Here is a 55,008-nt window from a genome sequence, read left to right as displayed (position 1 = left end):
CCTATGATTCATCCAGTGATTTTGGCAGGCGGGGCCGGGACCCGATTGTGGCCGCTGTCGCGCCAAAGCTATCCAAAGCAGTTCTCGAAGTTGATGGGCGAAGAGAGCTTGTTTCAAGCCTCGGCAAAGCGTATGGCGGGTAACGGGTTTGCGGCGCCGCTGGTCCTTACGGTGGATGATTTTCGGTTTATTGTGACCGAGCAATTGGCGGCAGCCCAAATAGCCGCCGCTGCAATCCTAATTGAGCCAGAAGGCAGGAACACAGCCCCCGCAGTTCTGGCGGCAGCCCTGTGGTTGGAAGTGCGGGAACCAGATGCCCTGATGTTGGTTGCGCCGTCTGATCATGTAATTGCGGATACGGACGAATTTTGCGCAACCGTTGCCAAGGCCGCCAACCGTGCCGCCGCGGGCGATTTGGTGACGTTTGGTATTTCGCCTGACTGCCCCGAAACCGGTTATGGGTATCTAGAGCTGGCCCAACCAGATCAACTGCAAGGGGATGGGCCACATCCGTTGGTCAATTTCATCGAAAAACCGGATGCTGACACGGCCAGTAAGATGCTGGCGCAGGGGAATTATCTGTGGAATGCGGGGATATTCCTGTTTTCTGTCAAATCCATCCTTGCCGCCTATCAAACCCATGCGCCTGATCTGTACTCATTGGTGGCCGAATCAATACGCGATGCGACGCTAGATTTGGGATTTACCAGATTGGCAGTTGCCCCGTGGATGCAGATCGAGGGGGTATCGATTGACTATGCGATTATGGAAAAAACTGAAAACATGTCTGTGATGCCTTATTCTAACGGATGGTCGGATTTGGGCAGTTGGGATGCCGTTCATAACGAGGCGGATCCGGACAAGGACGGAAATGTCTATTCAGAGAATTCAACCGCGATAGATTGCCGGAATTCACTATTACGGTCTGAATCCGCCGGTATGGAACTGGTCGGGATCGGGTTGGACGATATCATTGCGATCGCGATGCCTGACGCTGTGCTTGTGGCGCATAAATCCGACGGGCAACGGGTAAAAGAGGCCGTTGCCGCCCTGAAATCTAAGGGGGCAAAACAGGCAGATACGTTTCCGCGCGATCACAGACCGTGGGGTTGGTTCGAGAGTTTGGTTATGGGGGATCGATTTCAGGTGAAACGGATTGTAGTGAACCCAGGGGCGGCGCTGTCATTGCAAAGCCATCATCACCGGTCAGAACACTGGATTGTTGTCGAAGGCACAGCAAAGGTGACAATCGGCGATGACGTCAGGTTGATAGGAGAAAACCAGTCTGTCTATATTCCGCTTGGTGCCAAACATCGTATGGAGAACCCAGGGAAATTACCGATGGTTTTGATCGAGGTTCAAACCGGCAGTTATCTGGGCGAGGATGATATTATCCGGTTCGAGGATATCTATTCCCGTGATTAGAGCGCATCCAATCTAGCTAGAAATATGCATTCATTCAGACACCCAAGGCAGCGTGTGCATTTGCAAATGCGTTCGGGGTGCAGCGTGAATTCAATTGGATTGGATTTGCCCTAGAACTCGACCCCGATCTGCGCTTTGATGCCGGACCGGAACGGGTGTTTGACAAGCTCCATTTCCGTTACCAGATCAGCGATTTCAATCAGGTCTTCTTTGGCGTTGCGCCCTGTCAGAACCACATGGGTCATCTCGGGCTTTTCGTTTGTCAGAAACTCGACCACGTCTTTGATATCGATGTAATCATAGCGCAGGGCGATGTTGATTTCGTCCAGCAGCACCATTTTGTTAGCGGGATCACGGATCAGATCTTTGGCTTTTTCCCAAGCGGCGGCGGCCATTTCGGTATCGCGGGATTTATCCTGTGTTTCCCATGTGAAACCTTCGCCCATCGTGTAAAATTCACATTCATCGCTGAACTTGGCAAGGATCAAGTCACGCTCGCCCGTCGACATACCGCCTTTGATAAATTGCACAACGGCGCATTTCATATCATGGGCGATGCAGCGAAAGATCATCCCGAATGCGGCTGACGATTTGCCCTTGCCCTTGCCTGTATGAACGATGATCAGACCTTTTTGATCGGTCTTGGTCGCCATAATTTTATCGCGCGCGGCCTTCTTCTTTGCCATTTTCATCGCGTGGCGGTCGGTATCATCAGTCATCATATGCCCTCCTGTTTATAGGAAACACATTGGGGTGACGGGGCCCCAGATGCAAGTGCAAGCGATTATTTAGGCTGCCCGCCATATGACATTGCAGATTTAACCAGTTGTTAACCTAGATGAAGTCTCACTTTAGGCGGCAACAATTTTTGGAGTGACCAATGCGGCGACTAGGAATGTTAGTAATGACAGTTGGACAGTTGGGGTCATGCAGCAGTCCGCATCCGGCATTTATGGGGGGGCAGATGCAGATAGTAGAGGTGCAAGGCAGCACATTTCAAATCCGCGTAAAAGGGGAGATGGCGGAAGCAATTCGCACCAATTTTGAATATCTTCCCAAGATCGGCGACACTTTTCCAAAAGCGGCCAGAGCTATGGAGATTGCAAGCGGTTGCAGTGTTGTTCCCAATTCAATGAAAGGGGATCCGGCATTGATGGTGGCCAAACTTAAGTGCGGTTATGGATGACCGATCCGTAAATGTGACTCCAGTTTCGGTGTAAGAAGGTCGACCAGCTCCGGTTGCATGTATTCGTAGTTGTCAGGAATACTCAGGCAAATCACACGTTTGCCTTTTAGGGCGGGGCCAAACAATTTAGATAAGCGGCTTTTTTGGTGACGTTCCATAACAAGGATAACATCCGCCCATTCAATTTGCTCAACTGATAGGCGTTCGTCTGCATCATTGCTAAGACCCGCAAAATCAGCCTCAATACCGGCCCATGGCGTAGTGATATCAGCTGCAGTTGTGCTGCGCATTCTGGCCTTACCACAAACGAATAGGGCGTGTATCACGACAAATCCGCCAACCGCGCCCGCGCCGTATTCGATTTTGGTACCCATAGCCCGCGCTCAATCGCTTCATTCAATCGCTGTGCAATTTCGCGCAGGGCGGGCGCGTTGCGGTCAGCGATAAATTCGCGTGTGTCGTCATCGTCCAGAAACGCCGTATACACCAGATCAAAGTGATGCCCGCGCACCGCCCCCGTCGTGGCGGCAAAGGCGAACAGATAATCGACCGTCGCCGCCATTTCAAACGCGCCCTTATAGCCGTGTCGCTTGACCCCCTCGATCCACTTCGGGTTCACCACGCGGGAGCGCACCACGCGGCCGATCTCGTCTTCTAATGTGCGGATGACGGGGCGTTCGGGGCGCGAATGGTCATTGTGATAGATCGGCCTGTCACGGCCTTGAAGCGTCGATACGGCTGCCGCCGCACCGCCCTCGAACTGGTAATAATCATCACTGTCCAGCAGATCATGCTCGCGGTTGTCCTGATTTTGCACAATAGCTTCGGTTTGTGATAGCCGCGCCTCAAATCCCTTGCGGTCCTTGCGGCCTTCTGACCCTTTGCCATAGGCATAGCTGCCCCACTCCAGATAGGCCTCGGCCAGATCAGCCTTGTCTGCCCACAACCGTTCGTCAATCATCGCCTGAAGGCCTGCGCCATACGCCCCGGGCTTTGAGCCGAAAACACGGTATGCAGCCTCTTCTCCTTCACGCTTGAACCGACCCGCAGCAGGGTTCAAATCGGCAGGCTCATTCAGCGCCATCACGGCGCGGGCGGCACTATCTACCAGCGAAATCAGCTGCGGAAACGCATCGCGAAAAAAGCCTGAGACGCGCAGGGTTACATCCACCCGTGGGCGTCCCAGAACGCCTTGCGGTAACACCTCGAAACCGGTGACACGTCGGTTGGCGCTATCCCATGTTGGCTTTACGCCCATCAGCGCCAAACACTGCGCAATGTCATCGCCACCGGTTCGCATATTGGCGGTGCCCCATGCGGTCAGCAGCATGGTGCGGGGCCAGTCACCGTGTGTCTGTAGGTGCTTTTCGATCAACAGGTTGGCTGATTTCCAGCCCAAGGCCCATGCAGTAGGTGTTGGCACGGCGCGGCTATCAACGCTGAAAAAATTGCGACCAGTTGGTAGAACATCCAGCCGTCCCCGCGTGGGCGCACCGGATGGTGCCGGGGCGACGAATTGCCCTGAAAGGGCGGTGAGAAGACCCGCCCCTTCCGAAGGGCCACAGGATGTTACACTGGGGCGGACCACGGCTTTTACATGCGCCATTACGACCTTTGACGCCAGACCAGGGGCAGGCTGATCCCCATCCAGCATTGCCGATGCGAGCATCTCTAACCGTTCAATAGTGTCACCTGTGCTGCGCCAATTACCATCACAAACCGCTACCAGAATATCAGGTTTTGAGGCATCCCACTTGGCGGCCATATCTGCATCTAACGGGTCAAATTCCAACCCTAAATCGTCTGAAATGGCGCGGATTAGAGACGCATCGGTCTCTTTTCCCTCGTTGCGTGGCACACGCACCAACGCTTGGGTTAGGTCACGTTCCAGCCGGCCTGTGGGGGATTGCCCGAACACGTGCAACCCGTCCCGTATCTGTGCTTCTTTCAACTCGCATAAATACGCGTCCAGCTTGGCCAGATCACCATCCTCATCGCTACCCGACAGGCCAGCGTCTTCGGCCAACCCCGTTACCGATGTCAGCGATAAGATCTCTCGGCGCAGGTATTCAATCCGGCGTGGGTCGACCCCTGCGGCCTCGTAATATTCATCGACCAGTGCTTCCAGCTCTTTCAGCGGCCCATAGGTTTCGGCGCGGGTAAGCGGCGGTGTCAGGTGATCAATAATCACCGCTTGTGCGCGACGTTTGGCCTGCGTGCCTTCGCCGGGGTCATTCACGATGAATGGGTAAATATGCGGCATCGGGCCTAGCACGGCTTCGGGAAGGCAAGCATCAGACAGCGCCAGCGCCTTGCCGGGCAACCATTCCAGATTGCCGTGTTTGCCCATATGGACAATTGCATGCGCGCCAAACTGATGACGCAGCCAGAAATAAAACGCCAGATAGTTGTGTGGTGGCACCAGATCGGGGGAATGGTAGGTTTCGGTCGGATCAATGTTATAACCGCGTGCAGGTTGCAAGCCGACCACCACATTACCAAACCGCAAAACCGACAGCGAAAAATACCCGCAGTCGACCTCGCCTGCCGTGTAGAACGGGTCTTGATCCGGTGCGCCCCAACGTGCTTCGATCCGTTCGCGCAACTCCCAAGGCAGTTGGCCATAGGCGGTTTGATAATCTGCGAAACTGATCTGCACCCCGCCGGTTTTCTGGGCGCGATCCGTCAGCCAATTGGTTGGCCCGGCAAGGATCATCTGCATCAAATCATCGCTGTTTTTAGGCGAATTAGAGACGAAGTATCCTTCGTTTGCGAGCAAATCCAGAACATGCATCGTCGATGCGGGGGTATCCAGACCAACCCCGTTGGCAAGTCGGCCATCCTTGTTTGGGTAGTTTGCCAAGACTAGCGCAACCTTACGTTTGCCTGTGTTAACGCGACGTAGCTTTGACCAGTTCGCGGCCAGTTTCGCCACAAAACTGATCCGGTCCCCACGGGCCCGATATGCTGCGATTGGGCACTCCGTTGCTTCGTCAAAATACGCCTGCCCTTTGAAAGAAATCGCACGGCTCAATACCCGCCCGTCCACTTCGGGCAGGGCCACGTTCATTGCAATGTCGCGTGCCGAAAGACCGGTTAAACCCTCCTCCCACGCCTCCTCTGACGAGGCCGCAAGCACCACCTGAAATACTGTGCACCCGTTGGCAGCACGCATTGCAAGAGGGTTCAATGGCCCAGTGTGATGTTCGCCTTGGTGGGGGGAACCAACGGCAAAAGATGTGCAGTTCAGGATTACCTCGGGCGGGGCGGTAGTGAACAGCTGTTCCAGCGTTGCCACCGATACAGGGTCTTTTAACGAGGCGACAAAGATAGGCAGCGGGTTCAGTCCCTGTTGCAACAATGCTTTGACCATCCGGTTAATCGGATGCAGCCCCGCCCCTTGCACCAAAGCGCGGTAGAAAATCAGCGGCACGATGGGTGCGCCATCAGTCCAGTTTTCTTGTGCGGCAGTCAAGTCAGCAACACCGGCTCCCGGCCAATAGACACCGGCCCGAAGCAACGGTGTGGCGGTGGTGGGCTTTTCTGTGCCGTCCAGCATGGCCTTGGCATAGCCAAGCAAACCTGTGGCGTTTTGCGGTCCACCCTCGACCATATAAGCCCAGAGCGAATCGTAATCTTCACGCGAAACGGTCGAAAGCCGCCACAAGTCTGGATCGGGTTTGTCATCCCCCGGAAGGGCGGCGAATGGCACACCTGCGTCATGCAAATGTGCCGCATATTGCTCTAACCCGTATTTCCAGTATCCTGCCCCGCCCAGAACCCGCGCGATCACCAGTTTTGATTTGGTGGCGCAGGCCTCGATATGCAGATCGACGGACATCGGGTGTTGCAGGTGGGTTAGATTGGCGAGGCGCAGGGTGGGCGCATCAGTCATTTCCGCGCGGGCCTCGGAGAGGGCAGCGAGTTCAGTATCGGCGGCTGATATAAACACCACATCAGCGGGAGTTTGGCCCAGATCGACAGGCTCATTGCCATCGTCCACACTGCCAGGGGTTGCCGCAAGAAGGTGCATTAGAGCCGCTTTTCCATGAATACGCTGGTATCAGTGGCCGTGTAGTCGCCAAAGGGCTGGCACAGGGAGAACCCGTGGCGCTCATAGAGTTTGTGTGCTGCATGGAGCAGGCTACCAGTCTCAAGTTTCAGTGCAGATAGTTTGAGCGTGCGGGCATGATCTTCGAGTTGTCGCATCAAAGCGTCAGCGGCCCCTTTACCACGTGCAGCTTCAGCCACGAACATGGATTTTAATTCGCCGTATTCGGATTTTCCGGCAAGGGCTGCGCAGCCAAGCGTGGTGCCACCCTCGCGGGCGATAAAGAAGTGGATGTCGGGTGTGCACAGCGCATCAATTGACAAGAAATGGTTATCTTCGGGGGGAAACAGGCTCTCCATCAGGGCATGACTGGCTTGCAGCAACGCAGCAGCTTGGGGATCGCGGGGATCGCCTATTTCAATGATCAATGTCATGCGGATAAAGCTGCTGTGATTGCCGTTCGATCTAGCCCTGCCTGTCCGATCACAACCAGCGTTGTCGTGCGGGCCTCGCCTGCGCCAAACGGGCGGTCGAAATAGCTGTCGACGCGCGGACCGACGGCCTGAATGGTCAAGCGCATTGGTTTGCCGGCAACAGCGGCGAACCCTTTCAGGCGTAGGATGCTGTGGGCGCGGATCACGGCTGTGATTTTGTCAGTGAAGGCGGTCACATCTGTGATTTCGTCCAATGTGACGGCGAAGGTCTGGAATTCGTCATGGCCGTGTTCATGCGCGTGCTCATGGTGGTGATCATCGTCTTCATCGTCGTGGTGATGATGGTGATGAACCTCGTGACGGGCGCCCAGATTATCCTCGGCGCCGATACCTTGGCCCAGCAAGACATCCACCGGTAGCGCCCCCATTGTGGCCTTGACCACCTGCACCGCGTCGCGGGAATCCTTGCGTAAATCAGTCACTAATGCAGCGGATTCAGCGTCCGTCAATAGGTCAGCCTTGTTCACTACGATCATGTCGGCGCAAGCGATCTGATCCTCGAACAATTCGGACAGGGGTGTTTCATGGTCAAGGTTATCGTCCTGCGCGCGCTGGGCATCTACGGCGGCAACATTGGCGGCGAATTGCCCGTCAACCACGGCGCGGCCATCAACCACGGTGACCACACCATCGACCGTCACCTTTGTGCTGATTTCGGGCCAGTTGAACGCCCGCACCAAAGGCTGCGGCAGGGCCAACCCCGATGTTTCAATGACGATATGATCTGGCGGATTGTCCCGTTCCAGCAGTTTCTGCATGGTCGGGATGAATTCATCAGCCACCGTGCAGCAGATACAGCCGTTGGACAGCTCCATGATGTCATCCTCGGTGCAGGTCTCGTCACCGCAGCCTTTCAGGATGTCTCCATCCACCCCCAGATCACCGAATTCATTGATGATCAGGGCAATGCGTTTGCCATTTGCATTTTCCAGCATGTGCCGGATCAGGGTGGTTTTGCCAGCGCCCAGAAAACCGGTAACGACAGTGGCGGGGGTTTTTGCGGCCATGTTCAGGCTCCTGTTTGGATAAAGCGGAAACCCAGCAAGTGATTTCTCGCCGGATTTCAAATTGCCATTTATAATAGCTTGCTATCAGGCGTTGTGAAACAGACGCGATGTAACCAGGCCTGTTTTTTCCAGATCGCGCCATGACTTGGCACCTGCAAGAACAGCAAGATCGACCAAAGGCTCGATCAGGACAACCAACATATAGGCGCCACCAAACATCATAACAGACGTGATGTTTTCCACACCAAAGCCAGCGCCGTAAAATGCCCAAAATGCAACCCAAGCAACAACGCCGCCTTGATAAGCTGTCGAAAGTGCCAATGCTTGGGCATAGCTTAGGTCAACATAGGCAGTTTTTGGTTTGATGATTTTTGAGGCCAGTAATTTGAGCGCAAACAATGGCACCAGCAATGTGGTCAGGTTGATGCCGTATTGTGGCAAATCAGATGGCGCAAAGAAAACGCCTTGTAACAACAGACCCGCAGCCAGACCGATTGCCGCAGGCGCGGCCCCAAAGAGCAAGAACAGGGTTGAGCCGAGGATAAAGTGCACCTCGGACACACCGACTGGATAATGTGGCATCACTTGAAAAAAGCCAAATACCATGACGGTGGTGATCAGTGAGCGTAAAGCTAGCGATACAAGCCCCGTTGTGCGCAGCACCTCAAGGCCAAGTTTCAGGGTGTAGCCTGCCGCACCTGCTGCGGTTGCGTAGCTTAGCACGATCTTTGCGCCATTAACGATTCCAGGTTCAATATGCATGTTCATTCTCCGTAGTATTTTGATTATTGAGGGGCTGGGCCGACGAGGCCGTAACCCGTTACAAATTTGCGTTTGTTAGGCGTCAGAGTTGCGGTTCCAGAAATAGCCGGCCGCCAAGCCAAGAACGGCCCAGATTGCCATGCTGACAGCCAGTGACCGCGCAACATATTCACCTGATAGTTCGGGCGGCGCCAGCCCTGCGTAGCCGTCCAGACGTGGTGCGCCGATCAGATGTGGCGCAATCAGTAATGCTAACCCAACCACAACAAACAAGGCGCTGCGCCCATAGGCAAACAACGCCAATGCCAGCGCCGTTGCGATGGCAGTTGTGATCCACCAAAGCTGGCGCAATTCCAGTTCGGCCGCAGGCGTGCCCGGTAATTCAGGTGCCAGCCCGATGGCCGGTGCCATATGAACCGCGGTAAATCCGGCAATACCCCATAACAACCCGTCCTTAACCGTCACCTTGCGGCCAAACCTGTCAGCCACGGCAAACCCCGCGACCATGATCAGCCCCCAACCAACGAACACGATGAAATCGGCAAAGAACGCAAGCGAGTAGCGTATTAGCAGGTTCTCAGGTTCTTCTTCTGGTTCGGACGCGGGCTCTCCACCTTCAGCCTCTAAAGCCTCGTTAATCACCAGAACGCCACCAAAGTGGCTTTTGTTACCCTTTTCGTATTCTTCACCTTCAAGGATAAGGGACTGCATAAGCGCAAACTGTAGCAGGACGGCAATCAGCCCTGCTATCAGACCAGCGAACACCGCGCTGGTAAATAAACGTGTTGTCATGGGTTAGTGGCAGGGAAACGCCAGCGTGTGACGCGTGTCATGGGCCGAGTCGTGAAACACGGTGGCCTGCGCGAAACCGGCGAAAAAGATCAGGAATACACCAGCGGCAACGGCGCCAACGATGGGCATCAGGCCAGTTGCTGTTTCGGTGCTGGTCTGTGTTTGGGTCAGTACAGTCATTTTATCATCTCCTTATCCTGTCATCCCCGACAGGTTGGGTTTCATTCATGTACGGCCGGTCTCCTGGCTCGCGGATCGACGTGCGGTGCCTCCTTCCCGGGGGTTGCCCCAGTGGGTTATGGCATGCACTCTCCGCTTACAGTCGCGGGGGCGGCTGTGGCATCTGGCCCCTATTTGGGTCACCATCACCACATTCCCAGTTTCATCCCCAAGCGATTTAACGCCCGTGCGGGGAACCTTACCTGCCCTGTGTGCAAGCAATGATGTGTCTGGGTCAAGTGGATTTACGACATGATAGCAGCTTTTCGCGGCCAGCCGAATTGCCCAATATGAGCGGAATATCGCAATATCTTGTGGATAACTCGGTCCAATTGTCCAGATTATGTGGTTCTTCGTTGACTCATAGGGGGGTGCTCCGGCAAATTTACCTTCAACGGAATCAGAGGCGACAGAACTTTTGCAATTTTCCAAACTCAGGCTAAACGGCTTCAAAAGCTTCGTAGACCCGACCGATTTAATCATCGCGGACGGGCTGACCGGCGTTGTCGGGCCAAACGGCTGTGGTAAATCCAACCTGCTGGAAGCGCTGCGCTGGGTGATGGGTGAAAATCGCCCGACCGCGATGCGGGGCGGTGGCATGGAGGACGTGATCTTTGCCGGCGCTGCCTCACGGCCCGCGCGTAATTTCGCCGAAGTGTCGATCACCATTGATAATTCCGACCGCTTGGCCCCTGCCGGTTTCAACGATCTGGATACGCTGGAAATCGTGCGCCGGATCACGCGGGATGCGGGTAGTGCTTTTAAGGTCAATTCCAAAGACGTGCGAGCGCGTGATGTGCAAATGTTGTTTGCCGATGCCTCGACTGGGTCGCATTCGCCTGCGTTGGTGCGTCAGGGGCAGATTGCAGAACTGATCAATGCCAAACCAAAAGCGCGGCGTCGCATTCTAGAAGAAGCGGCGGGCATTTCGGGGCTGTATCAACGCCGCCATGAGGCCGAGCTGAAGTTGCGTGGCACCGAGACCAATCTGGCGCGGGTTGACGATGTGATTGAGCAGTTAGCAACGCAACTGGCGCAACTGGCCCGTCAAGCACGGCAAGCGGCGCGGTACCGCACGATTGGTGATGATCTGCGCAAGTCCGAAGGCCTGCTGTTATATCGCCGCTGGAAAGAAGCCGACGAGGCCCAAGCTAAAGCGCAAGCCGAGCTGACCGAACGCACCAAGCTGGCGGGGCAGGCCGAGGGCGCAGCGCGCACGGCGGCCAAAACGCGCGAAACGAACGAGGGTAAGCTGCCGCCATTGCGCGAGGAAGAGGCGATAGCGGCGGCGGTTTTGCAGCGTCTGACGGTTCAGCGTGATACGTTAAAGGATCAAGAGGCGCGTGCGCTGCAAATGATCGAAACGCTAAACGCGCGGATTGGCCAGATGACCCATGATATGGAACGCGAAGCGGGGCTGAACAAGGATGCGGGCGAAACCATCGAGCGGTTGGAATGGGAACAGGGCCAGATCGCCAAGGCCAGTGAGGGCCACGAGGCACGGCTGGAAGCGTCCGGTGTAGAGGCCCGCGACGGGGCGAGTATTTTGCAGGAACGCGAGGCGACGCTGGCGCAGCTAACCGAGGATGTGGCGCGCCTGTCGGCCAAGCACCATTCAGCGCACCGTTTGCAAGAAGACAGCCGCAAGACGCTGGATAAAAACGAGGCCGAGGCCGAGAGGGCACGCGAAGCTGTTGCCGACTCTAAGGCGGCGCTTGCCAAATCGGCACTGGATTTTGTGGCGGCAGAGGGGGCACAAAAGACGGCGTCGGATGCATCTGATGCTGCCGAGGTTGCGCTGGCCAAAGCCGATGATGCTCGCGCCGAGGCGCAATCACGCGAGGCGGATGCGCGGGCGGAACGATCCGAGGCTGAAGGCGAAGCAAATGCGCTGCGGGCCGAGGTTGGCGCACTGGCCAAACTGGTTGAGCGCGACACCGCCGAGGGCGGTCAGGTGCTGGATGCGGTGCGGGTTAAGGCGGGTTATGAAAAGGCGCTGGGCGCTGCATTGGCTGACGATCTGCGGGCGCCCGAAGTTGGCGCAGATGCGGCATCGGGCTGGGCGGTTTTGCCAGCTTATCCATCGGCGCAGACGTTGCCATCAGGGATAAATGCCCTGACCAATTATGTGACCGTGCCCGAAGTGTTGGCGCGGCGCATGGGGCAGGTCGGGCTGGTCGATGCGGCTGACGGGGCACGTTTGCAGGCAGACCTTCTGCCGGGGCAACGGCTGGTAAGCCTTGAGGGTGATCTGTGGCGTTGGGATGGATTTAAGGCCGGTGCCGAGGATGCACCAAGTGCGGCTGCGTTGCGATTGCAGCAGTTGAATCGTCTGGTCGAATTGAAACGCGATCTGGAAGAGGCCAGCGCCAAATCCGACGGTGCAACGCGGGCGCATGACCTGTTGTCGGCGGAACTGAAACAGCTGACGATTGCGGACCAGCAAGCGCGGGATGCGCGCCGCGATGCGGACCGTGCGGTGTCGGATGCCAACCGTGCGTTATCGCGGGCCGAAGCAGATCAAAGCATCGCGTCTGGCAAACTAGAGAGCCTTGGGCTGGCTGTGGCACGGTTTGAAGAAGAAGCATCAAATGCGCGGCAACGCCTGAACGAGGCCGATAAAACTGTGGCTGATCTGGGCGATCTGGGTGCGGCACGGGCGGATGTCGAAGACACAAAAATGACGGTTGAGGCAGCACGGATCACGATGATGTCCAAACGGTCAGCCCATGATGAATTGCGTCGTGAAGGCGAGGCGCGGATCAAGCGTAGTCAGGAAATCACCAAAGAGGTATCAGGCTGGCGGCACCGTTTGGAAACTGCTGAAAAGCGGATCGCGGAATTGAACGAGCGCAAGGTGCAATCCGAGGTCGAGTTGAAAGAGGCCAGTGCTGCACCCGAAGAAATAGCGGCCAAGCGCGATGAGTTGGCCGACGCAATTGGCGAGGCTGAAACACGCCGTCGCGGGGCAGCTGATGCTTTGGCTGAGGCGGAAACGGCCCTGCGGAATGCGGTTGATTCCGAACGGGATTGCGAACGTGCCGCATCTGAGGCCCGCGAGGGGCGGGCGCGGTCCGAAGCGCGTGCCGAGGCCGCGCGGGAAACGGTGGCCTATGCGAGCGAACGGATTACTGAGGAGCAGGAAACAACGCCGCAAAAACTGCTTGAGGAACTGGACGCGGACCCTGAAAAAATGCCGTCGTCCGAAAACATCGAGGCGAATGTGAACCGCCTGAAACGCCAACGCGATGCGCTGGGTGCTGTGAACCTGCGGGCCGAAGAAGACGCCAAAGAAGTGCAGGAAGAACACGACACGCTGCTGAACGAAAAGATTGATCTGGAAGAGGCCACCAAAAAACTGCGCAGCGGCATTATGAGCCTGAACAAAGAAGGTCGCGAACGCCTGCTAACCGCGTTCGAGCAGGTGAACAGCAACTTTGGCTTTCTGTTTACCCATCTGTTCGGTGGTGGCGAGGCCAAGCTGGTTCTGGTCGAAAGCGATGATCCGCTCGAGGCCGGTTTGGAAATTATGTGCCAACCTCCGGGCAAGAAACTGTCGACGCTATCGCTACTGTCGGGCGGTGAGCAAACCCTGACCGCAATGGCGCTGATTTTCGCGGTGTTCCTTGCCAATCCCGCCCCGATCTGTGTGCTGGACGAGGTCGACGCGCCATTGGATGATGCCAACGTCACGCGGTTCTGTGATCTGCTGGATGAAATGACACGCCGCACCGATACGCGGTTCCTGATCATCACCCACCACGCGGTAACGATGTCGCGGATGGATCGGCTGTTCGGGGTGACGATGGGCGAATTGGGCGTCAGCCAATTGGTCAGCGTCGATCTGAAAAAAGCCGAATCGATGGTGGCATAGGCCCTTAATCGCGTTGACGATTGCTGTTAATTTTGGTTCAATCAGCGCAATTCAAACATTGAAAAGGGTGGGCCATGAATTTTCACACAAAGCTGTTTGGCGGATTAGCTGCCGCAGCGTTAATTGCCAGTAGCACAATTGCAACGGCTGAAATTACTGCGACGGACGCGAACGTTGTTATGAAGGCGATGCAGGACTTTGGGTTGGTCGCTACGATGGGTGTGGACGGCCAAGGCGACCCCAAGGTTTCTAGCCGCATATCAGACACCAAATTTTCAGTCTATTTTTATGGCTGTCAGGATAATAATAATTGCAGTTCGATCCTGATCAAGGCTGGATATGATTTAAACAACGGTATTTCAGCGCTGAAAATCAATGAATGGAACCGCGAGAAACGGTTTGCCAAGGCGTATATTGATGATGAGGGTGATCCGTTTCTGGAAATGGATGTGAATCTGGATTTTGACGGTGTCGGCAATAAAAACTTTGAAGATACGCTGGATTGGTGGCGGTTGCTGGTCGAGGATTTTGAAGAGTTTATCGACTGGTAAACGCAGTCCGGATAGATTGAAAAGCCCCGTGCGATTGCGCGGGGCTTCTTCGTTGGATCACAGTGCTTTCAAAAGGGCGGTGGTGGGCCATGCGTCGGCGGGCAGGCCAAGGCGCATCTGTTCTTTTTGAATGGCGACACGGGTTTTAGCACCCAGAATGCCGTCAATTTTACCCACATCATGCCCGCGTGCCGCCAGCTTTTTCTGCAGCGTTCTCATTTGGTTTCCTGACAGGCCAGGATCCGGTTTTCCGGCATTATAGGCGGGTGCGCCTTCCAGACGGGTGGCGAAGTAGGCGGCGGTGGTGACGTAAGTGAAGCTTTGGTTCCATTCAAAATACACGCGGAAATTTGGGTAGGCGATAAAAGCCGGACCCTTGCGCCCCATTGGTAAAATGATCGAGGCATTCAAGCCAGTGGCGAGCGACCCATTGCGTGCCTTTACGCCCATTTTTGCCCAGTTAGAGACTGATATTTGCGTGGTCAGGCCGGTTTTGGACCAATCCAGCGACTGGGGCACGATGACTTCTTGCAGCCACGGCTGATTCGGTTTCCAGCCCAGACTGGATAGCATTTTTGCACCGGACATCAGGGCGTCGGCTGGCGAGGTTTTCAGGCTGACCTTGCCATCACCATCACCATCTACACCGTTTTCCAGAATGTCGGCGGGCAGCATTTGCACCATGCCGATTTCCCCCGCCCACGCGCCTGTGGTTTTGGTTGGGGAAAAATCGCCGCGTTCATATAGGGATAATGCGGCGAAAATCTGTGGGCGGAACAACTGGGGGCGGCGGCAATCATGCGCCAGCGTGACCAGTGAATTCAGGGTGTTGAAATTGCCTTGAAACGAGCCGTAATCCGTTTCGAACGCCCAGAACGCCAGCAGGACTCCGCGATTAATGCCGTATTGCTGTTGAATGCGGTCAAACACGCGGTCCCATTTTTTGGCGTTGGCTCGGCCACTGTTAATACGCCCCTTGCTGATCAAAGATCGGGAAAAGGTGATGAAACTTTTCTGGAAAATGCCTTGCGCGCGATCCGCCTTAAGGGTTTTGGGATCTTGGCGAACCGAGGCAAAGAAATGCTCGGTTTTGGCAGGGGAATAACCGGATGCGATGGCCTCTTTCTTAAGCGCGGCAATGAAACTGCTGAATTTCCCGCCGCATGGGGTTTGCGCGTGGGCAGGCGTAAGGGTTAGGCATAAAGCCGTGGCAATCGGGAAAAGGGAAATACGCATGGGGACCTTTCAAAACGGATTTTTGGGCAGATTAGCAGGACTATGGGGCGTGGCAACCGGTTCAGCTGAAAAGAGCAACCAATGCCGTGATAAGCACCAGCGCCCACCAGACCCGCCATAGGGCGGTGGCGACGGAATCAATGTCACGGGGGGCTAGGGTATGGCGGCCATCATTGTTCACAAACGGAAAATCACGCATTTCGCCATTATAGCTGCGCGGACCGGCAAGGGCGACATTAAGCGCGGTGGCCATGGCGGCTTCGGGCCATCCGGCGTTAGGTGATCGGTGCAGCGGGGCATCACGCAGGATGATGCGCCATTTTGATATGGTACCGTGGGTCAGTGCGATCAGCAACGCGGTTATGCGGGCGGGAATCCAGTTTATCAGGTCGTCAAACTTTGCTGCGGCCCAGCCAAAATCACGGTGGCGCGGGGTCTGGTAGCCGATCATCGAATCCGCCGTGTTGGTGATTTTATAGATCAACAGGCCGGGCAGACCGAGCAGCAGGAACCAGAAGGCGGGCGCGACTATGCCATCCGACAGGTTTTCGGCAGCGCTTTCGATTGCGCCGCGGGCAATGGCGTTGTCGTCCAGATTACGGGTGTCGCGACCCACGATCTGGGCTACGGCAAGGCGGCCATCGCCTGTCGATAGGCGCAGAGCATTGGCGACGGCAATGACGTGTTGGGCCAGGCTTTTTTGTGCCAGCAGGATTGCGGTGATCAGGACCTGCATTATACCATAATCAGGCAGAATAGAGACTAATATGCCGGATATACCAGCAACAAAGCAGAGGGCGACGAGGCAAAGCATGCCGTTGCGCTTCTTATTGTCGCCTGTGTTGAAACGGGCGTCCATCCAGCTCACAGCGCGGCCCATCAAAACGGCAGGATGCGGGATGCGGGACCAGAGCCATTTTGGTTCGCCAAAGATGCCATCCAGCAGCAGGGAGAGCAGGAGGATCACTGCGATGCTCACAGGGCTGATTCCAACTGACCCCATCGGTCGGGCGCAGGAAGGCCAAGGCGCAGCCATGTTTTCGAGTAGGGGAATATGCGCGACCAGATGTGGCGCTGGGCAAGGTGGGATTGCCACGCGGCGGCGTCATCAACGCGGTAAAGGCGAAACAGGTCGGTGCCGCCCTGAATTTTTGCGCCTTTGGCGAGCATCAGAGCGTCCAAGCGGGCGGCATCATCGGCAAGACGGGCACGGGTCCGGGTGGCCCATAGTTGATCGGTTAAGGCCGTCGCCCCAATACGAAGGGCCGGACCAGAAACGGGCCACGGGCCGAGTGCATTTGAAAGATTCGCAATCAGGGCAGGATCACCAATAGCAAAGCCGAGGCGCAGGCCCGCAAGCCCCCAGAATTTACCAAAGCTTTTGAGGATAATCGTGCCGGAATTTACCGCCAAATCAATACGGGATTTTTCAGGGGAAAGATCGCAGAAACTTTCATCAATGACCAGCAACGGGGATTGGTCCGTGCCGGTCCAGTAGTCGCCGGTGGGGTTGTTCGGGCTGACGATAACGCGTGCGGCGGGCGCGTCACCGGACACAGACCAGCCAGCGGTGCGAAAGGCGGCTTCGTGTTCATTATAGGTGCGGGATTCGACCCTAACCTTGCCCAAGTCGGCCAAATAGGGGATGCGGGCGATCAGGGCAGAAGCCCCGGGTGCGGCGAGGATGGCTGCATCATCAGGCACATTCCAGAACTGTCGGGCAGCAACCGTGACAGCGCCCATCGCGGTGCGGTCCGGTAGGGCATTCCATGCGTCGGGTGTAAGCGTGGGAACAGGATACGGCACGGGATTAATGCCGGTCGACAAGTCAAGCCACTCGGAACGCATCCCGCCAAATTCGGCGCGCGCCGCATCAATGCGGCCACCATGATCGCGCGGCTGTGTCATTCGGAATCGGCCAGTGGCGGGTGGCGTGTGGTAAAGTGGCCTTTGATGGCTTGGGGCCACTCGCGGTAGGGCACCTGGCCGGACGTGCTGCTGGCGTGCAAAGTGGCATATTCGACGATGCCCTTGGCTGCATCCGCATCGGCGGTAAATTCGCCCAAGGTATAATTCAGTTTGCCTTCGGCCTGAATGGTGACGTTGCAAGCGCGGGTGCATCCCATCAGGCAGGAATAGCGGCGGCTTTTCACCACGCTCCCCGTTGCCGCCACTTCGGTCTCGATCAATGCGGCCAGTGCTTCGCCGTCGGTGATGCCTTGCGCCTCGGCGTCCCAGTCTTCGCGCTTACAGGTATCACAGATGGTAATGGTGGTGGTCATGGCACGTTCCTTTGGCTCAACCGTGATCAAACGGATTATCAGGCCGATTGCAAGGGGGATAAGAAATGTCGCGCAAGGGAGGCGAATTGGCGCGAAACGGATTGCGGCGGCGGCGGGGTGTATTTATACGCAAGGGAGACGAAGCCCAAGGGCCAGAAAGGTTGGCTGCGGATGATCGACCCAAAACGGGGATCAAAAGCAGCATCGTCGGGAGCATGCGTTCCTGTCGCTGACCTATTGGCCAGCTGAAAAAGGATACATGCGATGAAAATTCTGATGACATTGGTTTTTGCCGGGCTGGCTGGTCCGGCCTTGGCGCACCCAACCCATATTATTGATCTGGCAGGGCATAATCACTGGTTGGCGGTAGCTGCAATTGCGGCGGCAGCGGCGGCAGCGTTGTGGCAGGCGAAAAATCGCGGCGAGGAACCGGACGCCGAGGAAGCCGAAGAAGAAACCGATGCCGAACCGCAGGAGGCCTGAGATGTCAAAGATTGGTGTGATGATTTGCGGGCACGGGTCGCGTTCGCAAGATGCGGTGGACGAATTTGCGGTTCTGGCCGAGAAATTGCCAGCCTTGTTGCCCAAAGACTGGATGGTCGATTACGGCTATCTGGAATTTGCCAACCCCGTGATCCGCGATGGGCTGGACCGTTTGCGTAATGCGGGGTGTGACCAGATATTGGCGGTTCCAGGTATGTTGTTCGCCGCAATGCATTCCAAAAATGACATCCCGACGGTGTTGAACACCTACGCCAAGAAACACGACATTTCGCTGAACTATGGCCGCGAATTGGGTGTGGACGCCAAAATGATCGCCGCCGCAGGTGACCGAATTCAGGAGGCCGTCGATGCTGCCAACGTCGAATATGGTGACCTGCCGCTAGAGGAAACCTGTCTGGTGGTGATAGGACGTGGTGCGTCGGATCCTGACGCCAACGCCAATGTCGCCAAAATTGGCCGGATGCTGTGGGAAGGCATGGGGTTTGGCTGGTGCGAGATCGGCTATTCGGGGGTAACGTTTCCGCTGGTTGAGCCCTGTCTGGAGCACACTGCCAAGCTGGGATATAAACGCATCATTGTATTTCCGTATTTTCTGTTTGCCGGCATCCTGATCGACCGGATTTACGGGTTTACCGATAAGGTGGCGGCAGCACATCCTGACATTCAGATCGTCAAGGCGGGGTATCTGAACGATCACCCCAAGGTGCTTGAAACTTTTGCCGAGCGGATTACTGAACAGCTGGGTGAAGTGCCGCCGGAAACTTGCGGAACCTGCAAATACCGCACGCAGGTTCTGGGGTTCGAGGCTGAGGTCGGCGCGGTTCAGGAGAGCCATCATCATCATGTTGAGGGGCAGGGTGCGAATGCGCCCGGTGCTACCGTCGAAACCTGTGATTTGTGCGATACGTTTTGCACGGGCGAATGCCGGCTGGATATGGACCACCACCATCACCACGATCATGATCACGGGGACGGGCATCACCATCATGACCATGATCACAGCCATGATCATGCCCATCCAGAGTACCCCCATGCCAAACATCCATATGGGCCGGAAAGCGCGCGCAAGAAAGATGTATAATCAGTCTCTAATTCAGGTCAAAATCAGGTGTTTTCCATGAGACCTTATGAGCAGAATCCTTCTGCAATCTACCAGCAGAGCTTTGCCACTGTGCGCAAAGAGGCACGGTTGGGGCGGTTCGGTGCGGGTATGGAATCGGTGGCAATCCGCTTGATCCATGCTTGTGGCATGGTCGAGGTTGCCGACCGGTTGGCGTTCTCGCAAAATGCCCATGCGGCAGCGCATGCGGCGCTGGTGGCTGGCGTGCCGATCTTGTGCGATTGCGAGATGGTTGGCGCGGGGATTATCCGGCGCTATTTGCCTGCCGACAATGAGGTGGTCGTGACGTTGAATGATCCTTCTGTTCCAGCATTGGCCAAGGAAATTGGCAACACACGGTCAGCGGCAGCGGTTGAACTGTGGCGCGACCATATTGATGGCGCGGTGGTGGTGATTGGCAATGCGCCAACCGCCCTGTTCCACCTGCTGGAAATGCTGGATGAGGGCTGGCCCAAACCTGCGGTGATCCTTGGGTTTCCAGTCGGGTTTGTCGGGGCTGCCGAGAGCAAATCGGAACTGGTGGAGCGGCCACGAGGATGCGAATTTGTGGCATTGCGCGGACGGCGCGGCGGGTCTGCAATGGCGTCGGCGGCGGTGAACGCATTGGCGGCGGGATTGCCGGAGGTAAAATGATGAATGCATGGCTCCATATTATCGGCATTGGCGAGGACGGTCTCGAGGGGTTAACCCCTGCGACCCGCGCGGTTGTCGAGGCCGCCGAGGTGATTGTCGGTGGTGAGCGGCATCATGAGCTGGCCAAAGGTGTCGGTGCGGAACGGTTTAGCTGGCCTAGCCCGTTTGATGCGCTGATTGAAACGTTGCAAGGATTGCGTGGTAAGCGGGTGGTGGTTTTGGCTTCGGGTGATCCGCTGTGGTATTCTGTCGGGGCGAGAATTGGACGCACAATTGATCCCGCCGAAATCGTTTACCATCCACAGGTCGGCGCGTTTCAACTGGCAGCGGCACGGATGGGTTGGTCGATGGCGGATTTGGAAACGCTGACGGTGCATGGACGGCCAGTAGAGCAGATGATCGCCTATATTCAGCCGGATCAGAGACTGCTTATCCTGACCACGGGCGAAGAAACCCCTGCCCAGATTGCTGCGTTTTTGACGGCGCGCGGGTTTGGTAAAAGCCGAATGACAGTGCTGGCCAATATGGGTGGCGAGGACGAGGCGCGGTTTGATGGAGTTGCCGAAAGCTGGACCCATCAGGTGCCACCGTTCAATACGTTGGCGGTGGATTGTGTGGCGGCGCCCGATGCGGCGCTGTTGCCACGGGTGCCGGGGTTGGCGGACGAATTGTTTCAGCACGACGGAACTATGACCAAGCAGGAAGTGCGGGCGGCCACCTTGGCCAAGCTGATGCCGATGCGCGGTGCGTTGTTGTGGGATATCGGCTGTGGTTGTGGGTCGGTTGCGGTGGAATGGATACGGGCAACGCGATATGCGCGGGCAATCGGCATTGAACCACGGGCGGATCGTCGGGCGATGGCAGCGGCGAATGCCTTGGCGCTGGGCGCACCAAAACTGGAGCTGATCGAGGGGTTGGTGCCCGATGCGTTGACTGACTTGGCCGCACCGGATGCGATTTTTATCGGTGGTGGGTTAAGCCGCGAGGTATTCACTGCGGCGTGGGAGGCCCTGCGCCCCTTGGGGCGTTTGGTTGCCAATGCGGTGACGTTGGAAAGCGAAGCGGAACTGATCGCGCTGCACCGTGAATTTGGTGGACAGTTGGTCAAGTTACAGATCATGCGGGTGGAGCCGATTGGCAACCTTAATGGTTGGAAACCTTTGCGTCCCGTCACGCAGCTAAGTTTGGTCAAACGATGAGCGGAGTGCTGTATGGCATAGGGCTTGGCCCCGGGGACGCCGAATTGATGACGCTAAAGGCCACGCGGTTGATTTCGGCGGCGCAGGTGGTGGCCTACCCGATATTGGCGGGGGGGAGCAGTTTTGCCCGATCTATCGCCGCCGATCTGATTGGTGATGGCGTGCGAGAGGTCAAAATTGATGTGCCGATGCAGGTCGAACGCAGCCCCGCGCAGGCAGCATATGATGCCGCTGCTGAAGAAATTTCAGCTATATTAGAGACTGGTTTGGATGTTATCGTGCTGTGCGAGGGCGATCCATTTTTCTATGGATCCTTCATGTATATCTACGCCCGCCTTAAAGGCCGGTTTGAAACAGAAATCGTTCCCGGCATAACGGCGATGACGGCCAGTGCGGCGTCTTTGGGTCTGCCGCTGGCCGCCCGAAATGAAATGTTGAGCGTGGTGCCTGGCCCGTTGCCGGACGAAGAACTGCGCCAGAAAATCAGTGCGGCTGACAGTGTGGTGATTATGAAGGTGGGCCGCCATTTGGCCCGTATTCGCGCGGTGATTGACGGGTTAGGCCTGTTGGATCAGGCGCATTATATTGAGAGGGCTACGTTGCCTGCTGAACAAAAAATGCCGCTGGCAAAGGCGCCCGACATAGCGCCCTATTTTTCAATGATATTGATCACAAAGGAGGCCGATCCGTGGCTGTAAAACCCGCCGTAGAACCCGCCGTAAAAGCAGTGGTAATCTGCCTGTCCCGCGCGGGCGAGGCAATGGCGCACAAAGTGGCCAAATCGCTGGGCGCACAAGTGCATGGCCGTGAAGGCAGGGTCGATGTGGCGGACGCCTATTTCCCGAATGCGCTGGATTATGTGCGCACACTGTTTGCCAGCGGCACGCCTGTTGTCGGGGTCTGTGCCGCGGGGATATTGATCCGCGCGGTCGCACCTATGCTGGCCGATAAGCGTAACGAGCCGCCTGTTGTGGCCGTATCTGACGATGGTGCCGTTGTGGTGCCATTGTTGGGAGGGCATCGTGGTGCGAACCGGCTGGCCAAACAGATTTCCGATGCGGTTGGCGGGGTGGCGGCCGTGACCACAGCGGGTGACGTTGCACTGGGGTTTGCGCTGGATGAACCACCCGTTGGATACAGGCTGGCTAATCCCGAAAATGCCAAATCGGTGATGGCTGCGATGCTAAATGGGGCGGGTGCGCGGATCGCGGGTGAAACCCTGTTTGATATTCCGGCAGATGAAAACGGCAAGGTCGAGATTTACGTGACTGAAATGCCGACGAAAGGCACATCCGAGCGGCTGGTTTATCACCCGCAACGCTATGCTTTGGGTCTGGGGTGCGCGCGTAATGCTGACCCCGATGAAATGTGGGAACTGGTCAAGACCACGCTGGCGGATGGAGGTATCGCGCAGGGCGCAATTGCCTCGGTGAACTCGATTGATCTGAAGGCAGACGAGCCTGCGATTATTAAAGTTGCTCAGCGTTTGAATGTGCCGTTCCGTCTGTTTGATGCCTCTAAACTCGAGGCCGAAACCGCGCGCTTGAAAAACCCGTCAGACGTGGTTTTTGCCGAAGTCGGTTGCCACGGCGTTTCCGAAGGCGCGGCGCTGGCGGCGTCAGATCGGGATGCTGTGCTGGCTGTTGAAAAGAAAAAAACCGCGACCTGCACCTGTGCGGTTGCGCGCCAATCAGAGCCTATTACTGCGCAAAAGGGCCGCCCGCGTGGCAAACTGTCGATCATTGGCATTGGGCCGGGGCAGCATTCGTGGCGCACCCCCGAGGCCAGCCAGCTAATCGCACAGGCCGAAGAATTGGTCGGCTATGGCCTGTATATTGACCTGCTGGGGCCATTGGCGGCTGGCAAAACGCGCTCGGATTTCCCGTTAGGTGGCGAAGAAGACCGCTGCCGATATGCGTTGGAACAGGCGGGTAAAGGTAAGTACGTTGCGCTAATCTGTTCGGGGGATGCGGGCATCTACGCGATGGGCGCGCTGGTGTTTGAACTGTTGGATCGTGGGCCAGATGCCTATGGAGTGTCTGATGCGGCGCGGCGGGTCGAGGTGATTTCAACGCCCGGTGTGTCGGCATTGCAAGGGGCGGCTGCGCGTGCGGGCGCGCCCTTGGGCCATGATTTCTGCGCTATTTCATTGTCGGACTTGCTGACCCCGCGCGAGGATATTGTGAAGCGCCTAAAGGCCGCGGCCGAGGGTGATTTTGTGATTGCGTTTTACAATCCTGTTTCCAAACGGCGGCGCACTTTGCTAGCCGAGGCGCGGGACATATTGTTAGAGCATCGCCCTGCAGATACGCCGGTGATGTTGGCGAGTTCGTTAGGGCGGCCCGAGGAGCATATTCGCTATCGAAAACTGTCGGACCTAGAGGTTGACGAGGTCGATATGCTGACTGTTGTTCTGGTTGGCTCCAGCCACTCACGGCTGGCGCAACTGGGCGAGGGTCCGCGGATGTTTACACCGCGTGGCTATGCGCGAAAAATTGATGGAGATTTGGCATGACGGTCTATTTTATTGGCGCGGGACCGGGTGATCCTGAACTATTGACGCTGAAGGCGCAGCGCCTGATTTCGGCCTGTCCGGTGTGCCTGTTCGCGGGCTCTTTGGTGCCCGAAGAAGTGGTGGCTGGCGCACCCGATGGAGCCACCGTCAAGGATACAGCTGCAATGACGCTGGACGACACCCACGCCGAGATTTTAGCGGCCCATAAACGCAACGAAGATGTGGCACGGGTGCATTCGGGGGACCCGTCGCTGTATGGGGCCATTGCCGAGCAAATTCGGCGTCTGCGGACGGACGGGATCGATTATCAGATCATTCCCGGTGTGCCTGCCTATGCGGCGGCGGCGGCGGCGTTAGGGCAGGAACTAACCATCCCTGAAATCGCACAGTCCATTGTTTTAACACGGGTTTCTATGCAATCCACATCAATGCCTGCCGGTGAAACGCTTGATAATTTTGCCTGCACAGGTGCCACGTTGGCGATCCATTTGGGGGTGCGCAATATGCGCGAGATCGAACGGGTTCTGGTGCCGCATTATGGCGAGGATTGCCCTGTTGTGGTGGCCTACCGCGTGGGTTGGCCGGACGAAATGATCATCCGTGGAACGCTGGCGGATATTCGCAAAAAAGTGCGGGTTGAAAAGATCACACGCACCGCGCTGATTTTGGTTGGGCCGGCGCTGGGAAATGTGCGTGATTTCAAGGATTCTGCCTTGTATGATCCGGACAAGCCCCACGTGCTTAGGCCAGTGGTTGGGGTGAATTTGGTGGAAGACCACAACACCTAGTTTGAAAATAGTATGTCGCACAATCTTAACTTGACCTTCACTATGACCGTGCCAATGTGCGCGTGGACACAGGATGGGTAAACGATGTTTGAATTCCTACCAAAAGAAGTGCGCGAGGGGCTGGAAATGGCCCGCAAACGCGATCTGAAACGCAAAAGCCGCCTGCGGGTCCATACGGATGACGAGATTTTTCCAGTGCTGCGGTTCTGGGATACCGGCTTTGCCTTGGACATTGAAAACGCGCCGCATTTGCGTGGGTTGGTTGACCTCTATGATGGCTCTCGCCATCTCTATCAATGTCTGGTTGTCGCGTCAGAAGAGAGCAACGGTCAGATGGTCTATGACTTCAAGCGCAGCACCGCCGCCAAGGATAAGGCACCGCTGGATTTTGTGCGCGATGTGAACGCACCGATTGCCTTGTTGGGGCGCTAGTTAGGGCCTGATTTCAACGGTGGTTCCGTTGCCAACCACACGCCACAATTCTTCTATCTCCACGTCGGAAACCGCAATACATCCGGCGGTCCAATCATATGAAATTGTTGCCAGCTTCCCTAACCCGTTGGGTTGACCGTGGATGAAAATATCACCGCCAGGATCAATCCCAGCGGCTGCCGCGCGATTGCGGTCATCAGCTTGCGGATAATCAATGCCCAGCGACAGGTGATAGCTGTTTTGCGGATTGCGCCGGTTGATGGTGAAGATGCCCTCGGGGGTTTTGCCGTCGCCCTGTTCCACCTTGTCGCCAGTAGGCGCAAAGCCAAGCGCGATTTGGTAGGTGCGCACCGCCTTGCCTTGCCGGAATACCGTAAGTTGACGGGCGGATTTTTCGATCAGGATGTGATCGATTTGTTCGGTCAGCGGGGCCAGTTGGGGCAGCGCTGGTTTGGGAGCATATCGGTCATAAAGTGCAAACGCCGCCACCCCGAGAAAAATCAGGAAGGCGGCGCGTGATATAAAGCGTAATGCCCGCATTATTGCAGATCGGCGAATGCTTTTTGCAGCCGATCCACGGCTTCTTTGACCAACGCACGCGGGGTGGCCAGATTAAACCGCATGAAATCCGCGCCACCAGTGCCGAAGGTTTCACCGTGGTTCACCGCGATCTTGGCTGTCTTTTCAACCCGAGCGGCGTATTCCGATTGCGACATGCCGGTGCCGGAAAAATCGACCCACGCTAGATAGGTCGCCTCAAGCGACATAGATTTCAGGCCGGGGATTGCGTTGATCCCATCATCAAAAACACGACGGTTTTCAGTCAGATATGCGTTCAATTCGTCCACCCACGCTGCCCCCTCGGGGGAATAGGCCGCCGTGGTCATGAACAACCCGAATGAATTGGGTGACATACCAAGCGCAGCCATCACCGCACCGAATTTGGCGCGCAATGCCTCGTCATGGATGATGACATTGCCAGTATGCGCGCCTGCGATGTTGAAGGTTTTGGTCACCGCCGTCATCATCACCAGACGATCCGAAACAGACGGATCAACCAGCGGCATGACGGTGTGTTTGGCCCCGTCAAACACCAGATCATGGTGGATTTCATCGCTGACCAAAATCAGGTCGTGGCGGCGCGCAAAATCGGCAACCCCCTGCAGCTCGTCCTTGGTCCAGACGCAGCCGCCCGGGTTGTGCGGTGAACACAGGACCACCATTTTCTCGGCCCCCGTCATTTGCGCGTCATAGGCGGCAAAATCCATTTTGTAACGGCCATCATTATTGACCAGCGGGCATTCAACCACTTTGCGCCCCGCCGCATTAATCACCTTGGCAAAGGCATGATAGACGGGGGTGAACAGCACCACGCCATCACCGGCATCGGTAAAGGCCTCGACACACAGCGCCGTGCCATTAACCAGCCCGTGGGTGGTGAAAATAGCGTCCGCGTCCACATCCCAGCCGTGGCGATTTTTCATCCACCACTGGATTGACGATTTATAGGCACTATCATCGCCGAAATAGCCGTAAACGCCATGATCCAGCATGTTTTGCAGCGCGCCCTGAATGCAGGCAGGCGGACGGAAATCCATATCTGCGACCCACATGGCGATGCCCTCGTCACGCGGTACGCCGTAAATCTTCTCCATCAGGTCCCATTTGGCACAATGGGTTCCGCGGCGCTCAATAATGTCGTCAAAGCTCATGATATTTGCCCTTTTTTCTGTTGTTGCCAAGCTACCTATTTAAGGTGCGGATGCAAGGGGCGTTGCAGCGGGGCAAATCATGTCTTACATGAGCCATATGAGCATTCGACCGATCATTATCCATCCCGACCCGCGCCTGAAAAAGGTATGCACCCCTGTTGACGGGGTAAATGATGAAATGCGCAAGCTGGCCGAGGATATGCTGGAAACCATGTACGATGCGCCAGGTATTGGTCTGGCGGCACCCCAGCTGGGAATTTTGAAGCGTCTGATCGTGATGGATTGCATCAAGGAAGAGGGCGCTGATCCACAGCCGATGACCCTGTTCAACCCTGAGGTTATGTGGACGTCCGAGGTGCAGAATGTTTACGAAGAAGGCTGTTTGTCGATCCCCGAGCAATATGGCGATGTGGAACGCCCTGCCGAGGTGATGGTGAAATGGATCGACATTGACGGCGCGGCCTGTGAGGCAAGCTTTGATAAGCTGTGGGCGACTTGTGTGCAGCATGAAATCGATCATCTGGAAGGTAAGCTGTTTATCGATTACCTGAAACCGCTGCGCCGCCAGATGATCACCCGCAAGATGGTGAAATTGAAACGCGAGCGGGCGCGGGCATGATCCGTGCCTTTGTGCCCTATCCTGATAAACGTCTGAAAACTGTCTGTGCGCCGATTGATACGGTGGATGATAAAGTGCGTGGTATCTGGGCGGATATGGTTGAAACCATGGACGCGATGCCCGGGGTCGGGCTGGCCGCACCGCAGATCGGGGTGATGTTGCGCCTTGCTGTGGTGGATGCGTCCGAGGCGCGGGGGCAGGCAGTGTTGATGGGCAACCCTGCGGTTTTGCATGCCTCTGCCAAGTTGCGTGAGCATGACGAGGCAAGTCCGAATTTCCCGGGGTTATCGGCGGTGATTAAACGACCACGGGCGGTGACGGTTCAGTTTTTGAACGAGGCGGGGGATGTTGAGGAACGCGATTTTGTCGGGCTGTGGGCGACATCGGTTCAACACCAGATTGATCATCTGAACGGACGGATGTATTTTGATAACCTTTCCAAAACGAAGCGCGATATGTTGCTGCGAAAGGCACGAAAGGGGGCGCGATGAAAGTTGTGTTTATGGGCACGCCGGAGTTTTCGGTCCCTGTGTTAGAGGCGTTGGTTGAGGCGGGCCACGAGGTGGTTTGCGTATACTGCCAGCCGCCGCGCCCGGCTGGCCGTGGCAAGAAAGATCGGCTTAGCCCAGTGCAGGCGCGGGCCGAAACGCTGGGGCTGAAGGTGCGCTATCCGGTGTCGTTGAAGGGTGCTGTTGAGCAGGCGAATTTTGCGGCATTGAGCGCTGATGTAGCGGTGGTGGTGGCCTATGGGCTGATCTTGCCGCAGGCCATTCTAGATGCGCCTTCGCAGGGGTGTTTGAACATCCATGCGTCCCTGTTGCCGCGTTGGCGCGGGGCAGCGCCGATCCATCGGGCGATCATGGCGGGGGATGTGGAAACAGGTGTTTGCATTATGCAGATGGAGGCGGGGCTGGATACGGGACCAGTGTTAATACGCCAGTCCGTGTCGATCGAAGCGCAGGATACCACCGCTATTTTGCATGATCGGTTGTCTGAATTGGGGGCGCGGTTGATAGTGCATGCTTTGGCAAATTTGGCCGAGTTAGAGCCACATATCCAACCGGAAGAGGGCGTGACGTATGCCAAGAAGATCGACAAATCCGAGGCGCGTGTGGATTGGGCGCGTTCGGCTGTCGAAGTGGATCGTTTGATCCGCGGGTTGTCGCCGTTCCCTGGCGCGTGGTGCGAAGTTGACGGGGAACGGTTAAAGCTGTTGGAAAGCCGTGTGGTTGAAGGCACGGGTGTGGCTGGCAAGGTTTTGAACGGCTTGACGGTTGCCTGTGGCGAGGGGGCAATCGAGATACTGAAAGCCCAACGTCAGGGCAAGCGACCTATGGAGGCAGAAGAGTTGTTGCGTGGGTATGAAATGCCGGAGCGGTTAAACTAAGCTACCCGTAAGGCTTGATGAGCCGCTTAGACAACCTATATTAATCCTATGCCAGTGATATTTCTGATCATAGTCGGTGCCGCTGCGGGGTTTTTGGCCACGCGGGTGATGCATGTGAAAACGGATGTTGTGACCACGGTTGCCATCGGTATCTTCGGGGCGTTGATTGGCGGGTTGATCCTGCGGTTCATTCTGTTGCTGACGGGGATTGCTTTCGGGTTTGTCGGGGCGGTTCTGGGGGCGATGCTGCTGATCTGGGCGTATCGCACATATATCCAGAAATAGGGTCTAATCTACCTTAAAGGGCTCCATTCCACGTCGCGCCAATTCATCCGCGCGTTCATTTTCCGGATGGCCTGCGTGACCTTTCACCCATTCCCAAGCCACATGATGACGGGCCTGTGCCTCGTCAATGCGCTGCCACAGCTCGACATTCTTTACCGGCTTTTTGTTAGCGGTGCGCCAGCCGTTGCGCTTCCAGCCGTGAATCCATGTGGTCACACCGTTTTTCACATACGCACTGTCGGTGATGATGGTCAGGGTCGAGGGGCGCTCCAGCGCTTCTAGCGCATTGATAGCCCCCAGCAGCTCCATGCGGTTGTTGGTAGTGTGACCTTCGCCACCGCACAGCTCGCGCTCCTTCAAAACTGTATCGCCATCGCGTGCGATCATCAGCGCACCCCAGCCGCCAGGGCCAGGATTGCCCGAACAGGCGCCATCGGTATAGACAAATAATTCAGGCATGGGCCGCCACCGTGATCCAGTCGGCCAGCACCCCGTCAAGGCCGGGGCTGTTGCCATATTCACAGTGATCAATCTTGAAGCCGGCAGTCATAAGATGGCCCAATAAATCGTCCTCTTGATAATAAGTATACATGCGATCAATGGTGTCTCGGGCAGCATTAGAGCCTAATTTCATGCCAATATGGAATAATGCATCCGGTTTGCAAGCACTGTGCAGGGCGGCGAGGTGTTTGGGGAAATCGGTGCGGGACGCGTGCAGCAGGCTGAAGTTGGCCCAGATACCATCGTATACCGCAACGCCGGAAATGTCGTCGAAACTGGCATGGCGGGCGGTGACACCATCATATTGATCGGCCAATTTTACCATTTCCATTGAGGCATCTACAGCGTCAACCGTGCAGCCTTGCTCGGCCATATAAGCGGCATACAGACCTGGGCCACAACCGAGGTCGAGCACATGCCCACCTTTGGGCATGGCATCACAAAAGGCAACCAACCCGTCATAGCCATCTAGATCTTTGGTCAGGCGAGAATAGTCGGCGGCGCGGGCGTCGTAGACTTCGATGGTTTTGGCGTCGACGCTCATACGGGCATCCGCAGCACGCGCGGCACTTTGAATTCGACGTTTTCCTGCGCTGTTTCGATGGTTTCAACCGTCACGTCATAGCGGGCGCGAAAAGCATCGATCACCTCGTTGACCAATACCTCGGGGGCCGAGGCACCAGCGGCCAAACCCAGCGTTTTTATCCCGTCCAGCGCGCGCCAATCGATGCCTTTGGCGCGCTGCACCAGTTGCGAATATTCGCACCCTGCCGCCGCGCCAACTTCGACCAGACGTTTGGTATTTGACGAATTGGGCGCACCGATCACCAAAATGGCGTCGGATTTTGGGGCGATTTTCTTGACCGCTTCTTGGCGGTTGGTGGTGGCGTAGCAGATGTCTTCTTTGTGTGGGCCGATGATGCTGGGGAACCGTGATTGCAACGCGGAAACGATGCCAGCCGTGTCGTCAATCGACAGGGTTGTCTGGGTTATATAGGCCAACCTGTCAGGGTCGTGCACGTTCAGCGTGGCAACATCACTAACGGTTTCAACCAACAGCACTTCGCCTTCAGGCAATTGTCCCATAGTACCCACAGTTTCAGGGTGTCCAGCGTGACCGATCATCACCATTTGCAAGCCGTTTTCATTGTGACGCTCGGCCTCGATATGCACCTTGCTGACCAACGGGCATGTGGCATCGACATAGATCATATTGCGCAATTTCGCCGCATTAGGCACTGATTTTGGCACCCCGTGAGCCGAAAAAATCACCGGCCGGTCGGTGGGGCAATCATCCAGTTCCTCGACAAACACCGCCCCCTTGTCACGCAGACCATCAACCACGAATTTGTTATGCACGATTTCATGGCGCACATAGACGGGTGCGCCCCATTTCTCGATCGCCATTTCGACGACTTTGATGGCGCGCACGACGCCAGCGCAAAACCCGCGCGGGGCGGCAAGATAAAGGGTTAGTGGTGGTTTGGTCATATCGGCCCTGTTCAGTTGACTTAGAAATAAGGTCAATGCGGGGCGGCGTCCAGCCCCATTGCCAGCCCATTGAAAGTAAAAAGCCGAAGCGTTTGCCCCGGCTTTTTATTTATTCGTCAGCGTCATCTACCCTTGCCGGTGCGGGCATAGGCTCGCGTGGTGGGCGTCCGATCACTTCGCGCAGATCGTCAAGTTCGATGAAATTATCCACTTGGCGGCGCAGATCATCCGAAATCATCGGCGGTTGCGAACGGATCGTTGAAACAACAGAAACACGCACGCCCTGACGTTGCAGGCTTTCGACCAAGGGGCGGAAATCGCCATCCCCCGAGAAGATAACCATGTGGTCAACATGCGGCGCCAATTCCAGCGCATTGACGGCCAGTTCGATATCCATGTTGCCCTTAACCTTACGGCGGCCCATCGAATCAGTGTATTCCTTGGCGGGTTTTGTCACCATGGAATAGCCGTTGTAATGCAGCCAATCCACCAGCGGGCGGATCGGAGAATAGTCGTCATTTTCCAGCAAGGCGGTATAATAAAACGCCCGCAACAGTTTGCCGCGACGCATAAATTCGCTCCGAAGCAGTTTATAATCAATGTCAAACCCAAGCGATTTTGCAGCCGCATACAGATTTGATCCATCGATGAACAGCGCAAGCCGTTCGTCTTTGTAGAACATCAAATTTTCCTTCCGGTAGGCGGTTTCGACTTCGTTTCCGTGAGTGAGTGTGGTTACTGATAAAATATGCGAAACCTAGAATGATTTTAAGGATTTGTTACAAATGTTGCAACCCACAACGACCCCACGTCACCCCGTATCGGCAATAATTGGCCTCGGGGCGAATTTATCGTCTGATCATGGTCCCTTAATCAAAACCTTGCAGGCTGCATTGGATATGTTGGTGGGTGATGGCGTTGAAATTCAAGCTGTTAGCCGGTTTTACAGCACGCCTTGTTTCCCTGCAGGGGCGGGGCCGGATTATGTGAATGCGGCGGCGTTGCTGCGGGTGGATGTGTCGGCGACGGACCTTTTGTCGCGGCTTCATAAGATCGAAGAGACAATGGGCCGTGAGCGGATTGAACGGTGGGGGCAGCGGGTTCTGGACCTTGACTTGTTGGCATTCGGGGACGAAATAGCCCCTGATCTTGAGGTGTTTTTACACTGGCGAGATTTGCCAATACCGAAACAATCAACGGTCGCACCAGAGCAGCTGGTTTTACCACATCCGCGCCTTCAGGACCGCGCGTTTGTTCTGGTGCCAATGGCTGATATTGCGCCGGAATGGGTGCATCCGGTGACGGGGCGCAGTACGCGCCAGATGCTGGGTGATCTGGACGCAGACGATGTTGCGCAAATCATGCCGCTTTAGGGATTGTCATCATAGGCTAAAGCCCCTAAATAGACGTCTTCGTATTGCACACAAATCGAGATCAGGAGTCGCCCTATGGCCCGCGTTACCGTTGAAGATTGCGTTGATAAGGTTCCAAACCGTTTTGAGCTGGTTATGCTGGCGTCCCACCGTGCGCGTGAAATCGCGGCAGGTGATGCGATTACAGTTGAACGTGATAACGATAAAAACCCAGTTGTAGCCCTGCGCGAAATCGCGGACGAGACACAATCAGCCGATGATCTGCGCGAACGGATGATCGAAAGCCAGCAAACCCAGATCGAGGTGGACGAGCCCGAAGAGGATGCGATGGCATTGCTGATGGGCGCCGAAGCCGACAAGCCAGCAGAAGACGATATGTCAGAAGAAAAACTGCTGCGGGCATTGATGGAAGCGCAAGGGCAGCCATAACGCCCCTGCCAACACGCTGAAGGGCGCGAACGCGGATGCCGGAAAAGATCACTGTTGATGACCTGATCGCGCTGGTTCGCAGTTATAACCCTAATACTAACGAAACTCTGATCCGCACGGCCTTTGCCTATGGTGCTAAAATGCACGATGGCCAATTCCGCCATTCGGGCGAGCCGTATTTCACCCATCCGGTGGCTGTCGCGGCCATTCTGACCCAGCAGCGGCTGGATGACGCAACGATCATCACCGCCCTGTTGCACGACACCATCGAAGACACCAAGTCCACCTACACCGAGGTGTCCGAGATGTTCGGCGATGAAATCGCCGAGTTGGTCGACGGGGTGACCAAGCTGACCAATCTGCAGTTGTCCTCGACCCAGACCAAACAAGCCGAAAATTTCCGCAAGCTGTTTATGGCGATGTCCAAGGATTTGCGCGTTATTCTGGTAAAGCTATCCGACCGTTTGCACAATATGCGCACGATCAAATCCATGCGCCCCGATAAGCAAGTGCAAAAGGCCCGCGAAACCATGGACATCTATGCGCCGCTTGCGGGTCGCATGGGGATGCAATGGATGCGCGAAGAGCTGGAGGACCTGGCCTTTTCCGTGTTGAATCTCGAGGCGCGCAATTCAATCATGCGCCGTTTCATCACCCTGCAAAAAGAGACCGGTGATGTAATCAAAAAGATCACCGATGATATCCGGCTGGAGCTGGACAAGGTTGAGATCAAGGCCGATGTTTTTGGGCGTGCTAAAAAACCCTATTCGATCTGGCGCAAGATGGAAGAAAAGGGGCAAGGGTTTTCGCGGCTGTCCGATATCTACGGCTTTCGGGTGATTACAGATAACGAATGCGATTGTTACCGTGTTTTGGGCGCGATCCATCAACGGTGGCGCGCTGTGCCGGGCCGGTTCAAGGATTATATCAGTCAGCCAAAATCCAATGGGTATCGCTCTATCCACACAACCGTTTCAGGGCGTGATGGCAAACGGGTCGAGGTGCAAATCCGCACCCGCCAGATGCATGATGTGGCAGAATCCGGCGTGGCCGCGCATTGGTCGTATCGGGACGGGGTGCGGGCCAATAATCCGTTTGCGGTTGATCCGGCCAGCTGGGTTTCGGGGCTGACAGAACGTCTGGATTCAGCGGAAGGCCACGATGAATTTCTGGAACATGTGAAACTGGAAATGTATTCGGATCAGGTGTTCTGTTTCACCCCAAAAGGCGAGGTTGTGAAACTGCCGCGCGGGGCGACGCCGCTGGATTTCGCTTATGCGATTCACACACGGATTGGAGATGCTTGTGTCGGCGCACGGGTTGATGGCATTCGCGTGCCGCTGTGGACGCGGGTCAAAAATGGCCAATCAGTTGAAATCATGACCGCCGAGGGCCAGCGCCCGCAAGCCACATGGATCGACATTGCCGTCACCGGCAAGGCAAAATCGGCGATCCGGCGCTCCTTGCGCTCAGAGGACCGCGAGAGGTTTATCAAATTGGGGCGCGAACTGGCTCGCGTGGCGTTCGAACATATCGGCAAGAAAGCGACCGACAAGGCATTAACCACCGCCGCTAAAACTATGGGCCTGTCCAGCATGAACGAATTGCTGGCCCGATTGGGCAGCGCTGAAACAAACGCCCGTGATGTGGTCGAGGGGCTATACCCCGAACTGGCTGCAAGCACTGGTGACGAGATCGAGCTGACCCGCGCAATTGTCGGGCTGGAAAAGGGTCAAACGTTTGAACGTGCCGCCTGTTGCCAGCCAGTGCCGGGCGAGCGGATTGTTGGCATCAGTTACCGCGGCAAAGGCGTTGTGGTGCATGCCATCGATTGCCCCGTTCTGTCGGATTTCGAGGACCAAAACCAGCGCTGGGTTGATCTGCATTGGCACAGCGGCAAACATCCGGCGGCCCACGCGGTGACCCTGCGCATTACCATCAGCAATGACGCCGGTGTGCTGGGACGAATTTGCACATTGATCGGCGAGCAAAAGGCGAATATCGCAGATTTGTTATTTCTGGACCGGAAACCGGATTTTTACCGAATTCTGATTGATGTGGACTTGAGGGATGTCGAGCATATGCATACGGTGATGACGGCACTGGAAGCAGACAGTGATGTGGCTGCGTTGGAACGGTATCGGGATCCAGCCCGCAAGCCCTAGCTGGCTGTTTAGTAAAGGACGACTTGTTTGGTTTTCAAACGCCGCGATAAACGCTCATTTCTACGGGTGCTTTGGGAATTGATTTACCCCAAAGGCGGCTGGACGCGTGCGTTTCATTACGTCAAGCATCGTGTGCGCCGTTTGCCCGATCCGCCGCATCGTATTGCGCGTGGTGTTTTTGCCGGTGTGATGACCAGTTTTACACCGTTGTTCGGCTTTCACTTTATCACTGCCGCACTGATCGCCAAGGCAATGCAGGGCAATATCATTGCTGCCATTATGGCAACGTTTTTCGGTAATCCGATTACTTTTCCGTTTATTGCGGCCAGCAGTCTGAAACTGGGTCACTGGATTTTGGGAACCACATTCGACGAGAATAGCAAACATTATCTGATGAGCAGTTTTGGCGGCGCATGGAGTGATCTAAAGCACAACTTTGCAGCGATGTTTACAGACGCGACAGCGGACTGGGGGCGTCTGAACATTTTTTATGACGAGGTGTTTTTGCCCTATCTGGTTGGTGGTCTAATTCTGGGGCCAATCGCGGGGATCATTTGCTATTATTTAAGTGTGCCGGTGATCACCGTCTATAAAAACCGCCGCAAAGGTCGCCTAAAGGCCAAGCTGGCCGAAATTCGTGAGAAGAAAGCCGCAAAGAAAGCTGACGAAGCTGATGAATAGGTCTAGGCTTTTGTGAATGACGCTAAAAAGGATGCTGTGATGGGCGACAAACCGCAAAAATTGTTGGGCAAGCTGCGGCTTGGGATTAACATTGATCACGTGGCAACAGTGCGCAATGCGCGGGGTGGCTCGTACCCTGATCCGGTGCGGGCGGCAAAGTTGGCCGAGGAAGCCGGCGCCGACGGAATTACGGCGCATCTGCGCGAGGATCGGCGCCATATTTCGGACGCCGATATTGACGGGCTGATGGAGCATCTTTCGGTGCCGCTGAATTTCGAGATGGCGGCCACCGATGAAATGCAGGCGATTGCCCTGCGCCACAAGCCCCACGCGGTCTGCATCGTGCCGGAAAAGCGCGAGGAGTTGACCACCGAGGGCGGGCTGGATGTGGCACGGGATGAAAACCGTCTGACGCATTTCATAGCGCCGATCCGCGAGGCGGGGTGTCGGGTGTCGCTGTTTGTGGCCGCCGACATGCGCCAGATAGATGCGGCGTCCAAGATTGAGGCCAACATAGTCGAGCTGCACGCCGGACCCTACTGTGACGCGTTTTCCGAGGGGCATTTCGATGTGGCTGATGCCGAACTGGTCAAGCTGCGCGAGATGTCGACCTATGCGCATGGGTTGGGTCTTGAGGTGCACGCGGGCCACGGGATCACCTATGACACGGTGAAACCGATTGCCCAATTCCCCGAAGTGTTGGAGCTGAACATCGGCCATTTCCTGATTGGCGAATCGATCTTCATGGGGTTGCAGCCCGCGATCCAGAAGATGCGCGAACTGATGGATGAGGCGCGGGATGTCTGATGTCTGGATTGCATGGCTGGCCTTTGCCGTTCTTGCGGCCAGTCCGGGCCCATCCATCATGGCCATCATGGGAACGTCACTTTCCTATGGGCGCGGCGCAGGTATCCGATTTGCTGCCGGTGTTGTAACAGGTTCAGTAATCTGGGGTATATTGTCAGCATTAGGCACGGCGATGCTGTTAAGTCAGGCGGCATGGATGCTGACAGGTCTTAAAATTGCGGGCGGCTGTTACTTTCTTTGGCTGGCTTATAAGGCAGGGCGATCAGCATATCACAACACGCCTGTGTATGAAGGCAAGATAGATAAGCGTCGTGTCTACTGTGCAGGGCTAGCGCTGCATCTGACCAACCCGAAAGCAGTCTTTAGCTGGACCACAATTGTGGTTTTGGGGATGCCTGTGGGTGCCCCTGCACATAACACGTTTTTCATTTTGGCGGGCTGTGCGGTATTGGCCATTGTTATCAACTTTGGCTATGCGGTGGTTTTTTCCAATCAACAAATTGTAGGCGCATACCGCAAGGTAAAGCGCTGGGTCGATGGCACGCTAGCGATTCTGTTTACCCTTGCGGGGTTGCGTTTGCTAACGTGGCGCATATGATCCTCGGCATCGGCACGGACCTTGCGAATATCGACCGCATCGCGGGCACGCTGGAGCGGTTTGGTGACCGGTTTCGCAATCGTGTGTTCACCGAAATTGAACAACGAAAAGCCGAACGTCGCCGCGATGTGGCGGGCACCTATGCCAAACGCTGGGCCGCCAAAGAGGCCTGTTCCAAGGCGCTGGGCACTGGTCTGCGCATGGGGATCAGTTGGCGGGATATGGCCGTTAGCAATCTGGAAACGGGGCAACCCGTGATGGCGGTGACGGGCTGGGCCAAAGAACGACTGGATGATATGACACCGCAAGGCCACGAGGCCATTATTCATGTGACCCTGACCGATGATCACCCGTGGGCGCAGGCCTTTGTGGTGATAGAAGCGCACCCCAAAACTTGACTCTCGCCCCCCCGCATATCATGTAGCCCTACAACACATAACCGAGCAGGAATATTCAGGATCATGGCAAGCAAAGCAGAGAAGCCGGACGGCATCTGGGAACTTATCAAAACAGTGTTTTGGGCACTGATCATCGCAGGTGTTTTCCGCACCCTGTTTTTTCAACCATTCTGGATTCCGTCGGGGTCAATGAAAGATACATTGCTGATCGGTGACTTCCTGTTCGTCAATAAAATGGCCTATGGCTATTCCAGATATTCCTGCCCGCTTTCCGCCTGTCCATTTTCTGGCCGTATCATGGGGTCCGAACCGGAGCGCGGCGATGTGGTGGTGTTCCGCCACCCCGTAAACGGTCAGGATTTCATTAAGCGTTTGATCGGTCTGCCCGGTGACAAGGTGCAGATGATAGATGGTGTGCTGCATATCAATGGGGATGCCGTAAAGCTGGAGCCAGCTGGCGTATTCGAGGAATTATATGAGAAGCAAGGCCCGCAGGGTAGTTTCCCGCGTTGTGAAGCCACGACGGGAACGGGCGGGATTTGCCCTAAATCACGAATGACTGAAACGCTGCCAAATGGTGTGGCGCACAGCATTCTGAATATTACAGACCAGCCAAAGGACCATACGGGAATTTACACTGTGCCCGAAGGCAAATTTTTCTTTATGGGCGATAACCGCGATAATTCTACCGACAGCCGGTTTGATCCGAATGCGGGCGGGGTTGGCTATGTGCCGTTTGAAAACATCATTGGCCGTGCGGACCGGATTATGTTTTCGTCTGCCGGCCGGTCGTTGTTCTATTTCTGGACATGGCGGTCTGATCGTTTCTTTAAGGCGGTCGAGTGAAGCTCTCGTCAGAACTAAAGGCCTTTGCGGGCCGGATTGGTTATACATTTACGCGGCCCGAGCTTTTGCATCGGGCCGTTACCCATTCGTCGATGTCGTCGCCTACTCGTGATGATAACCAGCGGCTGGAATTTTTGGGCGACCGCGTGCTGGGCCTTGTGATGGCCGAGGCGTTGTTTTTGGCCGATGCGTCTGCAACCGAAGGCCAGATGGCGCCGCGCTTTAATGCATTGGTGCGCAAAGAAGCCTGCGCCGATGTGGCGCGGGAATTTGATTTGGGCGCAGTGTTGAAGCTGGGCCGCTCCGAGATGTTATCAGGTGGGCGGCGCAAGGAAGCGCTGCTGGCTGACGCGATGGAGGCAGTCATTTCGGCGGTCTATCTGGATGGCGGGTTTGAGGCGGCCAAGGCGCTGGTTTTACGTCTGTGGGGCCAGCGGGTATCGGCGGTAGATGCGGATGCGCGCGATGCGAAAACCGCGTTGCAGGAATGGGCGCAAGCGCGCAAACTGGCCCCGCCTACCTATGTGGAAACGGGGCGCAGCGGGCCGGACCATGCGCCGGTGTTCACCATCGAGGTGCGGTTGGACAATGGTGCGGTTGAAACTGCCACAGCAAATTCAAAACGACAGGCCGAACAGGCCGCGGCCAAGGTTCTGTTGGCCCGATTGGAGAATGAAGAATGACTGACACACGCGCCGGATTTGTGGCCCTAATAGGCGAGCCGAACGCTGGGAAATCCACGTTGTTGAACCGGATGGTCGGGGCCAAGGTTTCCATCGTGACACATAAGGTGCAAACAACCCGCGCCCGCATTCGCGGTGTGGCGATGGAGGGGAATGCGCAGCTGATTTTCGTTGACACGCCGGGCATTTTTGCACCGCGTCGCCGACTGGATCGGGCGATGGTCGCGGCGGCCTGGAGCGGGGCGGCGGATGCTGATCTGGTGGTGCTGTTGATCGAGGCACATCGCGGCGTGACCGAGGGTGTGAAGGTTATCATTGGCGCGCTGAGCGAGCGGGCAGGTGGGCGACCTGTGGCGCTGGCGATCAACAAGATCGACAAGGTCAAAGCAGACAAATTGCTCGCTTTGAGCCAAGAATTGAACACTTTGTACAATTTCAACGAAACTTTCATGATCTCGGCTGAAAAGGGCCACGGGGTGGATGATCTGCGCAAATGGCTGGCCGATCAGGTTCCGGCGGGTCCGTGGTTATACCCCGAAGACCAGATCGCCGATTTACCGCTGCGGATGATCGCCGCCGAAATGACCCGCGAGAAACTGACGCTGCGTCTACATCAGGAATTACCCTACCAGTTGACGGTCGAAACTGAAAACTGGGAAGACCGCAAGGATGGGTCGGTCAAGATTGACCAGTTGATTTACGTGATGCGTGACGGGCACAAGGGGATTTTGCTGGGCCATAAGGGCGAGACAATCAAGGCGGTTGGCAAAGCCTCGCGCGAGGAGTTGGAAGAGTTTCTGGGCCGCCGTGTGCATCTGTTCCTGCAAGTCAAAGTGCGCCCCAATTGGTTGAACGAGGCCGAACGGTATTCCGAGATGGGGCTGAACTTCAAGGATGGTAACACATGATACGGTTAACATCTGAATTTTGGGTTCAGGCCTATATGCATCGTCTGGATCTGGAAAATATTCCCGCCTTTGTAACCACCAAAGGCGATTTGACCGCAGGTGCCGTATTGATTAAAGTGAACACGCTGGATGGCGATGCGCAGGCGTTCGAGCGCTCATTCGATTTGCAAACCGGCCAGCGCGCATGGATCGGCATGGCGGTGGGCTGCGAGGCCGAGGTGGATATGGCGATCCAGCGACAAAAGTCGTTCGACCCCGATGTTTGGGTGATCGAGGTCGAAGACAAGCAAGGGCGGCATTTGCTGGATGAACCCGGTTTGAGTTAGCCTCTCTTAGGCAAAGCGGCGTTCAGGAAGCGGATTGGTCGGCGTAGCGGCCAACCCTTTGATGACCCCTTTACGGGATGCCATCCGATCACACCATGCAACAAGGTTTTCGCAGTTGGCCGGCACAAAATCAGATCGGCGGGCAAACACATACCAGCCATAAAAACTGATATCGGCAATCGTAATCGCATCACCCATCAGGCAGTTGCACCCTGACAACAGGCTGTCCATCAGATCGTCAATGATCGCGCCTTGTTCTTCGTAGTGTGAAATTGCGTATGGGATATGTTCTGGCCCAAACATCGAAAAGCGCGCCCGCTGTCCAAACATTGGCCCCTGTAGGGAGGCTTGCAGGAACATTAGCTGGCCCAGTTCATGGTCGGGTGCGTTGGCCGGGGCGCGTAGTTTGCCGGATTTATTGGCCAAATACATCAGGATTGCGTTGGACTCGTAAATAGTATCGCCTGTGTCGGAATCCTGTATGACGGGGATTTTGCCAGCCGGGTTTAATGCCTTGAATTTGGGTGTCAGGGTTTCGCCTGCGAAAATGTCTATAAGTTTCACTTCATAGGGTAGTTTCATTTCCTCAAGCGCGATTGCAATCTTGACGCCGTTTGGGGTTCCGTGAGTGTAAAGGGTAATCATTGCTGTCTCCTGTTTGGTCATTCGGGTCGCCAATATACCGCACGGTTTAAGATTTAGAATGACTGCAAGTGCGCTTCTGTTGATCAAAAATCTCATTATTGATATGAAGTGATGGAAACAGAAGGTATTTATGGACGTTGTCTCGGATGTTTTGCGCATTACACAAATGGGCAATACTATTATGTCGCGGGCGCAGTTTGTGGCGCCTTGGGGGATCGCGGTTGATCAAACCACAAAGATTGCGGTTCATGCTGTGCAACGCGGAGTTTGCTGGTTGGGGATGGATGGTCTCAGGCCGATTTTGCTGGCAGAGGGGGATATCGTTCTGGTTGCGCATGGAGCGCCACATTCATTGTCGGATTCCCCTGATACCTTGTTATCATCTTGGGAACACACGCTATCGGAATGCAGTGTCATGGAAGGCACAGACATTAAAGGTCGAGCAGTCGCGCAATTGCTCTGTGCCAAGTACCGGTTTGGATTGCCAACAACACATCCGTTATTCACCCAACTTCCAACCCTTATCCATCTCAAGGCTGCCGATGCAGTTCGAAACCCGCAGTTGCAACTGCTGGTGCAGCTTATGAAGGCAGAGGTTGACGAGGCGGGGGATGGCACTGATCTGGTTATCCCGTGGCTGGTTGACAGTTTACTTGTTTTCATATTGCGCAGTTGGCTTGAAGCCGAGCCAGGAATTTCATCAAGCTGGTTTGCTGCGACACGGAACAAGGCAGTCGCGGCAGCTCTTTCGGCAATACATGCGGCACCCGAGAAGGATTGGTCGCTTGAGGAGTTGGCAGAGACATCTGGCCAGAGCCGTGCAACCTTTGCCCGCCAGTTTGCGGCGCTTGTTGGCGAAACGCCTATGGCTTATCTGTACCAGTGGCGTTTGTGCATTGCTGCAAAAACCATTCGCGAGGGGAATGATACAATTGAATCTATTGCCTATACTTCCGGATATAATAGTGCGGCCGCATTTTCGCGGGCTTTCAAACGACAGTACGGGTTTTCGCCAGTTGCGATTAGACAGTTGGTTAGCTGATTGGGTGATTTGAATGGAGTGGCGTGATCAGGGTGTTTTACTACAGGTGCGCAAGCACGGTGAAAACGCGGCTATCATCGAAGTATTCACCTCTGAGCACGGGCGGCACGCGGGCGTGGTGCGTGGTGCGACATCGCGCAAGATGACGCCGGTTTTGCAGCCCGGGGCACAGCTGGATGTGACATGGCGCGCGCGGCTTGAGGATCATTTGGGCAGCTATACGGTCGAACCCATGCGCAGTCGCGCGGCGGCGGTGATGTCGGACCGTTTGACATTGGCAGCGCTGAATTCTGTTTGCGCATTGCTGGCGTTTACCCTGCCCGAACGCGAGGCGCACCCTGAGTTATATCAACGATCTGTCACTCTGTTTGATTTGTTGGGCAACACGGATGGCTGGCCACTGGCCTATTTGCGTTGGGAGTTGGCGCTTCTGGAAGATTTGGGGTTCGGGCTGGATTTACGGACCTGTGTGGTGAATGGCAGCCGTGATGATCTGGCCTATGTGTCGCCAAAATCGGGCCGCGCGGTCAGTGCCGAAGGGGCCGGCGAATGGGCGGACCGGTTACTGCCGTTGCCGCTGTGTTTGTTGGGGCAGGGGCCGGCGCCGGACAATGAAATTAACGACGGGCTACGGATGACAGGACATTTCCTGACCCATTGGTTGGCCCATTCACTGGGAAACAAGCCGTTACCTGCAGCGCGGCAGCGGTTTGTCGACGCCTATTTACGCCATTCCTAGGGGCCGGTGGTAAACACCATTTCACGGCCATCGTCGCTGGTCAGGATCATTGTGTTCCCAAGGGTTTCGGCAAGTGCCATTGCCGCGAGGGCGTCAAAGAACTGCTGCTCTGCGGCCAGATCGGGACAGGCCATCTTAGTGGATATGATCGGGCCGAGTTTGAACCAGGGCAGCGGTGCGGTTTGTGTGCTGGCGTAGGTGTTGCAGGGCGCTTGGCCCGTGACTTTGCCTTTTGAAGGGAAGGCGATTGTGGCGCGGGCAGTGAAGGGTTTGCCGTCAAATTCCACCAGCGTCCATGACGATCCCGCATCGGTGTAGCCTGAAATCGATTCATCAAGTTTACATGCGGTCAGGGTCAAAGGGATCAGGAAGGCAAATACTATACGCATGAGGTATCCTTATTGAGAACTGGTTGTTTGGTGAAGATATACATATGATGCGAGATGTAAAATTACGATAGGTCTTGTGATGTCCAATACCCCACTTGTGATGATCCCCGGTCTGGCCTGCACTGCGGCGCTGTTTGCCGACCAGGTGGCCGTGTTAGGGCGGGACCGCGAGGTGATTATCGGGGACCATATGTTGTATGATAACATGGCAGAAATAGCGGCGCATATACTGGCAAGTGTGCCGGAACGGTTTGCCTTGGCGGGACTTTCGATGGGCGGATACATCAGTCTGGAAATCATGCGTCAAGCACCGGAACGGGTAGAGCGGCTGGCGTTGCTAGACACATCTGCTCGCGCCGATACGGTAGATAAAACCACGCTGCGCCGCGAGGCGTTGGGGCTGGTGGCGGCGGGCAAGTATATGGCGGTGTGCCGCTCGACACTGGATTTGAGTATTGCCGGATCGCGCCACGGGGATGCTGCGTTGAAAGCGGCGATCATTGATATGGCAGTTGATACCGGACCGGAGGTTTGGGCAATGCAGACCCGTGCGATTATCGGGCGGGCGGATTCGGTCCCGATGCTAGGTTCGATTACTTGCCCGACGTTGGTCGTGGTCGGAGACGAGGACCAGTTAACGCCGCCTGAATGGGCCCATGAAATGGCCGAGGGGATTACCGGCGCGCAGTTGGAGATGATTGCCGATTGCGGGCATATGTCGAGCATGGAGCGGCCCGATGTCATCACCGGACTGCTCCTGAATTGGTTGGCTAGTTCGTAGGTTCTTCCGCGATAATCTTGTATCCAGCATGGCAACTGGTACAGTTTTTCAAAAGCGTGCCAACGCCAGTCATCGTGATACTTGCATCCCCGATGTCTTCGGCATTCATTGCCAGATCGTCGAACAGGCTGTGGGTGGAAAACCCGAGAGTTTTGAATTCCAGCGGTAGTTTTCCCATCAGGGCGACGGGCACCTCGTTTGTGCTGGCAGAGCCAACCGAACGGGCAACCGTGGCGATGGTGGCCATGTCGTCATTTCCGGCCGCTTCGGTGATTTCTTGAATTGCCTCAAGGAACCCGCGCATTTCGGCCAGCAACAGTTGGCGCTCGCCTTCGGTTACGACAATTGCGGTGCGGCCATCTTCGCTGGCAACGGTATTACCGCGCAGCAGAAACATATACCCCATAGCGAGGATGACAGCGAGGAATACGAGATTTATCAGCCAGGGAAGTTTACAGGATTTCGTCATTTGGGGCGCCTTTTTATAAGTTATAGCGCTATAGCCTAGACGGTAACCGGTGCCGCGTCAACTTGGCACATCACCCAAGTAGGCGGCGTGCAATCACGGTGGCCTGAATTTCGGCAGCACCCTCAAAGATGCTCAAAATACGCGCATCACACAGGATGCGGCTGATCTGGTATTCCAGTGCAAAGCCGTTGCCGCCGTGGATTTGCAACGCGTTGTCGGCGGCCGCCCAAGCCACCCGCGCGCCCAGCAGTTTGGCCATGCCTGCCTCAAGGTCGCAGCGCTGGTCGTGGTCCTTTTCCCATGCCGCAAAATAGGCCATTTGGCGGGCGATCATGATTTCCACGGCCATCATCGCCAGCTTGCCTGACACACGCGGGAAATTGATCAGGGATTTGCCGAATTGCTTGCGGTCCTGCGCATATTGCATCCCGACCTCCAGCGCGTTTTGCGCCACGCCAATGGCACGCGCAGCGGTCTGGATGCGGGCGGATTCAAACGTTTGCATCAGCTGTTTAAAGCCTTGGCCCTCAACCCCGCCCAGCAGGTTCTCGCCCTTGACCTTAAAGCCGTCAAACGCCAGTTCGTATTCCTTCATACCGCGATAGCCCAGCACCTCGATTTCGCCGCCGCTCATTCCCTCGGTGGGGAAGGGTGTGTCGTCAGTGCCGGGGGTCTTTTCGGCCAGAAACATCGACAGGCCTTTGTAGTTATCGGTGTCCGGATCGGTGCGGGCCAGCAGAGTCATTACATGGGTGCGGGCCGCGTGGGTGATCCATGTTTTGTTACCGGTGATGGTGAAGTCATCGCCATCTTTAACGGCACGGGTTTTCAGTGCGCCAAGGTCCGAGCCAGTGTTTGGTTCAGTGAACACGGCGGTGGGCAGGATTTCACCGCTGGCGATTTTGGGCAGCCAGTGCTGTTTCTGGTCCTCGGTGCCGCCGCACAGGATCAGTTCAGCGGCGATCTCGGAGCGTGTGCCAAGCGAGCCAACGCCGATATAGCCGCGCGACAATTCTTCGGACACAACACACATCGAGGCTTTGGATAGACCAAAGCCACCGTATTCTTCAGGGATGGTCAGGCCAAAGACGCCCATTTCGGCCATCTCGGTGATGATCTCCATCGGAATCAGCTGATCCTGAAGGTGCCAGTCATGCGCGTTGGGCGCGACGCGATCATCGGCAAAGCGGCGGAACTGGTCGCGGATCATTTCCAACTCGTCATCCAGACCGGTTGCGCCGAAGGTGGCGTGGCCGGCGTTGTCCTGCATCAGAGCGACAAGACGGGTGCGGGCGGTGGTTGTATTACCCTCTGCGATCAGGCTCGCAATTTCGGGGATGTCGGGCATGGTGACGCCTAAATCAGCAAGCCGTGCGATCTCGCCTTGGGACATCGGGATGCCGCCTGCGATTTGGGCCAGATATTCGCCAAAGGCGATTTGCAGGATCAACTGTTCCATCGGACCGAATTTGCGGTCGCTGTTCAACCGTTCCGCCCAAGCGTGCATCTGGCGCAGGGCCATTGCGTAGGTGGCGAGCCACGACAAGGCGTGGGATGCGTCCTGAAAGGTTTCCAGTTTTACTGACGAGACACGCCCGTTTTCGGTGACGTCGTCACGCAGTTTGGCGGTGGTCTGTTCCAGCAGGGTGTCGATGGCGCCAACAGCGGGTTTGGTCAGGGCCAGAATGTCGGAAACGTGCATGGTTGCTGTCCTTATAGATGTCAGGATCGACATAGGCGCAATGGGATGGGCGCGCAACAAAAATACGCGTGGCGTAGGGATTTTGAACAAATATGGCGCGCAGGAATTTCCCGTGCACTATCGGGGCAAAGCGATTATAGGCAAAAAGAGCGCGAAAGGAAGACGGCTTGGGCGAAATTGAAGCGATATTCGGGCTAAGCCCGACATATTTTGCGGTGGCATTTAGCGTGACCCTTGTGGCCGGTTTCGTAAAGGGTGCGGTGGGGTTTGCGATGCCGATGATTATGATCTCGGTTCTGGGATCGTTCCTGCCGCTAGAGGTGGCGCTGGCGGCGTTGATCGGGCCGACGTTGGCCACAAATATCTGGCAAGCGATGCGCCAAGGGGTGGGCAACGCGGTGCAATCGGTGCTGAAGTTCAAGCGGTTCCTGCTGATCGGTTTGGTGTTTTTGGTGATCAGTGCGCAGCTGGTTCGTGTGTTGCCGAGCGAGGTGTTGTTTTTGCTGATTGGCGCGCCGGTGGTACTGTTTGCGGCGGCGCAGTTGTTCGGCTGGCAACCGCGGTTTACAGGCGGGTTGGCCGAGGGGATACTGGCGGCCATTGCCGGATTTTGCGGCGGGCTGTCCGGTGTGTGGGGGCCGCCGACGGTGGCGTATCTAACGGCAATTAACACGCCCAAGGCCGAACATGTCCGGGTTCAAGGGGTGATTTACGGGCTGGGGGCTGTGGCATTGTTGGCGGCGCATATCCAGTCCGGTGTGGTGCGCAGCGAGACCGTGCCACTGTCGCTGGCGATGCTGTTGCCTGCGGGGTTGGGAATGGTCGTTGGACTGCGACTGCACGACAGGATGGATCAGCAGCGGTTCCGGCATGTTACGTTGATTGTGTTGGTAGTCGCGGGGTTGAATTTAATCCGGCGCGGGGTGATGTGAGGCATTGTTGTATAGGGTTTTGGCCCTAGTCAAACGTGCCGGTTACACGGCCAAGCAACATAAATGCGCGGGCGGTACGGGTATCGGAGAGGGCAACGATTTCCTGATCGCTTGCACCGGCTTCAAATTCGACAAATGTTTTGTCAAACTGGCGCAGGAAATGGTGCACGGCATCGCGGAAAATCGGATCCTGTTTCATACGGCCAGACGTTAGTGCAAGGCTGGATCGGTCGCGAACACCCCCTAGGGCGGCGATGCTGCGGCCACGATCACCTTGGGCGAATTTGCGCCAGATTTCAGGGCGTGACCGGTCAGGTTGCAGATCATCCATATAGATGCCTTCCTGACTAAGCAGGGTCAGAACATCTTGTGCCGCCTGAATCAGACGGGCCACGCTTCTGTCCTGAAGGGCACGGCGCAGGGCGGAGAAACCTTCGCGGTCATCGGCGGTTTCGGGGAAATTGAGGGCGCGAACAAAATCGCTGATCGAAACGGGCGGCGCGATGTCTTCGGCGGTGGTGCCAAGGGCAAGGCTGGTTTGTTTATCCATATTATCCGGAACACTGGAGGAAATCGCCGGTTTGGTGTTCGCAGACTGTTCGCCAGTGCGCTCGCGGGTGGATGAGAACGTGGCAATGGCGGATTCGGTTTGCTTTTGGGCGGCGGCGATTTCGTCCAGCTTTTTCTCGACCGATGGTTTTACCCCCAGATTTCCGGATTGGGCCTGCGTTACATAGGTGTGGCGCATGGCGTCGATTGCGGACTGGAGGCGTTCGGATTCTGTGCGCATTATCCGCGCCGACCGCGCCGCAGCGGCACCAACCCAGATCACGGCAATGGGCAGGAATATCGCAAGCAGTTTCATCACAAAGACGATTGGATCAAGTTGGACCGCACCATCGCCCTTTGGGGCAAAGGTAAAAAACATGATCACGCCAAATATCCACAGAACACTAAGCGCCAGCGCGATGATTTCGGCCGCAGTAATCCCGCCGCTGCCTTTGCGACTGTAAATTCCAAGGTCAATCGGTTTATCTGCTTTGTTGTCGCTCATCCGTCCAGACCGGTTTTCCTGTCCTTATTTGTAAGTGATGTTCAGAATTTCATAGGCTTTTTCTCCACCCGGGGTTTTCACCTCGATGCTGTCGCCTTCTTCTTTGCCAATCAGGGCGCGGGCCAGTGGTGATCGCAGATTAAGCAAACCACGCTCAAGGTTTGCTTCCGGCTCGCCGACAATCTGATAGGTTTTTTCCGCATCTGTGTCCTCGTCCACCAAATGGACTGTGGCGCCAAACTTGATGGTGCCCGATAATGTGGAGGGGTCGATTACATCGGCCAGTGACAGGATCGCTTCCAGCTCTTTCACCCGTCCCTCGATAAAGCTCTGCTTTTCGCGGGCGGCATGGTATTCGGCGTTTTCCGAAAGGTCACCATGCGCGCGCGCCTCGGCAATGGCGCGGATCACGGTGGGGCGTTCCTCGGACTTGAGGGTTTTTAATTCTTTTTCAAGCGCGGTATGCCCCGCGCGGGTCAGTAGTATCTTTTCCATATCGGCCCTGATTATTGTAGTGGGTTAGGCAACACCTGTCCGTTAATTCAATCCAGACAACGAAAGTCAATAGATGTGCGCCTAATATGGGGGAATCAGGCGGATAAATGGCGAATAATGTCGCTAAGATATAATCTGTCGTCGGGTCGTGATTGACCCGCGTGCCCTGTCTCGGGTAGCTATTTCATGAAAGAATTTAAGCACAGGTACGGCAATGCTGTCCTGTTTACGGAGCAAGAGCATATGGCCGAGATTGAACGCGAAGCGATGGACTATGATGTGGTGATTGTGGGCGCGGGGCCTGCGGGCCTTTCGGCGGCGATCAGGCTGAAACAACTGGACGCGGACATTCAGGTTGTTGTGCTGGAAAAAGGCTCCGAAGTGGGGGCGCATATACTGTCGGGTGCAGTGTTGGACCCTTCGGGGCTGAACGCGTTGCTGCCAGATTGGGAAAATATGGGTGCGCCGATCAATGTGCCGGTGAAACGCGACAATTTCTATATGCTGGGCGAGGCGGGCAAAATTCGCATTCCCACCACGCCGATGCCGCCATTGATGAGCAACCACGGCTGCTACATCGTTTCAATGGCCAACGTGTGTCGCTGGATGGCCGAGCAGGCCGAGGCGCTGGGCGTAGAGATTTTCCCCGGCATGGCGTGCTCCGAACTGGTTTATGGTGACAACGGCGAAGTTACCGGTGTGGTTGCCGGCGAGTTTGGCAAAAATGCCGATGGCACCCCGTCGGATGCCTATGAGCCGGGCATGGTGCTGAACGGGAAATATGTGTTCCTGTCCGAGGGCGTGCGCGGCAGTCTGTCAAAAGAAGTTATCGACAAATACGATCTGGGCGCGGATGCGGATGTGGCCAAGTTCGGGCTGGGGATGAAGGAAATCTGGGAAATTGACCCCGACAAGCACCGTGAGGGCACTGTGACCCACACGATGGGCTGGCCTTTGGGTAAGAAGGCTGGTGGTGGATCATTCATCTACCATATTGATAATAATCAGGTTTATATCGGGTTTGTGGTGCATCTAAACTATAAAAATCCGTACCTTTCGCCCTATCAGGAATTCCAGCGATTCAAGCATCACCCGATGGTGGCGGAACTGCTGAAAGGTGGCAAACGCGTGGCTTACGGCGCGCGGGCGATCACCGAGGGTGGTTGGCAATCCCTGCCCAAAGTGGCTTTCCCCGGCGGTGCTTTGCTGGGCTGTTCTGCCGGATTGGTGAATGTGCCGCGGATCAAGGGCAATCATAACGCGATGCTGTCGGGCATGGCTGCGGCCGAGGCGGCGATTGCTGCGATCAAGGAGGGGCGTTCGGGCGACGAGTTGAGCGCCTATGAGGCTGATCTAAAGTCCGGCCCCGTGGCCAAAGATTTGAAACGGGTGCGTAATGTGAAACCGATCTGGTCCAAGCTGGGGATGATACCATCCTTGATATTGGGCGGGTTTGACATGTGGGTGGCCAACATCACCGGCTGGAACCCGCTGGGCACATGGAAACATGGCAAATCGGACGCAGCTGCGACCGGCGAGGCGGCCAATTACACGCCGATCTATTATCCCAAAGCCGACGGCACCCTGTCATTTGACCGTCTGACCAGCGTCAGTTTTTCGGCCACCAATCACGAGGAAAGCCAGCCGTGCCATCTGCATCTGGCTGATCCGTCAATCCCGATTTCGGTGAATTTACCGAAATTTGCCGAACCCGCACAGCGCTATTGCCCTGCCGGTGTTTACGAAGTGATCGAGGAAGAGGGCAAAGAACCACGCTTCCAGATCAACTTCCAGAACTGTGTGCATTGCAAAACCTGTGACATCAAAGACCCGAGCCAGAACATCACATGGGTCACGCCGCAAGGCGGTGATGGGCCGAATTACCCGAATATGTAACGGATTTGTCAGAATGAGGGGCGGTGAATTGACTGCCCCTCATTGATTTGGGGCGCTCAAGCGATTATCTTTGACCGGAATTGTTCTGAACCAAAGGTCTGACCACCCGTGCCCATATCTCCTCGCCGTTCAATCGCCGCCCTTGCGCTGGGCATTGTCACCGCTTTGCCTGCGTCATTCGCAACCGCCGAAGGCCTGTCAGGTGCTTATCTGGCCGCGCGTCACGCCAGCTATGCCAGCGACTATAAGGCAGGGGCGGAATATTACACCAAAGCGCTGATCCGTGATCCGTCAAATGTTTCGCTGATGGAAAATGCGCTGATGTCGTTTGTCGGCCTTGGTGAAATGACACGCGCCGTTCCTGTGGCGCGGAAAATGGCGGCGGATGGTGCAGTCAGCCAGATTTCGCGGATGGTTCTGGTGGCTGATTTGGCCAAGAATGAAGATTTTGACGCAATTATCGCCATGTTCGATAAGGGCGAGACAATCGGCCCGCTGGTTGACGGGCTGGTGTCGGCATGGGCCGAGGTCGGACGCGGGAAAATGGCCGATGCCCTGACCAAATTTGATGCGGTATCCGAGGAAAAGGGAACGCGGGCCTTTGGGTTATATCACAAGGCCTTGGCGCTGGCCTCGGTCGGGGACTTTGAGGGCGCGGACCGGATCCTGTCGGGAGATGAAGACGGGCCATTGCGGGCCACAGTGGGCGGCGTTTTGGCCCATGCAGAAATACTGAGCCAACTGGAGCGCAACGAGGATGCGCTTGAGTTGCTGGAAAAGGTTTTCAAGAATGAAACAGACCCGCGGATTACTAAACTCCGCGCTGATCTTGCGGCAGGAGCCAAGCTGGATTTCACCAGAGGGGTAACAGCGGCAGGCGGGATGGCCGAGGTGTTTTACACTGTTGCCGGTGCCTTGAACGGCGAAACCGATGATAATTATACGCTGGTTTACGCCCGCATGGCCGAATTTCTGGACCCGACACACATTGATGCAATCCTGATGGGCGCGGGACTGTTGGAAAGCCTGGAACAGTACGATTTGGCGACACAAGCTTACAACCGTGTTCCGCGCGACAGCCCGTCATTCCATGCCGCCGAATTGGGCCGCGCCGATGCGTTACGCAATGCGGGCAAGGAAGAGGCCGCAATCGAGGTGCTGGAGCAATTGGCCAAGAGCCACGGCGATTTGCCATCGGTTCATTCGGCATTGGGCGATGCCCTGCGCCAGATGGAGCGTTATGGCGAGGCTGCCGAGGCTTATGGCAACGCGTTGGCGCTGTCAGGCGAGCCGACTGCGGATGACTGGTTCTTGTATTACGCCCGCGGAATTAGTTTTGAGCGCACAGACAATTGGGAAAAGGCCAATGCAGATTTTCGCATGGCGCTAAAGCTTAACCCGAAGCAGCCGCAGGTTTTGAACTATCTCGGCTATTCGCTGCTAGAAAAAAACATCAAGCTGGATGAAGCATTGCAGATGATCGAGCAGGCCGTTTCAGCCGTGCCCAATGATGGCTACATCACCGATTCACTGGGCTGGGCACTGTATCGTCTGCGCCGGTTTGAAGAAGCAGTTCAATATATGGAACGCGCCGCTGAATTGACGCCGGTTGACCCGATTGTATCGGATCATCTGGGGGATGCCTTGTGGGCGGTCGGGCGCAAGACCGAGGCGAAATTCCAATGGCGTCGCGCCATGTCATTTGAGCCAGAAGAGGTGGATGCCGTCCGTATCCGTCGTAAGCTTGAGGTGGGTCTGGATACCGTTCTAAAAGAAGAAGGTGCCGCCCCGCTTCCGGTGTTGGCGAATGACGGTTAGGGTTTTTGCGCCCGCCAAGATAAATCTGACGCTACATGTGACGGGCCGGCGGGGTGACGGATATCACCTGCTGGACTCTCTGGTGGTGTTTGCCGACATTGGTGATCAGTTGACGGTTGCTGATGGTAGGGGACTGAAGCTGGATATTTCCGGTCCCGAGGCAGTTGGGGTTCCGGTGAATGGCAATTCCATATTGCAGGCGGCACGGTTCATCGGGTGCGATAATTTGAACTTCAATCTGGATAAAAACCTGCCAACCGCAGCCGGTATTGGTGGCGGAACCGCCGATGCGGCGGCGGCCTTGCGCGGTATTGCCCAGTTGCGTGGCCTTAAAGCGCCCCAAGATGTGGCCGCATTGGGGGCGGATGTGCCGGTTTGCATGCGGGGGCGGGCGACACGGATGTCGGGCATTGGCGAGGTGTTGCAAGATGTGCCGGATTTTCCAGGGCTCTGGGCCGTATTGGTAAACCCGCGTGTGGCGGTGGAAACACCTGCGGTTTTCACAGCGCTGGAGCATCGTTATAACGCGGCGATGCCAGTGAATATTCCCGAATTTTCTACAGCCCGCGAGATGGCTGGCTGGTTGGCAAAGCAGCGCAATGATTTGCAGCCCGCCGCGATCGAAATTCAGCCTGTGATTGGCGAGGTTCTGGCGCGGTTGCGTGCAGTGCAGGGTCAGATTCTGGTGCGGATGTCGGGGTCCGGTGCGACTTGTTTTGCGCTGTTTGACAACGCAAATGCTGCACGGGCTGCGGCGGGTGATATTGCAACAAAGCGGATCGGTTGGTGGGTCAAAAGCACCGCTCTCAGTTAATTCGCGCCACCACGTAATCAGCAATATCATTTAGCATTTCACGGATTGGATCATCGGGCAGAACCGACAGCGCGGCCTTGGCCTTGTCGGCCCATTCAAGAGCGATATTGCGGGTGTCATCCAGCGCACCATGTTTTTTCAACAGCCTCAAGACATGCTCAAGATCGCCGTCTTCCTGTTTGCCCTTCTCGATCGTGCGCACCCAAAACGCGCGCTCCTCAACGTTCGCTTTGGCAATCGCTTTGATCAGCGGCAGCGTTAATTTGCGTTCGCGGAAATCATCGCCGGTGTTTTTGCCAATCGCATCGCCACCTGCAAAATCCAGCAAGTCATCGACAATCTGAAAGCTGATCCCCAGCGCGTCACCATAGGTATTGAGCGCCTTGATCTGATCAGCGGGCGCATCTGCGATGACCCCGCCAACTTCGCATGCCGCCGCAAACAGCGCCGCAGTTTTGCCGCGCACCACTTGCAGGTAGATGTCCTCGGATGTGGACAGATCCTGTGCGGCGGTTAGTTGCAGCACTTCGCCCTCGGCAATGGTGGCCGAGGCGTTGGCGAGGATATCCAGAACCGTGAGCGAGCCGGTTTCGACCATCAACTGGAAACTGCGGGAAAACAGATAATCGCCGACCAGAACACTGGATTTATTATCCCACAGCAGGTTCGCGGTGGGGCGTCCACGGCGCTGCCCGCTTTCGTCCACCACATCATCGTGCAGCAGGGTGGCGGTATGGATAAATTCAACCGTGGCGGCCAGATGGATATGGTAGGGGCCATCGTAGCCACACAAACGTGCCGCCGCCAACGTTAGCATCGGACGCAGGCGCTTGCCGCCAGCCTCGACCAGATGCGCTGTGACTTCGGGGATGCGCGGCGCGTGTTTTGACGCCATGCGATCACGGATCAGCGTGTTCACATCCGCCATTTCGGCGGCCAGATGCGCGCTTAGGCGTTCGTGCGGTTTATCAACGGCGTGGTCCAGTCCCATCACTCTCTCGTTAGTTGGCTCGACAAACCGGCTGGTTTGCCCTTATGTGATTTCCTATGAAAGAACTCCTTCGCACCACCGACATTACGGCCATCATATTTGCCAAAGCGATCCTTCAAGGCGAGGGTATAGACTGCTTTGAAATGGACGTAAATATGAGTGTGCTTGAGGGCGGCATCGGAATTTTCCCGCGTCGGTTAATGGTGCGCCAAAAAGACCTGTTTTTGGCCCGCGCGATGATGCGTGATAATAACATTACCTACGAGGAACGCGACTGATGCGGTTTGCGGCGGACGAGTTGAGCCAGGATTTGTTTTTGGGCGGGGCGCTGGAAATTTTGCAACCAAAGGCAGGGTATCGTGCCGGAGTTGACCCCGTTTTGATGGCTGCAACGGTACCGGTGATTGCGGGGGATACCGTGCTAGAACTGGGCTGTGGTGCCGGTGTGGCGAGCCTGTGTCTGGCAACGCGGGCGAAAAATGTGGCGCTGTGCGGGGTTGAATTGCAAGCCGCATACGCGGATTTGGCAGGGCGCAATGCGGATGCGAACGGAATTCGGATGGAGGTGCATTGCGCGGATTTGCGCGATCTGCCGGATGCGGTTTTACAGCGGAGTTTTGACCATGTGATCGCCAATCCGCCGTATTATTTACGCAACGCGGGAATGGCGGCAACCGATGCGGGGCGTGATGCGGCGTTGATCGAGGACACGCCATTGGCCGACTGGGTTGAGATTGCAACGCGGCGTTTGAAACCAAAGGGGTATCTGACAGTGATACAGGATGCCGAGCGTTTGCCAGCGTTATTGGCGGCAATTGACGAAAGGTTGGGCTGCATCAAGGTATTGCCGCTTGCCCCGCGCATTGGTCGCCCGGCGCATCTGGTTATTTTGCAGGCTCGCAAGGGTGGCCGCGCCGCGTTTCGTCTGCTGGCCCCCACAGTGATGCACGAGGGCGCTGCGC

The 55,008-nt window shown here is 56.1% G+C and carries 61 protein-coding genes and 1 riboswitch; of the genes, 36 read left to right on the top strand and 25 right to left on the bottom strand.

Translation table 11 applies throughout. From position 1 onward, the window contains the following. Positions 1 to 3 precede the first annotated feature (3 nt). Positions 4 to 1,425, top strand: a complete 1,422-nt coding sequence (locus ACWB12_RS00630) for a mannose-1-phosphate guanylyltransferase/mannose-6-phosphate isomerase (protein ID WP_479528133.1) — start codon at positions 4 to 6, stop codon at positions 1,423 to 1,425. A 110-nt stretch (positions 1,426 to 1,535) separates the two neighbouring features. Here the strand turns inward: ACWB12_RS00630 and cobO are convergent, their stop codons facing one another. Further along, entirely contained in the window at positions 1,536 to 2,144 is a 609-nt protein-coding gene (gene cobO, locus ACWB12_RS00625; protein WP_479528118.1) for a cob(I)yrinic acid a,c-diamide adenosyltransferase, read from the bottom strand. Between the two features lie 185 nt (positions 2,145 to 2,329). Between cobO and ACWB12_RS00620 the strand changes: the two genes are divergently transcribed. Next, positions 2,330 to 2,611, top strand: a complete 282-nt coding sequence (locus tag ACWB12_RS00620) for a hypothetical protein (RefSeq protein ID WP_479528117.1) — start codon at positions 2,330 to 2,332, stop codon at positions 2,609 to 2,611. Here ACWB12_RS00620 and ACWB12_RS00615 read toward each other — a convergent pair. The 7 genes from ACWB12_RS00615 to ACWB12_RS00585 all read right to left on the bottom strand — a co-directional run bounded on the left by ACWB12_RS00615 (position 2,602) and on the right by ACWB12_RS00585 (position 9,897). Beyond that, on the bottom strand, positions 2,602 to 2,901 hold the full coding sequence (locus ACWB12_RS00615) for a phosphotyrosine protein phosphatase (protein WP_479528116.1): 300 nt from the start codon (positions 2,899 to 2,901) through the stop codon (positions 2,602 to 2,604). The genes ACWB12_RS00620 and ACWB12_RS00615 overlap by 10 nt on opposite strands. A 32-nt stretch (positions 2,902 to 2,933) precedes the next feature. Then, complete coding sequence (gene cobN, locus ACWB12_RS00610; protein ID WP_479528115.1) at positions 2,934 to 6,644, bottom strand: cobaltochelatase subunit CobN; 3,711 nt, start codon at positions 6,642 to 6,644, stop codon at positions 2,934 to 2,936. Further along, the gene (locus ACWB12_RS00605) at positions 6,644 to 7,096 is read right to left on the bottom strand and encodes a GNAT family N-acetyltransferase (RefSeq protein ID WP_479528114.1); all 453 of its coding nucleotides are present in this window, start codon (positions 7,094 to 7,096) and stop codon (positions 6,644 to 6,646) included. The genes cobN and ACWB12_RS00605 overlap by 1 nt, the downstream gene beginning before the upstream one ends. Continuing rightward, entirely contained in the window at positions 7,093 to 8,163 is a 1,071-nt protein-coding gene (gene cobW, locus ACWB12_RS00600; RefSeq protein ID WP_479528113.1) for a cobalamin biosynthesis protein CobW, read from the bottom strand. Before cobW ends, ACWB12_RS00605 begins: the two co-directional genes overlap by 4 nt. An 84-nt stretch (positions 8,164 to 8,247) precedes the next feature. Continuing rightward, positions 8,248 to 8,925: an energy-coupling factor ABC transporter permease gene (locus ACWB12_RS00595; RefSeq protein WP_479528112.1), complete on the bottom strand. Its 678-nt coding sequence runs from the start codon at positions 8,923 to 8,925 to the stop codon at positions 8,248 to 8,250. Positions 8,926 to 9,000: 75 nt separating this feature from the next. Next, on the bottom strand, positions 9,001 to 9,717 hold the full coding sequence (locus tag ACWB12_RS00590; RefSeq protein ID WP_479528111.1) for a CbtA family protein: 717 nt from the start codon (positions 9,715 to 9,717) through the stop codon (positions 9,001 to 9,003). Positions 9,718 to 9,720: 3 nt separating this feature from the next. Continuing rightward, positions 9,721 to 9,897, bottom strand: coding sequence for a CbtB domain-containing protein (locus ACWB12_RS00585; RefSeq protein WP_479528110.1), 177 nt, complete (start codon positions 9,895 to 9,897; stop codon positions 9,721 to 9,723). Positions 9,898 to 9,933: 36 nt separating this feature from the next. Further along, a riboswitch (cobalamin riboswitch) is annotated at positions 9,934 to 10,153 on the bottom strand. A 201-nt stretch (positions 10,154 to 10,354) separates the two neighbouring features. Between ACWB12_RS00585 and smc the strand changes: the two genes are divergently transcribed. Both smc and ACWB12_RS00575 read left to right on the top strand, forming a co-directional pair. Beyond that, positions 10,355 to 13,810, top strand: coding sequence for a chromosome segregation protein SMC (gene smc / locus ACWB12_RS00580; protein ID WP_479528109.1), 3,456 nt, complete (start codon positions 10,355 to 10,357; stop codon positions 13,808 to 13,810). 74 nt (positions 13,811 to 13,884) lie between these two features. Beyond that, entirely contained in the window at positions 13,885 to 14,361 is a 477-nt protein-coding gene (locus tag ACWB12_RS00575; protein ID WP_479528108.1) for a YbjN domain-containing protein, read from the top strand. A gap of 57 nt (positions 14,362 to 14,418) precedes the next feature. Here ACWB12_RS00575 and ACWB12_RS00570 read toward each other — a convergent pair whose 3' ends face one another. From ACWB12_RS00570 to ACWB12_RS00555, 4 genes are all read right to left on the bottom strand, one after another. Further along, positions 14,419 to 15,597 (bottom strand): lytic murein transglycosylase, encoded by a 1,179-nt coding sequence (locus ACWB12_RS00570; protein ID WP_479528107.1) that lies wholly within the window; start codon positions 15,595 to 15,597, stop codon positions 14,419 to 14,421. A gap of 61 nt (positions 15,598 to 15,658) precedes the next feature. Continuing rightward, positions 15,659 to 16,576 (bottom strand): adenosylcobinamide-phosphate synthase CbiB, encoded by a 918-nt coding sequence (cbiB, locus tag ACWB12_RS00565; protein WP_479528106.1) that lies wholly within the window; start codon positions 16,574 to 16,576, stop codon positions 15,659 to 15,661. Beyond that, positions 16,573 to 17,505, bottom strand: coding sequence for a threonine-phosphate decarboxylase (locus tag ACWB12_RS00560; protein ID WP_479528105.1), 933 nt, complete (start codon positions 17,503 to 17,505; stop codon positions 16,573 to 16,575). Before ACWB12_RS00560 ends, cbiB begins: the two co-directional genes overlap by 4 nt. After that, the gene (locus ACWB12_RS00555; RefSeq protein WP_479528104.1) at positions 17,502 to 17,879 is read right to left on the bottom strand and encodes a DUF1636 family protein; all 378 of its coding nucleotides are present in this window, start codon (positions 17,877 to 17,879) and stop codon (positions 17,502 to 17,504) included. Before ACWB12_RS00555 ends, ACWB12_RS00560 begins: the two co-directional genes overlap by 4 nt. 264 nt (positions 17,880 to 18,143) lie before the next feature. On the opposite strand from ACWB12_RS00555, the gene ACWB12_RS00550 reads away from it, so the two are divergent. The 8 genes from ACWB12_RS00550 to ACWB12_RS00515 all read left to right on the top strand — a co-directional run bounded on the left by ACWB12_RS00550 (position 18,144) and on the right by ACWB12_RS00515 (position 25,070). Further along, positions 18,144 to 18,362 (top strand): DUF6732 family protein, encoded by a 219-nt coding sequence (locus ACWB12_RS00550; protein ID WP_479528103.1) that lies wholly within the window; start codon positions 18,144 to 18,146, stop codon positions 18,360 to 18,362. A gap of 1 nt (position 18,363) precedes the next feature. Then, a complete protein-coding gene (locus tag ACWB12_RS00545) occupies positions 18,364 to 19,464 on the top strand; it encodes a sirohydrochlorin chelatase (protein WP_479528102.1) in 1,101 nt (366 codons plus the stop codon). A gap of 36 nt (positions 19,465 to 19,500) precedes the next feature. After that, a complete protein-coding gene (locus tag ACWB12_RS00540; protein ID WP_479528101.1) occupies positions 19,501 to 20,136 on the top strand; it encodes a precorrin-8X methylmutase in 636 nt (211 codons plus the stop codon). Then, entirely contained in the window at positions 20,133 to 21,335 is a 1,203-nt protein-coding gene (gene cbiE, locus ACWB12_RS00535) for a precorrin-6y C5,15-methyltransferase (decarboxylating) subunit CbiE (protein ID WP_479528100.1), read from the top strand. Before ACWB12_RS00540 ends, cbiE begins: the two co-directional genes overlap by 4 nt. After that, positions 21,332 to 22,033: a precorrin-2 C(20)-methyltransferase gene (cobI, locus tag ACWB12_RS00530; RefSeq protein ID WP_479528099.1), complete on the top strand. Its 702-nt coding sequence runs from the start codon at positions 21,332 to 21,334 to the stop codon at positions 22,031 to 22,033. The genes cbiE and cobI overlap by 4 nt, the downstream gene beginning before the upstream one ends. Before the next feature lie 62 nt (positions 22,034 to 22,095). After that, positions 22,096 to 23,850, top strand: coding sequence for a precorrin-3B C(17)-methyltransferase (cobJ, locus tag ACWB12_RS00525; RefSeq protein WP_479528132.1), 1,755 nt, complete (start codon positions 22,096 to 22,098; stop codon positions 23,848 to 23,850). Beyond that, positions 23,847 to 24,638, top strand: a complete 792-nt coding sequence (gene cobM / locus ACWB12_RS00520; RefSeq protein WP_479528098.1) for a precorrin-4 C(11)-methyltransferase — start codon at positions 23,847 to 23,849, stop codon at positions 24,636 to 24,638. Before cobJ ends, cobM begins: the two co-directional genes overlap by 4 nt. An 84-nt stretch (positions 24,639 to 24,722) precedes the next feature. Next, on the top strand, positions 24,723 to 25,070 hold the full coding sequence (locus ACWB12_RS00515) for a hypothetical protein (RefSeq protein ID WP_479528097.1): 348 nt from the start codon (positions 24,723 to 24,725) through the stop codon (positions 25,068 to 25,070). On the opposite strand, the gene ACWB12_RS00510 is transcribed toward ACWB12_RS00515, so the two are convergent. Both ACWB12_RS00510 and ACWB12_RS00505 read right to left on the bottom strand, forming a co-directional pair. After that, the gene (locus ACWB12_RS00510; protein WP_479528096.1) at positions 25,071 to 25,610 is read right to left on the bottom strand and encodes a L,D-transpeptidase family protein; all 540 of its coding nucleotides are present in this window, start codon (positions 25,608 to 25,610) and stop codon (positions 25,071 to 25,073) included. Beyond that, complete coding sequence (locus tag ACWB12_RS00505; protein ID WP_479528095.1) at positions 25,610 to 26,782, bottom strand: MalY/PatB family protein; 1,173 nt, start codon at positions 26,780 to 26,782, stop codon at positions 25,610 to 25,612. The genes ACWB12_RS00510 and ACWB12_RS00505 overlap by 1 nt, the downstream gene beginning before the upstream one ends. 79 nt (positions 26,783 to 26,861) lie before the next feature. Between ACWB12_RS00505 and def (ACWB12_RS00500) the strand changes: the two genes are divergently transcribed. Genes def (ACWB12_RS00500) through ACWB12_RS00485 form a run of 4 tightly spaced genes read left to right on the top strand, consistent with a single transcriptional unit; the run spans position 26,862 to position 29,073 of the window. After that, a complete protein-coding gene (gene def / locus ACWB12_RS00500) occupies positions 26,862 to 27,401 on the top strand; it encodes a peptide deformylase (protein WP_479528094.1) in 540 nt (179 codons plus the stop codon). Then, complete coding sequence (def, locus tag ACWB12_RS00495) at positions 27,398 to 27,892, top strand: peptide deformylase (RefSeq protein ID WP_479528093.1); 495 nt, start codon at positions 27,398 to 27,400, stop codon at positions 27,890 to 27,892. Before def (ACWB12_RS00500) ends, def (ACWB12_RS00495) begins: the two co-directional genes overlap by 4 nt. Continuing rightward, positions 27,889 to 28,788 carry a methionyl-tRNA formyltransferase gene (gene fmt, locus ACWB12_RS00490; protein WP_479528092.1) on the top strand — a complete coding sequence of 300 codons (900 nt, stop codon included), beginning with the start codon at positions 27,889 to 27,891 and terminating at the stop codon, positions 28,786 to 28,788. The genes def (ACWB12_RS00495) and fmt overlap by 4 nt, the downstream gene beginning before the upstream one ends. Before the next feature lie 48 nt (positions 28,789 to 28,836). After that, positions 28,837 to 29,073: a GlsB/YeaQ/YmgE family stress response membrane protein gene (locus ACWB12_RS00485; protein WP_479528091.1), complete on the top strand. Its 237-nt coding sequence runs from the start codon at positions 28,837 to 28,839 to the stop codon at positions 29,071 to 29,073. Between the two features lie 3 nt (positions 29,074 to 29,076). Here the strand turns inward: ACWB12_RS00485 and rnhA are convergent, their stop codons facing one another. The 4 genes from rnhA to ACWB12_RS00465 all read right to left on the bottom strand — a co-directional run bounded on the left by rnhA (position 29,077) and on the right by ACWB12_RS00465 (position 31,747). Further along, the gene (gene rnhA, locus ACWB12_RS00480) at positions 29,077 to 29,532 is read right to left on the bottom strand and encodes a ribonuclease HI (RefSeq protein ID WP_479528090.1); all 456 of its coding nucleotides are present in this window, start codon (positions 29,530 to 29,532) and stop codon (positions 29,077 to 29,079) included. After that, complete coding sequence (locus ACWB12_RS00475; protein WP_479528089.1) at positions 29,525 to 30,118, bottom strand: class I SAM-dependent methyltransferase; 594 nt, start codon at positions 30,116 to 30,118, stop codon at positions 29,525 to 29,527. The genes rnhA and ACWB12_RS00475 overlap by 8 nt, the downstream gene beginning before the upstream one ends. Continuing rightward, positions 30,115 to 31,065 (bottom strand): 4-hydroxy-3-methylbut-2-enyl diphosphate reductase, encoded by a 951-nt coding sequence (gene ispH / locus ACWB12_RS00470; RefSeq protein WP_479528088.1) that lies wholly within the window; start codon positions 31,063 to 31,065, stop codon positions 30,115 to 30,117. The genes ACWB12_RS00475 and ispH overlap by 4 nt, the downstream gene beginning before the upstream one ends. 109 nt (positions 31,066 to 31,174) lie before the next feature. Beyond that, on the bottom strand, positions 31,175 to 31,747 hold the full coding sequence (locus ACWB12_RS00465; RefSeq protein WP_479528087.1) for a LabA-like NYN domain-containing protein: 573 nt from the start codon (positions 31,745 to 31,747) through the stop codon (positions 31,175 to 31,177). Between the two features lie 103 nt (positions 31,748 to 31,850). Here ACWB12_RS00465 and folK point away from each other — a divergent pair, with 103 nt between their 5' ends. The 11 genes from folK (at position 31,851) to ACWB12_RS00410 (ending at position 40,279) form a co-directional block, all read left to right on the top strand. Then, entirely contained in the window at positions 31,851 to 32,438 is a 588-nt protein-coding gene (gene folK / locus ACWB12_RS00460) for a 2-amino-4-hydroxy-6-hydroxymethyldihydropteridine diphosphokinase (protein WP_479528086.1), read from the top strand. Positions 32,439 to 32,513: 75 nt separating this feature from the next. Beyond that, a complete protein-coding gene (gene rpoZ, locus ACWB12_RS00455) occupies positions 32,514 to 32,867 on the top strand; it encodes a DNA-directed RNA polymerase subunit omega (protein WP_479528085.1) in 354 nt (117 codons plus the stop codon). A 35-nt stretch (positions 32,868 to 32,902) separates the two neighbouring features. Then, positions 32,903 to 35,032, top strand: a complete 2,130-nt coding sequence (locus ACWB12_RS00450; protein ID WP_479528084.1) for a RelA/SpoT family protein — start codon at positions 32,903 to 32,905, stop codon at positions 35,030 to 35,032. 27 nt (positions 35,033 to 35,059) lie between these two features. Further along, positions 35,060 to 35,713, top strand: a complete 654-nt coding sequence (locus tag ACWB12_RS00445; RefSeq protein ID WP_479528083.1) for a DUF2062 domain-containing protein — start codon at positions 35,060 to 35,062, stop codon at positions 35,711 to 35,713. A 39-nt stretch (positions 35,714 to 35,752) separates the two neighbouring features. Continuing rightward, positions 35,753 to 36,520: a pyridoxine 5'-phosphate synthase gene (locus ACWB12_RS00440; protein WP_479528082.1), complete on the top strand. Its 768-nt coding sequence runs from the start codon at positions 35,753 to 35,755 to the stop codon at positions 36,518 to 36,520. Beyond that, the gene (locus ACWB12_RS00435) at positions 36,513 to 37,118 is read left to right on the top strand and encodes a LysE family translocator (RefSeq protein WP_479528081.1); all 606 of its coding nucleotides are present in this window, start codon (positions 36,513 to 36,515) and stop codon (positions 37,116 to 37,118) included. The genes ACWB12_RS00440 and ACWB12_RS00435 overlap by 8 nt, the downstream gene beginning before the upstream one ends. Then, the gene (acpS, locus tag ACWB12_RS00430; RefSeq protein WP_479528080.1) at positions 37,115 to 37,516 is read left to right on the top strand and encodes a holo-ACP synthase; all 402 of its coding nucleotides are present in this window, start codon (positions 37,115 to 37,117) and stop codon (positions 37,514 to 37,516) included. Before ACWB12_RS00435 ends, acpS begins: the two co-directional genes overlap by 4 nt. Positions 37,517 to 37,579: 63 nt before the next feature. Next, positions 37,580 to 38,362, top strand: a complete 783-nt coding sequence (gene lepB / locus ACWB12_RS00425; protein WP_479528079.1) for a signal peptidase I — start codon at positions 37,580 to 37,582, stop codon at positions 38,360 to 38,362. Continuing rightward, positions 38,359 to 39,045, top strand: a complete 687-nt coding sequence (rnc, locus tag ACWB12_RS00420; protein ID WP_479528078.1) for a ribonuclease III — start codon at positions 38,359 to 38,361, stop codon at positions 39,043 to 39,045. The genes lepB and rnc overlap by 4 nt, the downstream gene beginning before the upstream one ends. Then, positions 39,042 to 39,953, top strand: a complete 912-nt coding sequence (gene era / locus ACWB12_RS00415) for a GTPase Era (RefSeq protein ID WP_479528077.1) — start codon at positions 39,042 to 39,044, stop codon at positions 39,951 to 39,953. Before rnc ends, era begins: the two co-directional genes overlap by 4 nt. Next, complete coding sequence (locus ACWB12_RS00410; RefSeq protein WP_479528076.1) at positions 39,950 to 40,279, top strand: DUF1491 family protein; 330 nt, start codon at positions 39,950 to 39,952, stop codon at positions 40,277 to 40,279. The genes era and ACWB12_RS00410 overlap by 4 nt, the downstream gene beginning before the upstream one ends. A gap of 6 nt (positions 40,280 to 40,285) precedes the next feature. Here ACWB12_RS00410 and ACWB12_RS00405 read toward each other — a convergent pair whose 3' ends face one another. Further along, the gene (locus ACWB12_RS00405; RefSeq protein ID WP_479528075.1) at positions 40,286 to 40,924 is read right to left on the bottom strand and encodes a glutathione S-transferase family protein; all 639 of its coding nucleotides are present in this window, start codon (positions 40,922 to 40,924) and stop codon (positions 40,286 to 40,288) included. Positions 40,925 to 41,054: 130 nt separating this feature from the next. On the opposite strand from ACWB12_RS00405, the gene ACWB12_RS00400 reads away from it, so the two are divergent. Together ACWB12_RS00400 and recO are read left to right on the top strand one after the other, a co-directional pair. Then, positions 41,055 to 41,966 carry an AraC family transcriptional regulator gene (locus tag ACWB12_RS00400; RefSeq protein WP_479528074.1) on the top strand — a complete coding sequence of 304 codons (912 nt, stop codon included), beginning with the start codon at positions 41,055 to 41,057 and terminating at the stop codon, positions 41,964 to 41,966. 13 nt (positions 41,967 to 41,979) lie between these two features. Next, positions 41,980 to 42,705 (top strand): DNA repair protein RecO, encoded by a 726-nt coding sequence (recO, locus tag ACWB12_RS00395; RefSeq protein ID WP_479528073.1) that lies wholly within the window; start codon positions 41,980 to 41,982, stop codon positions 42,703 to 42,705. Here the strand turns inward: recO and ACWB12_RS00390 are convergent. Then, entirely contained in the window at positions 42,702 to 43,094 is a 393-nt protein-coding gene (locus ACWB12_RS00390) for an META domain-containing protein (protein WP_479528072.1), read from the bottom strand. The two genes, recO and ACWB12_RS00390, sit on opposite strands and share 4 nt — an antisense overlap. 79 nt (positions 43,095 to 43,173) lie before the next feature. Between ACWB12_RS00390 and ACWB12_RS00385 the strand changes: the two genes are divergently transcribed. Next, entirely contained in the window at positions 43,174 to 43,875 is a 702-nt protein-coding gene (locus tag ACWB12_RS00385) for an alpha/beta fold hydrolase (protein WP_479528071.1), read from the top strand. Here the strand turns inward: ACWB12_RS00385 and ACWB12_RS00380 are convergent. Both ACWB12_RS00380 and ACWB12_RS00375 read right to left on the bottom strand, forming a co-directional pair. Beyond that, positions 43,865 to 44,344 (bottom strand): hypothetical protein, encoded by a 480-nt coding sequence (locus ACWB12_RS00380; RefSeq protein ID WP_479528070.1) that lies wholly within the window; start codon positions 44,342 to 44,344, stop codon positions 43,865 to 43,867. The two genes, ACWB12_RS00385 and ACWB12_RS00380, sit on opposite strands and share 11 nt — an antisense overlap. 70 nt (positions 44,345 to 44,414) lie before the next feature. After that, entirely contained in the window at positions 44,415 to 46,046 is a 1,632-nt protein-coding gene (locus ACWB12_RS00375) for an acyl-CoA dehydrogenase family protein (protein WP_479528069.1), read from the bottom strand. A gap of 176 nt (positions 46,047 to 46,222) precedes the next feature. On the opposite strand from ACWB12_RS00375, the gene ACWB12_RS00370 reads away from it, so the two are divergent. Continuing rightward, positions 46,223 to 46,978: a sulfite exporter TauE/SafE family protein gene (locus ACWB12_RS00370; protein ID WP_479528131.1), complete on the top strand. Its 756-nt coding sequence runs from the start codon at positions 46,223 to 46,225 to the stop codon at positions 46,976 to 46,978. 25 nt (positions 46,979 to 47,003) lie between these two features. Here ACWB12_RS00370 and ACWB12_RS00365 read toward each other — a convergent pair whose 3' ends face one another. Both ACWB12_RS00365 and greA read right to left on the bottom strand, forming a co-directional pair. Further along, positions 47,004 to 48,032 (bottom strand): hypothetical protein, encoded by a 1,029-nt coding sequence (locus ACWB12_RS00365; RefSeq protein WP_479528068.1) that lies wholly within the window; start codon positions 48,030 to 48,032, stop codon positions 47,004 to 47,006. A gap of 24 nt (positions 48,033 to 48,056) precedes the next feature. Beyond that, complete coding sequence (gene greA, locus ACWB12_RS00360; protein ID WP_479528067.1) at positions 48,057 to 48,527, bottom strand: transcription elongation factor GreA; 471 nt, start codon at positions 48,525 to 48,527, stop codon at positions 48,057 to 48,059. Positions 48,528 to 48,770: 243 nt separating this feature from the next. Between greA and ACWB12_RS00355 the strand changes: the two genes are divergently transcribed. The 3 genes from ACWB12_RS00355 (at position 48,771) to ACWB12_RS00345 (ending at position 53,055) form a co-directional block, all read left to right on the top strand. Then, complete coding sequence (locus tag ACWB12_RS00355) at positions 48,771 to 50,423, top strand: electron transfer flavoprotein-ubiquinone oxidoreductase (protein ID WP_479528130.1); 1,653 nt, start codon at positions 48,771 to 48,773, stop codon at positions 50,421 to 50,423. A 108-nt stretch (positions 50,424 to 50,531) separates the two neighbouring features. Beyond that, positions 50,532 to 52,241: a tetratricopeptide repeat protein gene (locus ACWB12_RS00350; protein ID WP_479528066.1), complete on the top strand. Its 1,710-nt coding sequence runs from the start codon at positions 50,532 to 50,534 to the stop codon at positions 52,239 to 52,241. Continuing rightward, positions 52,231 to 53,055 carry a 4-(cytidine 5'-diphospho)-2-C-methyl-D-erythritol kinase gene (locus ACWB12_RS00345; protein WP_479528065.1) on the top strand — a complete coding sequence of 275 codons (825 nt, stop codon included), beginning with the start codon at positions 52,231 to 52,233 and terminating at the stop codon, positions 53,053 to 53,055. Before ACWB12_RS00350 ends, ACWB12_RS00345 begins: the two co-directional genes overlap by 11 nt. Here the strand turns inward: ACWB12_RS00345 and ACWB12_RS00340 are convergent. Continuing rightward, on the bottom strand, positions 53,048 to 54,046 hold the full coding sequence (locus tag ACWB12_RS00340) for a polyprenyl synthetase family protein (RefSeq protein ID WP_479528064.1): 999 nt from the start codon (positions 54,044 to 54,046) through the stop codon (positions 53,048 to 53,050). The two genes, ACWB12_RS00345 and ACWB12_RS00340, sit on opposite strands and share 8 nt — an antisense overlap. 56 nt (positions 54,047 to 54,102) lie before the next feature. Between ACWB12_RS00340 and ACWB12_RS00335 the strand changes: the two genes are divergently transcribed. Together ACWB12_RS00335 and ACWB12_RS00330 are read left to right on the top strand one after the other, a co-directional pair. Further along, positions 54,103 to 54,324 (top strand): putative signal transducing protein, encoded by a 222-nt coding sequence (locus ACWB12_RS00335; protein ID WP_479528063.1) that lies wholly within the window; start codon positions 54,103 to 54,105, stop codon positions 54,322 to 54,324. Then, positions 54,324 to 55,008: tRNA1(Val) (adenine(37)-N6)-methyltransferase (locus ACWB12_RS00330; protein WP_479528062.1), on the top strand; the 685-nt coding region annotated here is incomplete at its 3' end. The genes ACWB12_RS00335 and ACWB12_RS00330, both read left to right, overlap by 1 nt.

Source organism: Profundibacter sp., assembly GCF_056498605.1.
This window is presented reverse-complemented; position numbering and strand designations above follow the sequence as displayed.

Bases quoted from the DNA above. Each gene is read 5' to 3' on its own strand.
- ACWB12_RS00630 (WP_479528133.1), top strand. From the start codon at position 4: ATGATTCATCCAGTGATTTTGGCAGGCGGGGCCGGGACCCGATTGTGG.
- cobO (WP_479528118.1), bottom strand. From the start codon at position 2,144: ATGACTGATGATACCGACCGCCACGCGATGAAAATGGCAAAGAAGAAG.
- ACWB12_RS00620 (WP_479528117.1), top strand. From the start codon at position 2,330: ATGACAGTTGGACAGTTGGGGTCATGCAGCAGTCCGCATCCGGCATTT.
- ACWB12_RS00615 (WP_479528116.1), bottom strand. From the start codon at position 2,901: ATGCGCAGCACAACTGCAGCTGATATCACTACGCCATGGGCCGGTATT.
- cobN (WP_479528115.1), bottom strand. From the start codon at position 6,644: ATGCACCTTCTTGCGGCAACCCCTGGCAGTGTGGACGATGGCAATGAG.
- ACWB12_RS00605 (WP_479528114.1), bottom strand. From the start codon at position 7,096: ATGACATTGATCATTGAAATAGGCGATCCCCGCGATCCCCAAGCTGCT.
- cobW (WP_479528113.1), bottom strand. From the start codon at position 8,163: ATGGCCGCAAAAACCCCCGCCACTGTCGTTACCGGTTTTCTGGGCGCT.
- ACWB12_RS00595 (WP_479528112.1), bottom strand. From the start codon at position 8,925: ATGCATATTGAACCTGGAATCGTTAATGGCGCAAAGATCGTGCTAAGC.
- ACWB12_RS00590 (WP_479528111.1), bottom strand. From the start codon at position 9,717: ATGACAACACGTTTATTTACCAGCGCGGTGTTCGCTGGTCTGATAGCA.
- ACWB12_RS00585 (WP_479528110.1), bottom strand. From the start codon at position 9,897: ATGACTGTACTGACCCAAACACAGACCAGCACCGAAACAGCAACTGGC.
- ACWB12_RS00575 (WP_479528108.1), top strand. From the start codon at position 13,885: ATGAATTTTCACACAAAGCTGTTTGGCGGATTAGCTGCCGCAGCGTTA.
- ACWB12_RS00570 (WP_479528107.1), bottom strand. From the start codon at position 15,597: ATGCGTATTTCCCTTTTCCCGATTGCCACGGCTTTATGCCTAACCCTT.
- ACWB12_RS00560 (WP_479528105.1), bottom strand. From the start codon at position 17,505: ATGACACAGCCGCGCGATCATGGTGGCCGCATTGATGCGGCGCGCGCC.
- ACWB12_RS00555 (WP_479528104.1), bottom strand. From the start codon at position 17,879: ATGACCACCACCATTACCATCTGTGATACCTGTAAGCGCGAAGACTGG.
- ACWB12_RS00550 (WP_479528103.1), top strand. From the start codon at position 18,144: ATGAAAATTCTGATGACATTGGTTTTTGCCGGGCTGGCTGGTCCGGCC.
- ACWB12_RS00545 (WP_479528102.1), top strand. From the start codon at position 18,364: ATGTCAAAGATTGGTGTGATGATTTGCGGGCACGGGTCGCGTTCGCAA.
- ACWB12_RS00540 (WP_479528101.1), top strand. From the start codon at position 19,501: ATGAGACCTTATGAGCAGAATCCTTCTGCAATCTACCAGCAGAGCTTT.
- cbiE (WP_479528100.1), top strand. From the start codon at position 20,133: ATGATGAATGCATGGCTCCATATTATCGGCATTGGCGAGGACGGTCTC.
- cobI (WP_479528099.1), top strand. From the start codon at position 21,332: ATGAGCGGAGTGCTGTATGGCATAGGGCTTGGCCCCGGGGACGCCGAA.
- cobJ (WP_479528132.1), top strand. From the start codon at position 22,096: ATGGCGCACAAAGTGGCCAAATCGCTGGGCGCACAAGTGCATGGCCGT.
- cobM (WP_479528098.1), top strand. From the start codon at position 23,847: ATGACGGTCTATTTTATTGGCGCGGGACCGGGTGATCCTGAACTATTG.
- ACWB12_RS00515 (WP_479528097.1), top strand. From the start codon at position 24,723: ATGTTTGAATTCCTACCAAAAGAAGTGCGCGAGGGGCTGGAAATGGCC.
- ACWB12_RS00510 (WP_479528096.1), bottom strand. From the start codon at position 25,610: ATGCGGGCATTACGCTTTATATCACGCGCCGCCTTCCTGATTTTTCTC.
- ACWB12_RS00505 (WP_479528095.1), bottom strand. From the start codon at position 26,782: ATGAGCTTTGACGACATTATTGAGCGCCGCGGAACCCATTGTGCCAAA.
- def (WP_479528094.1), top strand. From the start codon at position 26,862: ATGTCTTACATGAGCCATATGAGCATTCGACCGATCATTATCCATCCC.
- def (WP_479528093.1), top strand. From the start codon at position 27,398: ATGATCCGTGCCTTTGTGCCCTATCCTGATAAACGTCTGAAAACTGTC.
- fmt (WP_479528092.1), top strand. From the start codon at position 27,889: ATGAAAGTTGTGTTTATGGGCACGCCGGAGTTTTCGGTCCCTGTGTTA.
- ACWB12_RS00485 (WP_479528091.1), top strand. From the start codon at position 28,837: ATGCCAGTGATATTTCTGATCATAGTCGGTGCCGCTGCGGGGTTTTTG.
- rnhA (WP_479528090.1), bottom strand. From the start codon at position 29,532: ATGCCTGAATTATTTGTCTATACCGATGGCGCCTGTTCGGGCAATCCT.
- ACWB12_RS00475 (WP_479528089.1), bottom strand. From the start codon at position 30,118: ATGAGCGTCGACGCCAAAACCATCGAAGTCTACGACGCCCGCGCCGCC.
- ispH (WP_479528088.1), bottom strand. From the start codon at position 31,065: ATGACCAAACCACCACTAACCCTTTATCTTGCCGCCCCGCGCGGGTTT.
- ACWB12_RS00465 (WP_479528087.1), bottom strand. From the start codon at position 31,747: ATGTTCTACAAAGACGAACGGCTTGCGCTGTTCATCGATGGATCAAAT.
- folK (WP_479528086.1), top strand. From the start codon at position 31,851: ATGTTGCAACCCACAACGACCCCACGTCACCCCGTATCGGCAATAATT.
- rpoZ (WP_479528085.1), top strand. From the start codon at position 32,514: ATGGCCCGCGTTACCGTTGAAGATTGCGTTGATAAGGTTCCAAACCGT.
- ACWB12_RS00450 (WP_479528084.1), top strand. From the start codon at position 32,903: ATGCCGGAAAAGATCACTGTTGATGACCTGATCGCGCTGGTTCGCAGT.
- ACWB12_RS00440 (WP_479528082.1), top strand. From the start codon at position 35,753: ATGGGCGACAAACCGCAAAAATTGTTGGGCAAGCTGCGGCTTGGGATT.
- ACWB12_RS00435 (WP_479528081.1), top strand. From the start codon at position 36,513: ATGTCTGATGTCTGGATTGCATGGCTGGCCTTTGCCGTTCTTGCGGCC.
- acpS (WP_479528080.1), top strand. From the start codon at position 37,115: ATGATCCTCGGCATCGGCACGGACCTTGCGAATATCGACCGCATCGCG.
- lepB (WP_479528079.1), top strand. From the start codon at position 37,580: ATGGCAAGCAAAGCAGAGAAGCCGGACGGCATCTGGGAACTTATCAAA.
- era (WP_479528077.1), top strand. From the start codon at position 39,042: ATGACTGACACACGCGCCGGATTTGTGGCCCTAATAGGCGAGCCGAAC.
- ACWB12_RS00410 (WP_479528076.1), top strand. From the start codon at position 39,950: ATGATACGGTTAACATCTGAATTTTGGGTTCAGGCCTATATGCATCGT.
- ACWB12_RS00405 (WP_479528075.1), bottom strand. From the start codon at position 40,924: ATGATTACCCTTTACACTCACGGAACCCCAAACGGCGTCAAGATTGCA.
- ACWB12_RS00400 (WP_479528074.1), top strand. From the start codon at position 41,055: ATGGACGTTGTCTCGGATGTTTTGCGCATTACACAAATGGGCAATACT.
- recO (WP_479528073.1), top strand. From the start codon at position 41,980: ATGGAGTGGCGTGATCAGGGTGTTTTACTACAGGTGCGCAAGCACGGT.
- ACWB12_RS00390 (WP_479528072.1), bottom strand. From the start codon at position 43,094: ATGCGTATAGTATTTGCCTTCCTGATCCCTTTGACCCTGACCGCATGT.
- ACWB12_RS00385 (WP_479528071.1), top strand. From the start codon at position 43,174: ATGTCCAATACCCCACTTGTGATGATCCCCGGTCTGGCCTGCACTGCG.
- ACWB12_RS00380 (WP_479528070.1), bottom strand. From the start codon at position 44,344: ATGACGAAATCCTGTAAACTTCCCTGGCTGATAAATCTCGTATTCCTC.
- ACWB12_RS00375 (WP_479528069.1), bottom strand. From the start codon at position 46,046: ATGCACGTTTCCGACATTCTGGCCCTGACCAAACCCGCTGTTGGCGCC.
- ACWB12_RS00365 (WP_479528068.1), bottom strand. From the start codon at position 48,032: ATGAGCGACAACAAAGCAGATAAACCGATTGACCTTGGAATTTACAGT.
- greA (WP_479528067.1), bottom strand. From the start codon at position 48,527: ATGGAAAAGATACTACTGACCCGCGCGGGGCATACCGCGCTTGAAAAA.
- ACWB12_RS00355 (WP_479528130.1), top strand. From the start codon at position 48,771: ATGGCCGAGATTGAACGCGAAGCGATGGACTATGATGTGGTGATTGTG.
- ACWB12_RS00345 (WP_479528065.1), top strand. From the start codon at position 52,231: ATGACGGTTAGGGTTTTTGCGCCCGCCAAGATAAATCTGACGCTACAT.
- ACWB12_RS00340 (WP_479528064.1), bottom strand. From the start codon at position 54,046: ATGGGACTGGACCACGCCGTTGATAAACCGCACGAACGCCTAAGCGCG.
- ACWB12_RS00335 (WP_479528063.1), top strand. From the start codon at position 54,103: ATGAAAGAACTCCTTCGCACCACCGACATTACGGCCATCATATTTGCC.